We start from the raw sequence: 57671 nt of genomic DNA, 5'->3' as shown, positions 1-57671 counted from the left end.
GGGCTTATCCTGAAATTACACCGCCTATTCAAGACGTAAACAATGTTAAGGCGATTGGTTATCCAATTGATCCGAATGGAAACGTGCAGCTTCCATTAGTCGGTTCAGTACGTATTGCAGGCAAAACACTGGCTGAAACCAATCGTTTTTTACATAACCAATTTGCAAAATACTTAAAGCATCCTGATGTTGTAGTTCGTGTTCTGTCTTATGAAGGACGTCGTTACTTTGTGAACGGGCAGGTTATGCGTAGTGGACAATATACTTTAAATGACCAACCTATTAGTATTTATACAGCCCTAGGTCAAGCAGGTGGTATTGATACAAAAACAGGGGATACGACCAATATCCAACTGATTCGAGATGGCCAAACATTTAACTTGAATACTATTCAGTTGGAAAAACAAGGCTTATCTCTACATAACCTACTTATCCAACCGAATGACACGATTTATGTCAATACCAAACAAGATCAAAAACTTTATGTCATGGGTGAATCCAATAAAAGCCAAGCACTTGCACTACGTGATCAAGGCATGACCTTAAGTGATGTGCTGGGTGAAAGTGAAGGGATTAATCCATATTCAGCAAGTGCTGCTCGAATTTACGTAATGCGTACTGATTTAAATACTAAGCAATCAACTATTTATCATTTAAATTTAAGTAGTTTGGGTAACTTAGCACTGGCTAATCAGTTTGCAATGAAAAAGAATGACATTGTTTATATAGATTCGACTGGCTTAACTCGCTGGCAACGTATTATGAATCAGATTGTTCCATTCTCAAGCGCGCTTTATTCATTTGATCAGCTAGGTAAATAACATGCAGATCAAGAATATATTGATTGTTTGTGTAGGAAATATCTGCCGTAGCCCAATGGCGGAGTTTTTTCTTAAAGATCAGTTCCCTCATCTCAGTATTGAATCTGCTGGTCTTTCAGCGATGGTCGGGCATTCGGCGGATGATAAAGCCATTGCATGTATGGATAGCTTAAATATCGACATGCGTAGTCATATTGCACAACAGATCAATGCTGAGTTGATTAAAAAAGCCGATCTGATTTTAGTGATGAGTAAAAACCAATCACAACATATTGAACAAAAATGGCCTTTTGCTAAAGGTAAAGTGTTTATGTTAGGACATTGGCAAAACTTAAATGTCCCGGATCCTTATAAACATGATCAAGCTTTTTTTGATGAAACATGTAAAAATATCCAAACTTATGTTGCTGACTGGCAATCACATCTTTAAATTTTAATTAGTTGTTAACTTATGAACCAAAATTCAAAAACTAATGATGATACTATTGATCTAAAAGAGTTATTTTTCTCTTTAATTGCGCAATGGAAAGTGATTGCTCTTTGTGTCATTTTAAGTTTGATCTGTGCTTTATTGTATTTACGTATCACTTCTCCAGTATATTCAACTGATGCCATGGTGCAGGTTGAAGACGGAAAAAGTGCGGCTTCTGCGGCTTTAATGGGGGGGCTAAAAGATATTTCTGGCGGATTAGGGGCAAAATCTCCAGCAGATGCCGAAATTGAAATTTTAAATTCAAGACTCGTGCTTGGGGAAGTGATTAAGAATCTAAACTTAGATATTCAAATTCAAGATAATCAAGATAATTTGTTTCATCGCTTAATTTCGAAAGACAACACAAAACTTCAATACACTGACAATAGTGTGAGTTTCCAGAAAAAAAATGCTGAATTTTCGGTTAAAAAGCTTGAAATTCCAGCATATTACTATGACAAAAATTTAATCCTAAACTTTTTGGACAAGAATCAATTTAGTCTAAGCTATAAAGACCAAGTGGTTTTTAAAGGTCGCTTAAATCAGCTTAACCAAACTCAAGATAATAAAGGTCTTTGGTCTGTAAATATTGAAAGTCGAAGCTCATTTCAACAAGATTTTACCATTAGCAAACTATCACTTCCTTCTGCAATGAAAGCGCTTCAAACAACTTATGCCGTTGCTGAAAAAGGTAAAATGACGGGAGTGATTGGTTTAAATTATAGTGGTACTGATAAAGAACATATTACTCAGGTTCTTAATCATATTTTAGCTGTATATCATGCACAAAATATTGAACGCAAGACTTTAGAATCTAAACAAACATTAAGTTTCCTCGATCAACAATTGCCTGAATTGAAAAAACAATTGGAAGAATCTGAAATTAAGTTTAACAAATTCCGTGAACAGTACAACACGGTTGATGTGACTCAAGAATCTGAGCTCATGTTAAAACAAAATGTTGAATTGGAAAAAATGCGTATTGAGTTAAAGCAAAAACAAGCTGAATACTCTGCAAAATATACACCTGATCACCCATTAATGACTGAGATCAATGCACAGCTTGCTGCGATTGATAAAAAATCTACTGAGCTTAATCAAGCCATTAAACGTCTGCCTGAAACACAACGTTTGTATTTACAACTATATCGTGATGTAAAGGTCAATACTGAACTGTATACTTCGTTACTAAATAGTTATCAACAACTCAAAATTGTCAAAGCTGGTGAGATTGGTAATGTCCGTATTATTGATACTGCGGTAGAACCTGTAAAACCGATTAAACCGAAAAAACTGATTGTGTTAATTCTTTCAATCTTTGTCGGTGGCTTTATTGGTGTAATGATTGCATTACTTCGTAATATACTATCTTCAGGAATCAAAGATTCGAGCCGCATTGAAAATGAACTGGATCTACCTGTTTATGCAACAGTACCTCGTTCACCAATTCAGGAAAGCCGTGTTCAATTACTGAAAAAGAAAAAATCCATTCCTATTCTTGCTGTTAAGAATAGTGAAGATATTGCCATTGAAAGTTTACGTAGTATTCGTACCACTATTCACTTTGCCCTTGCAAATGCGAAAAATAATATTATTGCAGTTTCAGGCCCTGCACCTGAGATTGGTAAATCGTTTATTTCAACGAATCTTGCTGCAATTTTTGCGCAAAGCAATAAAAAAGTATTATTGATTGATGCTGACTTACGACGCGGTTATTTACATAAGTATTTTGATCGTGAAGCCTCGCCAGGTCTAACTGAATATTTAAGTAATCAAAACAGTTTAGAACAGTGTATTGTCAAATCAGATACTGTAGCCAATCTAGACTTCTTTGCACGTGGTAAAAACCAAGGTAATGCTTCTGAAATGTTAAGTTCACAACGTTTTAGCGAATTACTTGAACAACTTTCTCAACAATATGACCATATTATTATTGATACACCACCGATCTTGGCAGTGACAGATGGCATCATTATTTCTCAGTTTGTCGGTGTAAACCTCGTTGTTGCACGTTATGCGAAAACACAAATGAAAGAATTAGAGTTGACCGTCAGTCGTTTCGAACAAGCAGGCACGAAAGTCAGCGGTATTATCCTGAATGACATTCAAGCAACTGCTGGCGGTAATTACGGTTACAACTATGCTTATGCATATACTTCATCTAAAGATGATTAATTCATGAATTTGTAATAAAAAACCAGACTTCGATCTGGTTTTTTATGCTGATATATCTGTATATTTTTAGTTGTCAACATCAGATAACTATATCGTTTATGATGAAGACGTTATATGCTTGTTGCGTTTATGCTAATGATCAAATTAGCTTCTTAAAAGATTAAAATTTGGGAATTTTTATGAGTAAAGCCTTACCCATCGCAGTTGCTGTAATTTTAGGTGGTGCTGCGCTTGTACCTGTTTATTATGCATCTCAACATCCAGCTGATGCTAACACCAGTTCAATGTCAAAAGACGCAAAACCTGTAGAAAAAATCAGTTATGCACTCGGTTATGAAGTTGCGAGCCAAACCCCACCTGAAGTAGATGTAAATACATTCATCAAAGGTGTTCGTGATGGTCATGCTAAAAAAGAACGTGTTTATACTGAAGCCGAATTACAAGCTGCTTATGTTGAATTCCAAAAAGAAATGCAAACGAAGCATTTACAGCAAGCCAAAGACACTGCTTCTTCAAATGATTCATTCTTAGCTGAAAATGCGAAAAAATCAGGTGTTATAACAACTGCTTCTGGCCTTCAATATAAAATCACTAAAGAAGGTACAGGAAAACAACCGACAGCAGATTCACAGGTCACTGTACATTACAAAGGGCAATTACTCGATGGTAAAGTCTTCGATAGTTCTTATGATCGTGGTCAACCTGTCGAATTTCCTTTAAACCAAGTCATTCCAGGTTGGACTGAAGGTTTACAGCTGATCAAAGAAGGTGGCAAAGCAACCTTATATATTCCTGCAAAACTGGCATATGGTGAACAAGGTGTTCCTGGAACCATTCCGCCAAATAGCACACTCATTTTCGATGTTGAACTTCTTCAAGTGAAGTAATTGATTAAAAAGGAGAGCGTAGCTCTCCTTTTTTGGATATAAATTATGAAAAAAACACTCATTACCCTTTGCCTCAGTGTGGTCAGCACTGCTAGTTTCTCTGCGCCTATTAATAATAAAAGCTCACAGCAAGATCAACTGGGTTATAGCTATGGTTATGTTATGGGACGAACCAATGCTGAAACATTAAAAGACATCAATTTAAATGCTTTTATTCAAGGTATTAAAGAAGGTTTTTCTGGACAAAAAGCCACATTGACCGATGAAGAAATGGCGAAAGCTTTGGCACAATATAAACAGCAAAGTGAAGCCAAACAAATGCTAGAATTCAAAAAATCAGCCGATGAAAATGCACAAAAAGGCGAAGCTTTTCTTATTGAAAATGCAAAAAAATCGGGCGTAATCACTCGCCCTAGTGGTTTGCAATATACCATTCTTCAACAAGGGACAGGTAAATCACCCTCAGCTAAATCTAAAGTATCGGTGAATTACGAAGGACGTTTAATTGACGGTACAGTTTTTGACAGTTCTTTTGCACGAAATGAGGCTGTAGAATTTCAAGTGAGCCAAGTGATTCAGGGTTGGACTGAAGGTTTGCAGCTCATGAAAGAAGGCGCTAAATATCGCTTCTTTATTCCCGCAAAATTGGCTTATGGTGAAATTGGTGCAGGCGATGCCATTGCTCCTAACAGTACCTTAATTTTTGATGTTGAACTGTTAAAAGTGCTACCGTAACGCGAATACCTTGCAAATAAAAACATCGCCCAATGGCGATGTTTTTATTTACTTAAAAATAGAAATATCTTGATTTATTAATGCTTTAATTGTCTTGGTCTAAATCCAGCAGCAAATAAAGCAATTGCATAAGCAACAATACCAACAATGCACAATCCAATCACTTCAAGAATACGAATCCATTGTGAAAGTGCACCATCATACCAAGTCATGGCATACCAAAGTGCCGCAACCATCGCCAAATTCGCAATTGCGAATTGAATAAATAATTTCTTCCAATGTGCTCCAAACTTGAAAATATCACGCTTATGCAAATAGAAATAAAGCATCCCCGCATTGACCAATGCTGAACCTGATGATGCAATTGCCAAAGCCATGTGTTGAGCTTGCCAATCAATCAGTTTAAACAAACCAAGAAAAACTACGTTGAGAATGGCGTTAGCCGCAACAGCCATTAAACCCACACGTACAGGTGTTTTTGTATCTTGAATTGCATAAAACCCTGGTGCAAAAACTTTAATCAACATAAATGCAAGCACGCCACCACTCATACATTGCAATGCTAGTGCTGTCATTTCGGTATCACGGGTATCAAATGCACCATGCTGAAAAAGCGCTTCGATAATCGGCGTAGAAAGCATGAACAATGCAATACTTGCAGGAACGCCCACCAATACAATCACACGTGCAGCCCAATCTAGCATTTTTCTAAATTTGACTTGGTCTTGCTCAGCTTTACTCATCGATAATGACGGCAGAATCACCGTACCAATTGCAACACCGATCAAACCCAATGGTAGCTCAGTCATACGCTCTGCGCTGTATAACCATGACACAGAGCCATCTTGCATGAATGATGCCCAAATGGTATTCAACAATAAATTAATCTGAGTCACTGATACGCCAAATAACGCAGGTAGCATCAGTTTGAGAATACGATCAACGCCTTCATGCTTAAAATCCACTTTGGGTGGAATTAATAATTTTCTCTTCCACAGTTCAGGAATCTGAATCGCAAGTTGTAAAACCCCTGCCACAATAACTGCCCAACCTAACGCCATAATCGGTTGTGCAAGATGTGGAGAAAGCCACCATGCACCTGCAATCATAGCAATATTTAACAGAACCGGTGAAAAGGCAGGTGAAGCAAACGACCCATAACTGTTTAAAATACTGCTGGCAAATGCCGTTAACGACATAAACATCAGATAAGGGATCGTTAACCTAAACATATCTACTGCAAGATCAAACTTCGCTGGATCATTGTGAAACCCGGGTGCATACACATACAAAATCACAGGTGCAATGATCATGCTGACAAGTGTCAACAACGACATCACCATTAACAGACAACCAAAGACCCGACTAATTAAAATCTGTACTTCTGCATGTAACTTGGTGGTTTTATATTCTGTTAAAACTGGAATAAAGGCCTGAGAAAAAGCCCCTTCAGCAAATAAACGTCTAAAAAAGTTAGGAATACGAAATGCGACAACAAAGGTGTCGAAATCCTTACCTGCACCAAACACATTAAGCAAAACCATGTCTCGAACTAATCCTAAGACTCGTGATAGCATGGTCATTGCACTAACAATAAAGGTGGATCGCCACAGCGCCATCGTATTCACCTAGTTAAAATAAAGTCGCTATTGTAATTAAATATTCTTAAAATTGGGTTGTTAAATCATAAACAAATTTTTATTTTGCTTTGGATCTTTTCTGAGCAAGAGATTCTCTAAAATATTGCCATTGAAAATGTGGTCCTGGATCGGTTTTACGCCCCGGTGCAATATCAGAATGCCCTGCTAAATGCTGATCTGTTTTGGGATAAGCTTTTTGCAAACTTGCAACCACATCGACCAATGTTTGATATTGAATGTCTTCAAAATCAGTATCATCGCTGCCTTCCAGTTCTATACCTATTGAATAATCATTACATTCAACTTTACTTAAATAACTCGAACGCCCTGCATGCCAAGCACGATCTTTAAAATTGACAAATTGTAAGACTTCACCTGTTCTTAAAATCAATAAATGTGCAGAAACCTGCATCCCTTGAATGGTTTGAAAATAGGGATGTAGCGACCAATCCAATTGATTCTGAAAAAATTGTTCAATATAACCATCACCAAACTGCGAAGGAGGCAAACTAATGTTATGGATGACAATCAGTTGTATTTCAGTATGTTCAGGTCGTTGATTATAATTCGGAGATGGGACTTGTCTTGCGCCAATAAGTTGCCCATTTTCAACCTGAAATAGTGCTGCTGATTGCATGTGTTATTCCTAAAGAACCGTCCATTTTCAATGTGCTTATTCAATGTCAATCTGACTATTTCATTGAATAAAGCTTCTAATTTAGTTTACTCCGATCTGTATAAAATAAAAACTTCTTCAAACTTGCAATGACAATGCTAATATATCGCACAAATTTTAGGATAAACCGAAAGGGATTTTCCATGAGTATTTCAAAAGCATTGCTTGAACAATCGATTCAAATGAATATCCAACAAGCACTGCAAGAAGATATCGGTGAGGGAGATATTACCGCCCTACTGACACCTGAAGATGAGCAGGCTACGGCAACTATTATTACCCGTGAAGACATGATCCTCGCAGGTCAGCCATGGGTCAATGCACTGATCCAAGCTTATGATCCATCTGTACAAATTACATGGTTAAAAAATGATGGCGATTTAGTCAAAGCCAATGAAACCATTTATAAACTTGCTGGTTCTGCACGTAGTTTGCTTACAGTTGAACGACCTGCTTTGAATTTTGTACAAACTTTATCTGCTGTGGCAACTAAAACTGCTGAATACATAAAATATCTTGAAGGCACATCGACCAAACTACTCGATACGCGTAAAACTTTACCGGGTTTACGTATTGCTCAAAAGTATGCAGTTGCTGTCGGTGGTGGGCAAAACCATCGTTTAGGTCTATTTGATGCCTTTTTAATTAAAGAAAATCACATTATGGCGGCAGGTAGTATTGCGCAAGCGATTACCAAAGCACATCAAATTGCACCAGGTAAACCTGTTGAAGTTGAAGTCGAAACTTGGGATGAACTGAACCAAGCGATTGAAGCAAAAGCAGATATTGTGATGTTGGATAATTTTAGCCAACAACAAATGATTGATGCAGTTAAACATGTTGCAGGCCGTTGTAAACTTGAAGCTTCAGGTAATATTACGCTTGAGAATTTAACTGAAGTTGCACAAACAGGCGTAGATTACATCTCGATGGGTGTACTCACTAAAGACGTAAAAGCAATTGATCTATCAATGCGTTTTAATGCCTAATTCATAAAAGTGGTCGTAAAATTTCTAAGCAGTGAATCATCACTGCTTTTTTATTCATATTACAAAATATAACGATGAATAATTATACAATCCACTCATTTTGTTCAAGAATCTTTATACAATCATCAATATATTTTCAATAGATAAGAAGAGACACAGAATGACAAAACATCTTTTATATTCTTCACTACTGGGTCTACTCGTTCCAAGCATCAGCTATGCAGATAGCATCAATGTCCATGTTCTGAGTGCGACAATCAAAGACCAAAATATTGCCAATGCAGAAGTTATTCTGCAAAAAAACGGGGAACGCTCTGCATCGAATACCACCAATGCAAATGGTCGTACCACTGTTGATGGGAATAGTGCAGATGGTGCGGATAATTTATTAATTATCAAAAAATCAGGCTATTCCACCCTCGTTGCAAAATGCCCTTGTGATGGTATGACCTATGCACTAAGCCCTGTGCTTAAAGACTTAGACAGTATGCGTATCGTACTGAATTGGGGTAAAAACCCTTTAGATTTAGACTCACATCTAAGCTATAAAAATCAGCATATTTATTGGGACAATAAACAAGGGTTATCCGCCAATTTAGATGTCGATGATGTCGATTCCTATGGTCCTGAAACTGTGACCATTGATAAAAAACTGGATGGGCAATACTACGTCTACTCGGTGCATGATTATTCAAATCGTACGCAACCCAATACCCATAGCCTGTCGAATAGCCAAGCCAAGGTCATGGTTTACACGGGCGAATCACTTATTCGATCTTATTATGTACCAACAACCAAGACAGGAAATTTATGGACTGTATTTCGAATCAGTCCTGAGGGTGAAATCCAAGATATTAACCGTATCTCTGGAACAACGGTTGGTGCAAGTCAGATTGGTTCAAGTGTGTCCAACTATCAAAGTCAAAGTACACGGGTAAATATTGTTCCTGTTTCAGCCGATGCACAAAACCGTGCGAAATCATTGAATTTAAAAGCAGATAAAGCGTACAAAGCTAATTCATTTGAACAAGCAGCCATGCTTTATCAACAATCTATCGATTACAATCCAAATGTGGGACAAACCTACAGTAATCTTGCAGTTGCTTATCAGAAATTGAATCGTTCATCTGAAGCGCTTTGGGCGAACCAAAAAGCGATTGCCCTTGCAAGCAATAACAACACCAAGGCTTATTCTCATTATAATATTGGTAAAATTTATGAGAATAATCAAGACCATGCTCAAGCAAAACAGCATTATCAACTGGCGAATGAATACAAACCTAGCCCAACTTATGATGAAGCTATACAACGTGTAAGCCATTAAAAAAAGATCCCCCAAGGAATCAAGTCATCCTTTGGGGGATTTATTACTTTCTATTTTGAAATGATGTTTTCAACTTATAAAGTTTTACTCAAGTATGCTTACAAAATAAACAACCCACACATAGAAAAACCCAAATAATAAGCCTATAATTATCGTCCATTCCAAATCACCTCTGAAATTAAGCCGATGAAGACTTTGAAACAACAAGTTCTGTTTTTACTTGTCGCTTTTTTATCTGTATTTGCTTTTTTCTTATACCAAGAAGATATCACGCGTTTCTTTCAGTTACGTGACATCTATTTAAAACCGCGTTTATTTAAATATGGCTTTTCGATTCTGTTGAATTATGCCTTTATCAGCTTATTTTATTTAATTTTAAGAAAGACTTTTGCCACGATATTATTGAGTCAGTTCATTATTTTTTTACTGACCTTTATCAACATCAAAAAAGAACAATACCTTTCAGCAAGCCTTGTTCCTAGTGACTTCTTACTGTTTCAAGAAACCTTTGTTGCTTCACCCATTTTTCTAAAAATTGCAGTATTTGCCAGTATTGCTGTTTTTATTACCTTATTTATATTCATCTACAAAAAAGAAAAACTCGGCACAAAACCATTATGGTTAACCAATAGTCTTTTATCAGTCGCGATTCTTGGCTTTTTTGTGACTGCAAATTTTACAAATAATTTTAGTGAGTCCTGCGCTAACGCAAAAAAAGGTTCAATTTGCCAATATACACAATATTTACCCAATACCCGTGGTGATTGGATTGGTGATCATTTAACCATTAAATATTTGGGTTTTTCGACCTTTTTCTTTTCAAAATCTGTGGATAGTTTGAACAATAAGATTTTTCAAACTGAAGTGATTCCTGAACAAGAAGTCGCTACCTTTTATCAGCCAATAACAAATAATAATCCTGTTGTAGAGCAAACTACGATTGCGAGTAATGAAAAAGTTGAATCGCAACCGTTACCAAACATTATTTTTGTGATGAGTGAGTCACATTGGGATGCAACGCAACTTGACAAAAGCATTCCACGAAATATCACACCAACGATTAATAAAAATCAGGTATCTACATTGCTATCGCCAAGTTTTGGTGGTGGTACAGCCAATGTTGAATTTGAAGTTTTAACCAGTTTAAATACCTATTTAAATCATAATGAATTGGCTTATGTGTCTAAATTAAAACGCCCCACCTATTCATTGCCCATGTACTTAAACAGCTTAGGTTATGAAACCACAGCAATGCACAATAATGGGAAATATTTTTATAACCGTAGCGCTGTTTATCACAACTTAGGCTTTAATCGTTTTACCTCAATTGAAAATATGATCAACATGGCTGATCGTGCGAAATACATCAATGCAGCAGGTTGGGCTACAGATGATTTAATTTACAACAGCATTGAAAATCAGCTCAAAAATACCGATAAACCCCAGTTTATTTATGCGATTAGTGTTGAAAACCATCCGATGTACAGTGATGATCGTTTTGGTAAAGATCACTTTAAACTCAATAAAAAAGGGATCAGTGATAGCAGTAAACGTGCATTAAATACTTATTTAACAGGTATGCAACGTGCTGATGACAAGTTCAAGGCTTTGATTGAAAATGTAAAACAACTTGATCGCCCAACCATTGTGATTTTCTTTGGCGACCATTTACCAAACTTACAAAAAGTTTATGATGAATATGGTTTCTTTAAGTCTGAGCAAGAAAAAACAGAGAAAAAAGATGTGCGTTTCTTTGAAACACCTTTAGCTGTTTGGGCAAACTTCCCGATTGATAAAAAGCAATTTCAGGGACAATTTGTTGCGGCACATTTCCTCGCACCAAAAGTTTTAGAAGCAGCGCATATACCGCTTTCACCTTATTATAATTTTGTGAATAAAGTGAATTCTTGCTATAAAACTGTTCATCAAACAGGTACTCAACCACAAAAATCTTGTGATTTAAACTCGGCTGAAATTCTTCAACAATATAAAGACATGAATATGGATGTGTTGAATGGGAAAAATTTCACTTATGAGTTATTGCAAGCGAAAGCTGAAAGTTAACACAGTTCAAGCCGATTCTTCACGATCGGTTTTTTTTGAATCTTGTTGAAAATGTTCAGTCTTTTGTGAATTTTTTGCAGTTGTATCTTGTCTATCCAATCGGTCTAAGCGAGGGTCACTGGCCATTAACACAAAAGTAATCATAGCAAAAAGGAAAATCAGGATTTGCATATTTACACCGAGATTTATTTTGAAATTACAAATAGCTTAATCGATATCTTTTTAGATGATTTGAAGAAGTTGTATTAAAAGGAATACGGCTTCTGATGAGTTTTGTATCTCGTAGCCACATTACATGACTTGAAACTTAAATCAGTAACATCACGCAATTGGTGTTGTATTTATGATGCTGATTCTCCTGTATCGCTATGTACCTACGTAGCGTTAAACTAGAGAAAAATTCACATCAATATTCAATAGCATTTAATTCATTCTTCTATTTAGCTTGAGAAATAATTATTTTCCAAATAAAAAACGCACCATTAGGTACGTTTGATCACAACTTAAATTGGTTTTGTATTACCAACCAAGTGCTTCTTGTTGTTTCTTCACTAATTCTTGAATACCCTTTTCAGCTATTTCAAGCATTGCATTTGATTGCGCACGTGTAAATGGTTTTTCTTCAGCAGTCCCTTGAATTTCAATAAATTCACCTGCTTGCGTCATAACCACATTCATATCAGTTTGACAGTTAGAATCTTCTTCATAACAAAGATCAAGTAATACTTCATCTGCATAGATTCCCACTGAAATCGCAGCAACTAAACCTTTTAATGGATCATGTTTAATTTTCTTTTTCTCAAGCAATACATTCATCGCATCGATTAACGCAACCGCTGCGCCTGTAATCGCCGCTGTACGCGTACCACCATCTGCTTGAATCACATCACAGTCAATCGTAATGGTGTTTTCACCTAATTTTTTCAAATCCACCATCGCACGTAAGCTACGACCAATTAAACGTTGGATTTCTTGTGTACGACCAGATTGTTTACCACGTGCTGCTTCACGGTCACTACGGGTATGTGTAGAGCGTGGCAACATACCATATTCAGCCGTAACCCAACCTTGACCTTGACCTTTGAGGAAACGCGGTACTGAATTGTCAATACTTGCAGTACACAGCACTTTTGTATGACCAAATTCAACCAATACAGAACCTTCCGCATAACGTGTGTAGTTTCGGGTAATTTTAACATCACGTAATTGATCTAATGCACGTTGGTCGATACGCATGGTTTATCCTTATGGGATTTAAAAATATTGCGCATAAGTATAACAGATGCGAGAGAGATGGTTTTGTTACAAGAGCATGGTTTTTTAAATTGATAGTAGGGTTATGAACCTTCTAGTAGACTTCTTAAAAAATCCAAAAGACCCTTTGTTATTACCAGTTAATTGATTATGAAGAAAACTACTAGCACATTTTTATTAATCTTCTTAAGTATACAAACTCATGCTTCACCAGAGAAAGAACTATATGCAGTAATTAAAGGTCAGAGTATTTGTGTCTATACAAATGACATAAAAACAAAATCTTATAATAATCAAGTGTATCTATATCTTGGGGATATTGTATATGGGAAAAAATTTAAAAGTACCTATAGCCAAGTTTATAAGAATATAAAAATGCCGATTAGTAAGAATGAATGCATTTCTATAGATCAATCTTATTTTAAAAACGATGTTCCCTATGATATTGTTTTAGATATGGAAAAATCATATTCATTACGTATTTGTGTAAAAAAGGGATCAAAACAAACATTGTTGAAAGAGACTCTAGATGGATACACATGTCAAAACGAAAAAATTATAAAAAAAGAAAAAACTACTTCTGAAAAGCTTCTTAATTGGCTTAAAAGTTAAATGAACCGATATGAATCAAATGAAAAGAATATTTATATTACTTTTTTTATTCAATTTTTCTAAGTTATCATTTGCTACCTCTACCCCTTACAGAGGTGGAAAAGTCGCTATTGATATAAAAAATAATATGCCTTGTTTTTATATTAATGACACAGGAAAAAATGGAATATTTAACGTTGTAATCTTAGATCTGTCTGAGGGAAGTAAGAATTCATGGCACTATGAAAATTATTATGAAAAAAATTATCCAAAAAAAGATAATTGCATTGCTCTAAATGACAAAAACTTCAATAATTTTAATCAATTAATAAAAAATAGCCCCTATAGCGTAACCTTTGGAGATATTAAAACAGCATATAACACAGATTTCTGCATAGTAGAAAAAAATGGAAAATCTCAAATACAAGAATATGTTGGTTCTAAATGCATGGATATAGATAAAGAAATGAGTATTTGGGAAAAACTAAAAAATTGGTTTTTCGAATTATTTAAAAAATTAAATTAATTAATGTAGAAAGGTAATTGAAATCAGTAACTTGAAATAGAAAAACCCAATTTATGTAAATTGGGCTTTTCTTTTTTTATATTTCATAACTTTGCTTAAACAAATAAAACCATCAACTCAGCATTCTTTAAGCAAAAATCCCCTTCACCTTTTGCAAAGACTGCGTAATCGTCGACGTCCAGTTATTGGGTAAAGAACACTTCGCCAAACGTACCCATACACTCCAGAACTGTTGCAAGAAGTTTGCTTCATTGTAGTTGATACCATATTCTTCGCATAAAGCTTTGATTTTAGGTGCAACTTCAGAATAACGATTGGCAGGCATATCTGGGAATAAGTGATGTTCAATTTGATGACTTAAATTTCCACTCAAAATATGCAACCAGTCTGTGCCTGTGAAATTACTTGAACCTCGAATTTGACGTAAATACCACTCTGCACGTGTTTCATTTTCAGTATTATCCGCCTCAAAAGTTTCAGCATCCTCAGTAAAGTGACCATTAAAAATCACCGCAGATGACCACAAACTACGGATTACATTGGCAATCGCATTCCCAGCTAAAACAGGTAATGCATTCGGCCCCGCAATCACTGGGAAAAATACATAATCTTTTAAAATCTGACGGCGTGCTTTTTTACGAAACTTCGTTGCATCAGCCCAAACTTGTTTCCAAGTCTTGGTTTTATAAACCAAAGCATCTTCCAAATGTAAGTTTTGAACGCCAACATACCATTCAAAAAAAACCATTAACTGAATAGCTAAAGGAATATTCAAAAGAAAACGAGGCTCCCACTTTTGTGATTCACTCACTCGCAATAAACCATAACCGACATCATGGTCTTTGCCCACAATATTGGTATAGGTATGGTGTATATAATTATGAGTATATTTCCAATCATCACCTGTAGACATGGTATCCCAGTCATAGTTTGCACCGTTTAGACTTGGATCATTCAACCAGTCAAACTGCCCATGCATCACGTTATGACCCAATTCCATATTTTCAACAATTTTGGAAATGCCCAATAAACTTGTACCAAGCACCCAAACAGGTGGAATCCAACCACCGAACATTAACGCTCCACGTGAAACAATTTCACTATAACGTACAAAATTACGAATTTTATAGATGTACTTGGCATCTTGTTCACCCAAGCTATCCATGACTTCGCGGCGGATTTCATCGACACGGCGACCAAATTCAGCTGTTTGTTCTGGGCTTAAATGTTTTGACTTACTGTTTGGAAAACTCACCGACATATTCATTGCTTAACTCCTGCACAATTCATTTTTTCTGAACTGTGCCTTAAATTTTGGATATACGTTCCCCTGAGCTTTAAACTTAAAACTCTGAGTTTTTTAATTTTTAAATTTGACTGAAAATAAGGACTTGAAATTACAAGTTAATTGTCACAGGACTAATCGCTTGGCTAATACATAGCTTAATTTGAGTATTAGAAGCATGGTCAATTTCACCTGTCAGCATATTTTTGGTTGAGCCACTCACTTTAGTACAAGTACAGGTATTACAAATCCCCATACGACAACCATGTGTAGGCTTCAAACCTGCTTGTTCAGCACTTTCCAGAAGATTTGATTTCGCCTCAAACGCTTGTTGTGAACGTAAGAACACGACTGGTTGAGCCTCTAAGCTTTCATCGACTGCAATTTGGAAATACTCTTGTTTCAGTTGTTGCTCAATATTTAAATCTTGAAAAATCTGATTCAAGCTTTGCATCATTGCTGTCGCACCACATGCATAACTTTGATGCGTTTGAAAATCAGGAATCAATTCTTCTAACAATTCCACAGTCAAATGTTGTTTCTTCTGAGTAGTATCAATCGCATGATATTTAAACTGAGCATTTTGCTGATCAAGTTGCTCCAAATCTGCATGGAAAGCTTGATCACGACTAAAATAAATTAAATCAATAGAACGACTTGAATCTTTTAAAGCTTCAAGTAATAACGAATAAATTGCCGTAATCCCACTACCCGAAGCAATCAATAACATTGGTGTGACATCTTGGCTAAGGATAAAATCGCCTTGCGGTTGAGAAAGCTCAACGATATTGCCAAAAGCCAACTGGCTTAGTACGTTGGATACTTTACCTTGTTGTTTTACTGCAATAATAATGTCGCCATTGGCTAAAAATTTCACGACCGAATAACTACGTTGTTGGCGTACACCTGCAATTTCTACGGTGACAAGAATACTTTGCCCTGCTTTAAATTGTTGATGCTTAAAATTACGATTTGGACGTAATTGAATTTGATAAAAATCAGGACTTAAAGCACGTGTCTTAACAACTGTTGCTTTCACTTTTTTCCAAGCCCAAACAGGATTGATTTTTTCAGCGATAAAGTCGACAAAATCCTCTCGAATGATTTCTGGTCGATATTCATCTTGCTTATCCGTGGCTGTTTGATACTGCATATAGCTACTCATATTACGTTCCTCTTTGTGCTTGCTATTTATTGAGTGAACAAATGTTCTTTTAGTGAACATATGTACACTATAGCTGTTTTTTAAATTCAGTCAACACCTGTACACTGATATTCGTCGTTTAATTTGTTTATTTTTTTGATAAACTCGTCACAACAAAAATTTTTGGATACCAGAATGTCGATACGGGATGAACGTAAACAGCAAAGTCGCCAGGCTTTACTCGATGCTGCTTTAACTTTAAGCACATCAGGTCGTTCATTTTCGAGCATTAGTCTGCGTGAAGTGGCGCGAGAAGTTGGGCTTGTTCCGACTGCGTTTTATCGACATTTCCAAGACATGGATGAATTGGGTAAAGAACTGGTCGATCAAGTTGCTTTATATTTAAAAAATGTTTTGCATCAACTGGGTAAAGGTTTTGCCCATTTAGAAACAAAAACGAAAACCAGTATGCAACTGTTTTTTGAAGCAGTTGATAACAACCCGCAACAATGGATTTTTATGATCTCTGAACGTTGGGGCGGCTCAGAAGCTGTACGTAGAGCCATTGCACGTGAAATTGCGTTTTTAAATGATGATCTTGCTAGCGATTTAAAAAAATTTGAAATTGTGCAAAATTTTCATGATGAAAATAATCTAAAAGTGATTACCAATATATTGATTAATTTATCGTTTACTTGGGCAATGTCATGGATCAGTTTAGAACGACTTTATTCAGGTATTGAACTGGAACTACAAAAAATGGTTCTGCAAAAGCAAGCTGTCACTCAAATTCGCCTAATTTTTAAAGGAATTGAAAATTGGGATACTCAAAAAGATGAAGGCAAAATTGATAATAAATAACTGCGACTACATCAAAGATGTATGCAAGTTTCCTTAATCTAAAAATATCAATTCAATAAGCAATAAAAAACCCGCAATCGTTTGTGGAATGCCAGTCAGTTAAGAGTAATTTAGTAGTTACTCATCTAAGAATCTCCCCCTAACCCTGAGCCATTTATGGCGCAAGGAAAAAGAGGGATGAGCATGCTCCGCAAGGGGAGGATTTAAAAGACTTAACTGGCCAGCATTACAATCATTTGCGGGTTTTTTGCAACTGAAAGGCTTATTTGCCTTTACGTTCTTTATTGATCAGATAATCAACCACTTGTGTCACTTTACCATCTTCACCTTGTACAACATACTTACCATTTACAACCACGGCAGGCACGCCAGATAACTGATATTGCGCAGCCAATTGGTTCGATTCCGCTACTTTTGCAGTAATCGCAAATGAACTATACATGCTGTTAAATTTCGCTTCAGGTACGCCATAACGTGTATAGAATTTAGCAAAAGCATCTTTATCTAAGATTTGCTGACCATTTCCATTGGCATGGAATAATGGCAAATGCGTACGTTTACGAACGCCTAAAGCTTCCGATACATAATAAGCACGCGCACCCTGTTCCCAAAGTGGGTTCATTGCCGCAGGCGTACGAATAAAATTCACATCTTTTGGAATTTTTTTCAACCATGTTTGCATATGAGGTTCTAATTTAAAGCAGTGTGGGCATCCATACCAAAAGAATTCACGTACTTCAATTTTACCCGGAACAGTTACCTTTCCAGGGTTCTGTACAACGGTATAGTCTTTACCTGCAACGAAATCAGCAGCCATGGTATTTGCAGAAAGTGCCATAACCATTGCAGTCATGCCACCAAGAATAAATTTTTTCATTGACTTTATTGTCCTCGAAGTCGTTTTGTATAGCTTATGCACTAACTATAAAACAAATATGGGAAAATCGTTTTCCTTCTGTGAAGTTTTTTACACGATTCATCGCTTTTTTCAGAATTAACGTTACACTAGCATAGCTTGAATTAATTTTTGATTAAAACAATTTACTCAGAGGTGGCTATCATGTCGCAACTTAATGTTGATCCACAAGAAATTGCAAAATTTGAAGCACTCGCTGCTTTATGGTGGGATCAGCACTCTGAGTTCAGACCCTTACACCAAATTAACCCATTACGTTTAAACTGGATCGATGAGCATTCCGGTGGTTTAGCTGGTAAAAAAATTCTAGACGTAGGTTGTGGTGGTGGAATCTTATCAGAAAGCATGGCACGTCGTGGTGCAGATGTTTTGGGTATTGACATGGGGGCAGCGCCGCTTAATGTCGCTCGTTTACACGCAGAACAAGAAAATGTACACAATATCGAATATCGTCAAGTTCCTGTTGAGCAACTTGCAGAAGAACAAGCGGGACAATACGACATTGTGACCTGTATGGAAATGTTAGAACACGTTCCAGATCCAGCATCGATCATTCAAGCCTGTCAAAAATTGGTTAAACCAAATGGCCATGTGTTTTTTTCAACCATTAACCGTAATCCTAAATCCTATTTATTCGCCATCGTTGGTGCTGAATATGTATTACGCTTATTGAAAAAAGGTACACATGATTATCATAAATTCATCAAGCCATCTGAATTAGCACATGATATTCGTAATTCAGGTCTAAAACTTAAAGATATGACTGGTTTACATTACAATCCATTAACCAAACACTATTGGCTTGCTCCAAATGTAGATGTGAACTATATGGTCTATACCGTAAATGAAGGTGTGTAATGCAAGCTGTACTGTTTGATTTAGATGGAACGTTGATTGATACCGCAGCAGACTTTATTCGCATCATTCAAAACATGTGTCGTGAAGAAGGTCGTGCAGTGGTCGATGCCGATTTGATTCGTACACAAGTGTCAGAAGGCGCTCGTGCCATGGTAAAATTGGTTTATCCTGAATTGGCTGTGGATGATCCTATTTTCATCGCTCATCGTCAGCGTTTTTTAGATTTGTATGGTGAAGATATTGCTGTGGATACAGATCTATTTCAAGGCATGTATCCTTTAATAGAAAACTTAGAAAATAATAACATTCCTTGGGGAATCGTCACCAATAAACCTCGTGGGTTGAGTAAGTCTTTACTCGAAGCATTGAACTTAAACGAACGTTGTGCAGTGCTTGTTTGCCCTGAAGATGTTACACATACGAAACCAGACCCTGAACCAATGTATCTTGCAGCAAGTCACTTGCAGATTGATCCAAAACAGATTATTTATGTAGGTGATCACCCACGTGATATTGATGCAGGACGTAATGCCAGTATGTATACTATACTCGCAGCTTATGGTTATTTACCTTTAGAATACAAAGATAATCTCGATACATGGCAAGCTGACTGTATTGTAAATAACATCACTGAATTACATCAAGTCATCAATAAATTGGTGGATATCAAACGAATTACTGCTTAATTTATAAGCAATTTGTATAAATAACTAAATAACAATGATAGGAGGTCTCCCATGAAATATTCAGAATATCAACCTCGCCCAGACTTATTAAAAGGTAAGATTATCCTGATTACAGGTGCGGGAGACGGTATAGGACGTGCTGCTGCACTGAGCTATGCATTACATGGCGCAACTGTAGTTTTACATGGTCGCACCTTGAACAAACTTGAAGTCATTTATGATGAAATTGAAGGGCTTGGTGCGCCACAACCTGCGATTCTTCCACTGCAGCTTTCAACAGCATCGCCTCGTGATTATGAATTACTCTACGATACGCTAGAGCAGCAATTTGGGCGTTTGGATGGCATTTTGCATAATGCAGGTATTCTTGGCGAGCGAGTTGAATTGGCGCAATATCCTGAAGATGTTTGGGATGATGTCATGGCGGTCAATTTACGTGCACCTTTTGTACTGACTCAAGAACTGCTGCCTTTACTACAAAAATCTGAAAATGCATCTGTGGTATTTGCAAGTTCTGGCGTAGGGCGTGAAGCACGTGCAGAATGGGGTGCTTATTCTGTATCTAAAATTGCCATAGAAGCGGTCAGCCAAATCTTTGCCAAAGAAAAAACTTATCCCAATATTCGTTTTAACTGTATCAATCCAGGCGGTACACGTACTGCAATGCGTGCGAAAGCTTATCCTGATGAAGATCCAAAAACATTACCTACACCTGAAGCCATCATGCCTGCTTATCTTTACCTTATGGGTGATGACAGTCTTGCGATGAATGGCGAGAGTATTGACGCTCAGGACTAATTAACTTGCTTCAAATAAGCGCTCTTGTGTCAGATCAGACGTAAGAGCGTTTTTAGTAGTAACAGCAAAATGAAGCTGATCTTTCACCCAATCTGCCAATAATAAAATGGCTTCTCGAATATCTTCAGACAATTCATGTCCTGCATTCAAACGAATACAATTGTTATAGCGTTTATCCTCACCAAAAATTAAGCCGGGTACAATGTTAATACTGTGTTGTTGTGCATAATAATACATCGCCAAACTATCAATCTGCTGAGGCAACTGTAACCACAATGCATAACTGCCCTGTGGTTGATTCAATCGAATCTCTACCCCTTGAAAGCTTTGATAAATAAACTGACGGTATTGCTCCACTTGCGCCATCAACTGGGGGCGTAATTCAGTTAAATGTTGCCTATACGCTCGACTAAAAATCAAATCGGCTAGACCCAATTGTAAAGGTGTATTCACTGACACATTTTGTGTCATCAATTGAGCATGTAAGTGCTGTAGTCGTTGAGGAATACAAAACCACCCTACCCGATAAGATGTCGATAAAGATTTAGAAATAGAACCACAATAAATCACATAACCCGCTTGATCCCAGTATTTAATGGGTAAAGGACGTTTGGCATTAAAACTACATTCGGCATAGATATCATCTTCAATCACATAACACTGATATTTGGCTGCCAATTGTGCAATCTTTTCCTTATCCGCATTACTTAAACAAAAGCCCAAAGGATTCTGAAAATTTGCAGTCAGTAAACAAGCTTTTGCACCCGAATCCCGCATCACTTGTTCTAAACGGTCAATATCGAAACCTTCTGTATTGGCAGGAATTTCAATGATTTTCCGTTTGAGCAATGCCAAAAGTTGCAACTGACCGTTATAGTTTGGTGTCGGGATAATGATGCTATCGCCCACTTGGGTAAAACTTTGAATCACAACAGATAAAGCAGGCATACAACCATTACTGATGTAAATATCTTCTTTGGCAATATAAAAACCATCTTCGGCCCAATGCGCTGAAAGTGCTTCTCGTAATTGTGGATGACCTTGCCGATCACTATATAAAAAATCTTCAGGCTTACAATGTTTTAAAGCACGCTGTATCGAACGGCGCAAAGCTTCTACAGGAACTAAGTTGGGTGATAATTGAATAGAACCCAAATGAATCAATCGATTATTGATTGCGGCTTCATGTATTTGGATTTGTAACTCTAAATTGGATACTTCACGTGGTCTAGATTTAAAATCGGGGTGGTCAGGTACCGCGATTTGCTGAATTTTCTGTTGCGATTGCACAAAATAGCCTGATTTGTCTTTGACATAAATCAGCCCTTGCGCCTCAAGCAATTCATAACAACTTTTTGCAGTATTCAAACTAATCTTCTGCTGTTCTGCAAATTGGCGCAATGAACTTAAACGTTGTCCAACCACCAATTCACCACAATAAATCTTTTGCGCGATTTGCTGTGCAAGTGTTTGATATTGAAAAGCCATATCTGTATCCACTTTTTAATATTTGTTGTATCTGTATCCACAAACTTAACAGATTTATGCTTCTTTCACAGCCAGTTTTTTAAATATAGTTGATTTAAAAGGAGAAAATAAATGAGAACAATCATCTTGCTCAGCACAACTTTGGGTTTAAGTGCATGCCAGCCACAACAAATCAATCAAGCTGCGCAACAACAACACTTTATCTGCAAATCATTGATTGAAGGCTTCTTAAAAACCCAACGTTTAGGTGAATACCAGCTTGATCACTTACAACCCACTTTGCACCAAACCGCTTCAGTGAGAGCATATAATTATCGTGCAAGTCGTGACACAACCATGAAAGTGAACATCCCCACACAACAAAATTTACAATTTGAATGTCAGCAAAATTCAGCACAACACTATGAAATTAAATTGGTTAATCCACAACAGAATAGTAAACAAATCTTGCTGAGTTTAGACTTACCATCTCAAAAAACTATCGATACTTTGACAGCTTTTCAGCTAGAAACTCGATAAATAAACGGACACGTTTCGGCAAATGTTCTTGCTGATAATAGACCGCATGGATGCGCTGTTCATAAATTTCGATTTGCTCTTCAAACAATGCAACCAAACGTTTTTGTTTAATGTCTTGATGCACAAGGAATGCAGATAGGCAGGTTATACCTAACCCATCTAAAGCCATTTTACGTACAGTTTCACCATTCGATGCTTTTATTTTCGGTTTGACTGTCAGCTTTGTACCATTCACATACACGGGCCACGTATTTAAATGTGCCACCTTACTAAAACCAATTTGTGAATGATTGAGAATCTCTTGAGGTGTTGCTGGATAGCCATTTTTTTCTAAATACTCAGGACTTGCTACGATATATAAACGGCTTTTGCAGAGTAGTCGCGCATGCAAGCTTGAATCATTCAACTCCCCAAATCGAATCGCAACATCTGTTTTATGCTCTAATAAATCAATAATTTGATCATTACTATTTAGCTCAATTTCAATATTTGGATAGCGTTCAACAAACTCAAGCATCAATGGCGTAATCACATGCAAAACAAAAGGTGTGGCTGAATCGACCCGAATTAGACCTGATGTATCACTGTCCGATTTAAGCAAAGCATCTTCTGCTTCATTTAAATCATTGACAATTTTTCGGGCTTTTTCTAAAAATAATTGCCCTTCTTGCGTCAATTTTAACTTACGTGTAGTGCGTTCTAATAAAGTCACATTGAGTTTGGTTTCAAGGCGTTGCAAAGCACGACTCACTCCAGATGTGGTTTGTTCCAAATGCTCCGCAGCAGCAACAATCGATCCACTGTCTACGATACTAATAAATGCCTGTAATTCTTCTAATGTTGATTTCATTTGAATTAATCACTCTTGATTCTTGACCAATACGCAATAATATTTTGCATATTTCAATATTTTTAATCAACAGTAAACCCTGCAAAATACACCCGATCTTAAAAATGAAGTTAAACTCATGTCTAAAATCGTTCCTCAATTCGGTGTAGGTACATTCCGTTTAACAGGTCAGACAGTCATTGATTCTGTTAAAAATGCTTTAGAGGTTGGTTATCGTGCTGTGGACACTGCTCAAATTTATGGCAATGAGGCAGAAGTCGGTCAAGCAATTACACAAAGTCAGGTTGCTCGCCAAGACTTATTCATTACCACGAAAATTTGGACAGACCACTACAAAGTCGACTCATTGATTCCCAGTTTAAAAGACAGCTTACAAAAGCTAGGTACAGATGCTGTGAATCTAACTTTGATTCATTGGCCTGCGCCACAACTTGGAATTTCTGTTGCTGAAATGATGCACAACCTGCTTGAAGCAAAACAGCAAGGCTTAACTGAACATATTGGTATTTCTAATTTCAATATTGATTTAACCCAACAAGCCATTGCAGCGGTTGGCTTAGACAATATTGCAACCAATCAAATTGAATTAAGCCCTTATTTACAAAGCCCTAAGCTCGTCGACTTCTTACAGTCACAACAGATTGATATCACGTCATATATGACTTTGGCTTATGGCAAAGTGCTGCATGATCCTATTTTGTCTGAAATTTCCAAGCATCATCAGGTATCTACAGCACAAATTGCTTTGGCATGGGCATTGCAAAAAGGTTTCTCCGTGATTCCTTCTTCAACAAAGCGTGAAAATCTGATTGCTAATCTCAAAGCTCAGGAGATTCAACTGTCTACTGAAGAAATGCAGATGATTGCTCAACTCGATAGAAATGGACGTGAAGTTGATCCTGAAAACTTAGCACCCGTTTGGGATGAATCAAAATGAAAATTAACTTTCCTTTATTTGCTTTAGCCATCGGTGCATTTGCAATAGGAACCACAGAATTTTCACCGATGGGTTTCTTGCCACAAATCGCTGAAAACTTAAATATCTCGATTCCTACAGCAGGTATGCTCATCACAGCCTATGCTTTAGGTGTCATGATTGGTGCGCCAATCATGACTTTATGGTTTGGACATTTTCCACGACGTAAAGCACTGATTCTTGCCATGAGCATTTTTACGATAGGTAATCTCCTTGCAGCGATTGCACCCAATTACTGGGGCTTAATGGGCGCACGTATTATCACCAGTCTTAATCATGGCGTGTTCTTTGGGATTGGTTCAATTGTTGCAACCAGTGTTGTCGCTAAAGACAAACAAGCCAGTGCTGTAGCAATGATGTTTATGGGCTTAACCATTGCCAATATTGGCGGTGTACCTTTAGCCACTTGGGTTGGACAAAACATTGGATGGCGTATGTCTTTCGCTGCAATTGCGATATTGGGTGTGATTACTATGCTATTCCTATGGAAAGCACTCCCTGAGGGTGCTGTTGGACAACGTCCTAACGTAAAAGCAGAATTAAAAGTACTGACTCGCATGCCTGTAGTTTTAGCATTGCTCACTACGGTCATGAGCGCCGGTGCAATGTTTACGCTCTACACTTACATTGCCCCAAGTTTGCAAAACATTACCCATGCAAGCCCGACTTTTATCACGCTGATGTTGGTTTTGATTGGTGTTGGTTTCTCCATTGGTAACCATTTGGGTGGAAAATTTGCAGACTTATCCCTCACTAAAACACTCACAATGTTCTTAGTACTGTTAATGGTAATGATGCTGTTATTCCCAATTTTGGCAAAAACTCAAATCGGTGCAGCCGTGGCATTGGTGGTTTGGGGTGCAGCAGCCTTTGCCGTTGTTCCACCTCTTCAAATGCGCGTCATGTCAGTCGCGCATGAAGCTCCTGGACTGGCGTCTTCTGTCAATATTGGTGCATTTAACTTAGGTAATGCTGTAGGTGCAGCAGCTGGCGGGGCTGTGTTGAGTATGGGCATGAGCTACGCTGCTGTTTCAATCACAGGTGTGGTACTCACTGCTTTAGGTTTAGTTTTAGTGTTTATTCAAATGAAGATGACTAGAGCCTCTACGGCTTCAAACCCTACAATTAAGCCTGTAGAAATGACACATTAACAGCAATATAAAATACCTCTCCTCTCTAACCCATCTTGTTTACCAAGATGGGTTTTTTAAATTTTATTTTAAAATATCTGGTAAAACAGGTGTTTTCGTCTTTTTTGCCAATTCTACTTTCATTCGCTGCAACATTTGATAGGGTTGTTGTTCAACCAAAAGATTGGTGACACTGGCAGGAATAGAACCTTCTGGATTGGCATGCCCAGTCGTAGACACTTTCACTTGATTCGCACCTAACTTTTGAAATGTCCAATCGCCAAAATAATCTTTTAAACGAATATAATTTGGATTGAGTGGTTTGCCCTGCTGAATTGCCGTATTTTTAATGCTAATGATGCCATTCGCATCTTTAGACATTTTCCCTTTCACCACCATATCTCGGTCTTTTAAAGGGAATGGAAAATCTAAAACCATATAAATCGTGAATTCCCCTTTTTTATCATCACGAGATAAGATTTCAGCCTTAGCAACATTAGGTACCCATTTTGGCGTGTTATTCACATCCAAAATTAAAGTCACAGCTTTCTCAATAGGAACATCAAATACCGTTTCAGCTTTATACGATAAAACTGGGTTATTGATGTCCTTATATGTCCAAACCTTAATATTGTTCTTATTAAGACTTAATTTAGCATTGTTTGGCAAAGCTGCTTGTGCAGTTAGGCTAAAAGCACTAACCGCACAAGTGAGTAACATCATTATTTTTTTCATTTTTTAATTTTCAAAAATTGAGTCATTGTTCTGATTTTATAGAAATACGCTTTACACTTAAATGTCATTTAAGCCTAAAACATCTTTCATATCGTACTTTTTGGCATCTTTGCCCACAACCCAAGCTGCTGCACGAACTGCACCCGAAGCAAAATTCATACGACTGGTGGCCTTATGAGTGACTTCAACACGCTCACCTTCACCAATAAACATCACGGTGTGTTCACCGACGATATCACCACCACGAATCGTTTCAAAACCAATGGTTTCACGTTCACGTGGGCCTGTATGACCTTCACGACCATAAACCGCAACTTTCTTTAAATCACGACCCAAAGTATCCGCAATTGCCTCACCCATCATTAGTGCTGTGCCTGACGGCGCATCTACTTTATGACGATGATGTGCTTCGATAATCTCAATATCAACCGTGTCGGCAAATACTTTTGCAGCCAGTTCTAAAAGTTTAATCGATACATTTACACCTACCGAGTAGTTTGCAGCATAAACTACAGGTGTTTGGGTCGCAGATTGATTCAATAAATCTTTTTGCTCATCTGAAAAACCTGTTGTACCAATCACCATTGCCACGCCAGCAGCACTACATAATTTTAGATTGTTCTCAGTCGCTACAGGCGCAGTAAAATCAATCACTACATCAACATCTTTTAATACGTCTTCTAAATGCCCAACAACTTTCACACCAACAGCACCAATACCTGCAAGCTCACCCGCGTCAGCACCAACTAATGAGCTTTCTGGACGTTCAACAGCTGCAGCAAGCTGATAACCTGCTTGTTGTACCGCTTGGATCAATGTACGACCCATACGACCACCTGCGCCTACAATACCAATACGTGGAGCGACTGACATAAGATTTTCCTAAAACTAAATTTGAGAATTGCCACTACTATAACAAAACTCAGTTTTAAGACTAGGTTTCATCTTTAAAAATCGCATGAACTTTTTTTATTTCAATAAAAACCATAGCTTATGATTTAGCCATTTCGAGCTGAATGGTGAAATAGATTAATTTGTTGAAATACATCGGTAAAAATTTGAAATAATGATCATCATCTTTTCACTTTTTCATCAAAGTGCAAAAAACACACAGCAGACTACTGCCACGAATGAAAATAACAGTGATTATAAGGAGATCAATATGCATTCGAATAAAATGGCTTTCGCATGGGTAATCGTTATGGGACTAGGAATGACGATGACTCATGTTTGGGCCGCTGACTCAGTACCTGTAACCACACCAACGACAACTGAAGAAAAAACAACAGTCCAAACAGATTCAAATGCTGCAACTGAACCTCAAGTTGAGGTGAAAATTGAAGATATTGATGCGCCTATTTTGGAATAATGAGGCATAATTTATAAGCAATCTACACATTAAAGAGATATTTCAGCTATCTCTTTAATTTTTTTTATAAATTTAAAATCAAAATGAATCCTAGATATTAAAACCTTATACTTATTCAAAAAATAATATCAAATAAGAAACTACACCAATTTTTGAAATTAACTGAATATAATGAAATTGCTTTCTACTTTTTTATTAAGCAAATATAATTCAATGTTGCTATCGCGTTAGGCGACACGGATGTCGCCGTTGGGCGGAGGTACAGGACGTACCTCTCGCCCAACAAAGGATTTTTGTAACTTTTGATCCATCAAAAGTTAAACATTGCCTACACAAATTCATCTAAGCTTTTCAATGTAATATGGGGCAATACATACTTTTATCATTACATTCTTTCTTTAATTTTTGTAGGTTGATATTAAATGCGTCTGATTAAAATTGTTTTGGGTTTTATTCTAGCAATTCACTTCACTCATTCATGGGCTGAAGATACGGAAGTAAAATCATCAACAGATACAAAAGCGACCATACAACAACCCACACCACAAGATGATGATGAAATTGATGCTGCTCCTGATAATAATGAACTCAGTGAACCTGATACTGTTGAAAGCAAATAGTCTAACAACCCAATAAAAAAGGGAGATATGGTTTTCATATCTCCCTTTGGTTTATACAATCAATTACTTAGTCAAATAAACGATCAAAGAATGATTTTTTCTTAGGCGATGACTTACTGTCTTCTCCATCCATCGTCACTTGAAGTTCTTTCAATAATTCACGCTGACGCGCAGTCAAATGTACTGGGGTTTCAACCACAATACGACAAAGCAAGTCACCCTGCATACTGCTACGCACAGGTTTCACACCTTTACCACGTAGGCGGAACATTTTGCCTGTTTGCGTACCTTCAGGCACTTTCAAGCTCACACGACCATCTAAAGTCGGAATCTCAAGTTCTTTACCCAAAGCAGCATCTGCGATACTTACAGGGACGTCCATATACAAATCAGCGCCATCGCGTTGGAAAATTTCGTGTTCACGAACAACCACTTCTACGTATAAGTCACCAGATTGACCATCACGAATCGCTTCACCTTTACCCGTTAAACGAACGCGATCCCCATTGTCCACACCAGCAGGAATGGTCACTTCAAGGGTTTGTTGACGATCTGTTACACCTGAACCATGGCACTTAGTACATGGATTTTTAATAATTTTGCCTTGTCCACGACAGGTACTACATGTTTGCTGAACAGAGAAGAAACCTTGTTGCATACGCACTTGACCTGCGCCATGACAAGTCTTACATGTTTCTACATCATTTGGATTTTTAGACCCTTTACCATCACACACATCACATGGTGCAGGTGCAGTAAATGTAATGGTCTTTTTCACGCCTTTGACCGCTTCTTCAAGACTCAATTCCATCACATAGCGAAGGTCTGAACCACGACGTGCACGCTGTTGGCCACGACCACCACCGCCAAAAGCACCACCGAAAATATCACCAAACTGACTAAAAATATCTTCAGCGCTGAATCCGCCACCGAAGCCACCGCCACCCATACCACCTTCAAAGGCATTATGCCCCATACGATCGTACATGCTGCGCTTTTCACCATCAGATAGGATTTCATAAGCTTCAGCAGCTTCTTTAAATTTTTCTTCAGCTTCTGGATTGTCAGGGTTACGATCTGGATGATATTTCATCGCCAACTTACGGTAGGCTTTTTTAATTTCATCATCACTAGCGGTCTTAGCAACACCTAAAACCTCATAATAATCACGTTTAGCCATGTTTGGCGATGCTCCACAAAAATTTGATAATATTTCTATGCAAACTAAATTGGGGGCATTAATTGTTTTTACAAGTTTGAATTGTAGATTTTTTTAAAATACTGCTTTTTTCTGTAAATATTTAGTAAAACCTTTAAGCCATGCATTTAATAAAAAGAGCCATGCAATTGCGCTGAATACCACACCTGCAACGGTACAAGCTTTCACCCAAATAAAACTGTCCCAATAAAAAAAGACCAGTGGGATAAACCAAAGCGCTGCAAAAATTGCAAGAATGAGGAAAATCACAGCATTACGCATTACCCATAACGCTTGTGCATGCATCCATACTTCTACATCACCAGCCATTGTCACTTTTCGGGCTAACCAATAAGCAAATATAGCCGTAATCACCGTAAATAATGCAAGAAACATGAATATATAAGAACTCGTTATATAACGACGCTGCTTTTCTGAATTGTCTTGCCCCATGGGTGCTTCTAACCTCAAATCCATTGCACATTCCTTTACTTCTAATGCAATGGAATTTCCTGTGTTATTTTCTATAAAGATTAAGTGCTACTATATTAAAGTTTTCAATATTTCGCACCTAATATTCACAAAATTTTATGGATTATGCACGCTTTTTTTCACCTTAAACCATGTTGCATACAGTGCTGGTAAGAAAAATAAGGTTAAAAGTGTCGCAATAATTAATCCCCCCATAATCGCCACTGCCATCGGGCCGAAGAAAATACTTCGTGACAAAGGAATCATGGCTAGTACTGCGGCCAATGCGGTTAGAATAATTGGACGTGCTCTACGTACAGTTGCATCCAAAATTGCATCCCATTGATTATGTCCCGCTTTAATATCCTGTTCGATCTGATCGATCAGGATTAACGAGTTACGCATAATCATTCCAGACAAAGCAATCGTTCCTAGCATTGCCACGAAGCCAAAAGGCTTATTGAATAATAATAGGAATAAAACCACCCCGATTAGACCCAATGGCGCTGTTAAAAATACAATAAATGAACGTGAAATACTTTTCAGCTGAATCATCAGTAAAGTAAATACAACGGCTAGGAATAACGGCATACCCGCATTAACTGAAGTCTGACCTTTTGCAGACTCTTCAACTGTTCCCCCAGCTTCGACCAAATAACCACTCGGTAACGTTTCACGAAGTTGACCTATCTTTTCAGCCATTTCATTGACCACCGTTGCAGGTTGCAACTTAGTTCGAATATCCGCACGTACCGTAATCGTTGGCAAACGGTTACGATGCCAAATCAAACCATCTTCAAATTTATAATCAATTTGAGCAATTTGAGCCAAAGGTACAGTACTTCCTTGACTGGTTGGCACGGCCAAACTGGATAAAGAAGCCACATCAACACGTTCAGCTTGATCGCCACGAATACGAATATCAATCAACTCACGCTTTTCACGGTATTGGTTAATGATTACCCCTGTCAAAGAGCTATTTAAGAAGTTTGCCAAATCTTCAGAATTGACACCCATTTGACGTGCACGATCTTGATCAATATTTAGTGAAATAATTTTACTTTGCTCACCCCAATCCAAATGCACATTGGTGGTATTTGGGTTTTCACTCAGTAATTTTGCAACGTGCTGTGCCTGTTGGCGCACAATGCTCACATCTTCCCCAGATACGCGATACTGCAATGGATAACCTACAGGTGGGCCATTTTCTAACAATGACACGCGTGTACGGACTTGCGGCAATAATTGGCGAATTTGTGTATCTAAAGATTTACGAATTTGATCACGATCATCCAATGACGAAGCCAAAACCACAAATTGTGCAAAACTGGCTTGAGGCATTTGCTGATCTAAAGGTAAATAGAAACGTGGCGAACCTGTGCCCACATAAGCCACATAATTATCAATCCCTTTTTGTTGAGATAAAAATTTCTCAACTTTTTTAACCGCATTCTCTGTCGCTGTTAAAGAAGCACCTTCTTCTAATTTTAAATCAACCAAAATTTCAGCACGATTTGACGCGGGGAAAAACTGTTGTGGTACAAATTTAAACATCGCCACAGACAATACAAAAATGCCCACTGTTATTGCGATGACCGTTTTACGATAAGTCACACACCAATTCACCATTTTTCTAAAGCTTTGGTACATCTTACTTTGGTATGGATCGAAGTGCTCACCCGCATGATGTATAACAGCTTGTGGTTCAGGTTGTTTACGTAATCTTGCCCATAAACGGACATACCACGGTGCTTTGTGTGCAGTCTTGGTAAAATCTGGAAGTAATTTGTCTCCCAAATAAGGGACAAAAACAACTGCTGCAATCCACGACACAACTAAAGCAAGTGTAACAACTTGGAAAATTGAACGCGTGTATTCCCCTGTACTCGATGCTGCCGTCGCAATAGGTAAAAAGCCTGCTGCTGTAATGAGCGTCCCTGTCAGCATTGGGAATGCCGTGGTTTTCCATGCAAAGCCTGCCGCTTTCATTCGGCTATAGCCTTGTTCCATTTTTATCGCCATCATTTCGACGGCGATAATGGCATCATCCACCAATAAACCTAAAGCTAGAATCAAAGCACCTAATGAAATTTTATGTAAGCCCACATCAAACAAGTTCATTCCCGCAAAGGTCATGGCCAAAACCAGTGGAATAGAGAAAGCAACCACTAAACCTGTACGGAAACCTAAAGAGAAAAAGCTCACAAGCAGTACAATAATCACCGCTTCAGCAAGAACTTTTACAAACTCATGAATACTGCGTTGAACTGCAACAGGTTGATCTGAAACCTTTTTCAGTTCCATACCCAAAGGCAAGGTTTTTTGTAGTTTTTGGAATTCAGTTTCTAAGTTTTTCCCAAGCGCAATGATGTCACCACCTTTACGCATCGATACAGCAAGCCCAATCCCGTTTTCACCCATAAAACGCATACGTGGCTGAGCAGGATCACTAAAACCGCGATAAACCTCTGCGACATCACCCAATTGAATGGTTTTATCACCAACCAATAGTGGCATTTTTTTCAAATCATCTACATTTTGTAGCGCACCACTCACTCGAACTTGTATGCGATCTGTACCTGTTTCAAAGAAACCTGCACTGGTAATACTGTTCTGTTTGGCTAATGCTTCTTGAATTGCAGTAACAGGGACACCCATTTGTACGGCTTTGGTATTGGAAAGTTCAATCCAGATTTTTTGATCTTGTAAGCCGACTAAATTAACTTTACTGACATCTTTGACGCGTTGTAGCTGTAACTGTAAACGGTCTGCATATTCTTTGAGTGTGGCATAATCAAAATCATTGCCTGTTAATACATAAATATTACCGAAGGTATCGCCAAACTCATCGTTAAAAAAAGGACCTTGTACACCTGAAGGAAACTGTTGTTTGATATCTCCAACTTTCTTACGCACCTGATACCAGACATCAGGAAGTTGGCTGGATTTTAATGAGTCCTTTGCCATGAACATGACCATCGACTCACCTGGACGAGAGTAAGCCATGATCTTTTCATATTGGCCTGTACTCATCAGCTCTTTTTCAATCTTGTCAGTCACTTGTAGTGAAACTTCTTGTGCCGTAGCGCCCGGCCAATAGGTCTGTACCACCATCACTTTAAAGGTAAACGGCGGGTCTTCACTTTGTGACAATTTTGAATAGGAATAAGCCCCCACAATTCCCATTAAAATCATAAAATAAAGCACCAAGCCTTTATTTTTCAATGCCCATTCTGAAAGGTTAAAGTTCATGCTCAACCTCCTGCTTTAACAGGCGTAGCAGAAACTTTCACAGCACGATTTTCATGATCAATTGGGTTAATTTTTTGCTTTTCACGAAGTAGATGTACGCCACCAACAACGACCCACTGTCCTGCTTGTAAACCACTTAAAATAGGCACACTGTCACGACCATATGCACCCAAAGTTACAGCAACTTTATGGATACTTTGATCTGCTTTGACAACCCAAACATAGGCTTGTTTCTCTGTAGATGAAACGCTAGATAAAGGTACACTCAATACATTTTGAATATTTTGATTAAAGAAAACCCGTGCGCTTTGCCCTAACTGAATCGCAGACTGACCTTCTTTTAAAGCCACTTTGACACTAAAAGTACGTGACTGATCTGCTGCAGGTGAAATCTCTCTGACATAAGCTGCAAATTTATCTTGTGGTTTTGACCACAAGGTAATCCATGCACTTTGCCCTACTTTAATGTCTGAAATCGCCTGTTCAGGTACGCCAATGACCACTTCCCGATCACCATCAATTGCAAGTTGATACGCTGCCTGCCCTGCTGAAATGACTTGCCCAACTTCAATATTACGCTGGGTAATCACACCGTTCTTATTGGCAACCAACTGGTTATAACCTGTTTGGTTTGAAGATACATCGTAGTTAGACTGCGCTTGTTTTAATGCTGCATTTGCCGAATCGTATTGATTTTTAACTGCATCATATTGCGAACGACTGACTGCATTGATGGGTAGTAATTGCTGAAAACGTTTGAATTCATCTGCTGCAACTTTGGCAGCAGATTGAGCACTTTCGAGTTGAGCTCTAGCAGAGTTCAACTGTAATTGTGCATCTTTAACATCAAGTTTTGCTAAAACTTGCCCCACTTTGACCCGATCGCCGACATCGACGTAACGTTCAGTAATTTGCCCGCCAACACGGAATGCAAGTGCAGTTTGCTGTCGAGCTTGTACATCTCCTGCATAACTTTTTTGATCTTCAAGTGAAGTCGTCGGTTGAGTCACCATAACAAAAGGGATTTGTTCAGTTTCAGGTGTTGGTTTACTACACCCCCAAAGTGTCACACTAGATACAATAAGCAAGCTGATCACAGCTGATTTCAAAATACTCATACGCAAAGCTCTTATTCAAATGCATTTTTTCAGGCAAAATAGCGTTGGGATATTAATTTGGCTAATTTTTAATTAATATACTGCATGGTACACTAATTGGAAACAATCTATTGTGTAAATGACTTATTTTTCTTTTTTTGGAAATAATCGTGCAAACAACTGTTGGACGTCCAAAGGACTTAGAAAAACGTAAACATATTTTAGAAGCAGCTAAAAAGTTGTTTCTTAAACTTGGCTATCATGGCTCAAGTATGAACCAAATTGCCAAAGAAGCAGGTGTAACCAAACTCACGGTGTATAACCATTTTCAAGACAAAGAGACTTTATTTTGTTGTGCGATCGAAGCAACTTGTGAGAAAACGATCAATGCTAGCCTCATTAAGCTGAATGCAAATAGCGATTTTCAGACACATTTTTATCAAGTTTGTGAATTGGCGTTGCATATCATTAATTTGCCTGAAGCGATTAAGCTTGAACATTTATTGCTGGAATTGGCTGCTGAACAAAATCCATTGGCCATGCAGTTTTATAATGTTTCACACCAACGTATGTGTAATGTTTGGCAAGACTTTTTTGAACAGGCCACACAGCTTAGATTTATTCAAGCCAATGATATTGAAAAACAAATCAATCTAATTTTATCTTTATTACTGGGTATTCGACACCACGAAGTTCTATTGGGTATACAGCAACCACCGACCTCAGAAGAGAAACACCAAATTATTTTAGAAAGCATTGAATTATTTATGATGAAGTATAAAGCTCAGCCCTAGTATTAAAAAACTAAATAATATCGCTTTTTAGTTTCAGGCATACTCGATATATCTCGATCAAAATCAAGTAATGCAGACTTCTTGCACAGTCATTTACATACTTTTGTAGGAAGCCTCTTGGATTGTGAAGGAATCACGTTATATTCGAAATAACAAGAATTGGAGAGTGGCAAAATGATTCAACAAATTGATGCTCCGTTGCGCGAAGACGTACGCTTACTCGGAAATCTTTTGGGTGAAACCTTAAAAGAACATGCGGGACAAGATTTGTTTAATCAAATTGAACAGATTCGTGCCTTAGGAAAAGGCGCACGAGATGGTCAAGTTGAAGCAGAAAAACAACTCGAACAACTGTTTTTAAATTTAAAAGATGATGAAATTTTGCCGCTGACTCGTGCATTTTCACATTTCTTAAACTTCGCCAATATTGCTGAGCAATATCATGTGGTGCGCAGTCGCCGCCAAAGTGAATGTGATGAAAATGCACCTTCTCCAAATGTACTCGATCATTTATTTTCAAAATTTAAAGATCAACAGATTTCAGCAGAAACCTTATATAAGCAAATTTGTGAGCTCAAAATTGAGTTGGTTCTTACGGCGCATCCGACTGAGGTCAGTCGTCGTACCTTGATCCAAAAATATGATGGCATCAATAATTGTCTTTCAACTTTTGATCAGCAAAAACTCACGCCGAAACGGCGTGCCGAAGTACTGACAGATTTAAAACAATTGATCAGTTCTGCATGGCAAACCGATGAAATTCGCCAACATCGCCCAACCCCAATCGATGAAGCAAAATGGGGTTTCACCACCATTGAGCAAACCTTATGGAATGCTGTACCCAAATTCATTCGTGAATTGGATGATTTAGTACAAGACAATTGCGATAAAACCTTGCCTTTAGATATCTCGCCGATCCGCTTTGCCTCTTGGATGGGCGGTGACCGTGATGGCAATCCAAACGTAACACATAACATTACCCAAGAAGTGCTGTGGTTATCGCGTTGGAAAGCAACAGATTTATATGTTCGTGATATTGAAGATCTGCGCTGGGAACTGTCTATCGAAGCCTGTTCTAATGAGTTGGTACAAGCTTTGGGCTACCAACATCCAGAACCTTATCGTGAGTACTTGCGTGCAACACGTGAACGCTTAAAAGCCACTCGTCAATGGTTGGCAGATAAATTACGCGGTTTGCATTCTGACGTTGATCGTAGTTTGATTATTCGCCATAAAGATGAATTATTACAACCGCTGCTACTTTGCTATCGCTCATTGATGGCATGCAATCTGCCTGAAATCGCTAACGGAAAATTACTCGACTTTATTTATCGTGTGAATTGTTTTGGCATTGAATTACTGAAACTGGATATCCGTCAAGAATCTGGTCGTCATCGTCAAGCCATTTCAGCAATTACTGAATATTTAGGACTGGGTAATTTTGAAACTTGGACAGAACAAGCGCGCCAAAACTTCTTATTACAAGAGTTACAAAGCAAACGTCCATTATTGCCAAAACATTTAAACGAGCCTGTAGGCAGCTTGATTGAGCATCCTGATGTTCAAGAAGTTTTTGCAACGATGCGAACTTTGGCAGAACAGCCAAAAGAAAGCTTAGGCGCTTATATTATTTCTATGGCGGAATATCCTAGTGACGTGCTAGCTGTATTATTATTACAAAAAGAAGCGGGTATTGAACATCCGCTACGTGTTGTACCATTATTTGAGACCTTGAAAGACTTGGATGGTGCTGCAAGTACCATGACCACTTTGTTTAATATGCATTGGTATAAACAGCATATCCAAGCTAAACATGAAGTCATGATTGGTTATTCAGACTCTGCAAAAGATGCAGGATTCATGTCTGCCAATTGGGCACAATACCGTGCGCAGGAAGAATTGACTGCGATAGCCAAACAACACGGCGTGCAATTGACCTTATTCCACGGTCGTGGTGGTTCTATCAGTCGTGGTGGTGCGCCAACCCAACAAGCTTTATTTTCTCAACCGCCAGGTTCTATTTCTGGTGCAATTCGCGTAACTGAACAAGGCGAAATGATCCGCTTTAAATTCGGTTTGGAAGAAATCGCTTTACAAAACTTGGAAATTTACGCTGCTGCGACACTCGAAGCAACTTTATTGCCACCACCGACACCAAAACAGGAATGGCGTGATTTGATGCATACTATGACTGATTTATCCGTCAAAGTGTATCGTCAGACTGTACGTGAAAACCCACATTTTGTTAAATATCTACGTACCGTAACCCCTGAGCTTGAATTACAAATGTTGCCATTGGGTTCACGCCCTGCAAAACGTAAAGTCAGCGGAGGGATTGAATCTCTACGTGCGATTCCATGGGTTTTTGCATGGACTCAAATTCGTTTAATGCTTCCAGCATGGTTAGGCACTGGTGCAGCGATTAACCAAGTGATTGATCAAGGTCAGAAAGCACTTTTAGATGAAATGTTAACGGAATGGCCGTACTTCCAAACATTAATTGATATGTTAGAAATGGTCTTGTCTAAAGCGGATTCTAATATTGCACTTTACTATGAATCACATTTAACCAATGATGAAGATCTAAAAGTACTCGGTGCTGAATTACGCCAACGTCTACATGATGCGGTACAAACTTTATTGGCAATGAAAGGTGAATCCAAACTTTTAAGTTCAAATGACGTCCTTGACCAAGCCATGAAAGTGCGTAAACCGTATTTATTACCACTACACTTATTACAAGCTGAATTGATGAAGCGTCGTCGTGCCTATCTTGCAGAACGCCAAGCTGAGCATACGCCTGTTGATCATGCATTGATGGTGAGTATTGCAGGCATTGCCGCAGGTTTGCGTAATACAGGCTAAGTCGTTCATTTTAAATTTTTAAATGACGGAGGAATACAACAGTATTTCCTCCATCATTAAAAAATGTCGACCCTATCAATAATTTTATTTTTCTCATTAATAATGAATAAAAAAAATGAATCAATTGCAAAATATTTAATTATGAACAATTCTGCGTTTTACATTTTTTAATACTTTGATTTTACAAACTTACACATCCCATTTATTTGACCAAACGGTATAAAACAATCGTTATTCCTAATAAATGCAAACCTTTAGTTTTACCAAAGTGTTTAAAACTTAAAACAATAAAGAGTATCATGTGCGCAATTTGTTTTTAAGTGCTTAATTTATGTCCAACTGGTTTCCTAAATGGCGTCCATATACAGGTAGCATCGATGCACGACCTGTCGGAACTAATGAATATTTACCGCCTGCACAGAGCGTAGTTCTTGGCATTCAGCATGCTTTTGCCATGTTTGGTGCAACCGTTTTAGCACCATTTTTGATGGGCTTTGATCCAAACCTTGCCATTTTAATGTCAGGGATTTGTACCATCTTGTTCTTTATCGTCACAGGTGGTCGTGTTCCTAGTTACTTAGGTTCAAGCTTTGCATTCATTGGTGTTGTGATTGCTGCAACGGGTTATGCTGCATCAGGCACAGGTGCGCCAAATATTAACATTGCTCATGCTGCTGGCGGCATCATGGCATGTGGTGTGCTATATACAATTTTTGGTTTGATTGTGATGGCAACGGGGACCAAATGGATTGAAAAACTCATGCCACCTGTGGTTACAGGTGCTGTGGTCATGATCATTGGTCTAAACCTCGCTCCAGTGACCATCAAAGGTGTTGCAGGCAATAACTTTAATATGTGGATGGCTTTAGTCACTGTACTCTGCATGGGCATCATCGCTGTCTACACAAAAGGCCTATTACAACGCTTACTTTTATTGGTTGGCTTGTTATTGGCTTATCTCATCTACTTTGTTGTTGCAAATGTGATGGGAAATGGTACACCAATTAATTTTGCACCTATTCAAGAAGCCGCTTGGTTCGGTCTTCCAACCTTCCACTCTCCTGTTTTTGATATCAATGCAATGTTAATTATTGCACCCATTGCTTTAATCTTAGTTGCGGAAAACTTAGGTCATATCAAAGCGGTAAGTGCGATGACAGGTGAAAACCTAGATCCACAGATCGGGAAAGCTTTTGTTGCAGATGGTATTGCAACGACGCTTTCAGGCGGTGTCGGCGCTCCGGGGATGACCACTTATGGCGAAAACATTGGAGTAATGGCGGTCACCCGTGTTTACTCTACTATTGTTTTCGTGATCGCAGGTGTTTTTGCAATCTTCTTAGGTTTTTCACCGAAGTTCGGTGCAATCATTCATACCATTCCAACTGCAATTTTAACGGGTGCATCTATTGTTGTATTCGGTTTGATTACCATTGCAGGCGCGAAAATTTGGATTGAAAATAAAGTCGATTTTTCTAAAAATAAAAACCTGATGGTTGCAGCAGTAACAATTATTTTAGGAACTGGTGATTTTGCCTTGCAATTTGGCGATTTCAACTTAGGCGGTATTGGTACCGCAACATTTGCAGCATTGATTCTCAATTGGTTCTTTAGCTTAAAAGATCCATCAGAATAAAAACAAAGATACTTAAGAGCAGCCGAAAGGCTGCTTTTTTATAAGCATTTTTATATGAATACCAATGTTTTCAAAATGAGATAAGCATCCAATAAAAAAAGCCCGACATCCTGTCGAGCTTTTTCGTATTTGTACCTGTGGTATAACTCCTGTCGTACCTTCACTCCATTGTTGTCTTTTCTTATTTTTATCTGGAACATCCTGTTCTCTATGGTTCTATAATAGAAAAATCAAAGCACCTGTACTAGCCGTAAAACACCTAAATTGATGTACGCTACAGCGTACAGATAGAGATAAAAACTCAAAATAGAATCAATATCCTTATAGCTCCTTCATGGATTATGATTCCGCTCTGATCTTTCTTTAACTTTATTGTTCACGTTCTAATAAAACCTTTAAACAAGGAGAAAAGAACAAATGACCTTGATACATCCCTTTTAAAGTTTTAGCCATCACCATCATCCAAAGTAACATCAGAATCGTAGCGAAAGCTAAACCAATATCTACAATAAAATTGACATGAATTTGATGACCTAAATTCAGTATTGCCAAAGTAAATACACCTAATGGAAAAGTCAGTCCCCACCAACCTAAATTAAATGGTAGATCTGTTGCTGCATGCTTAAGTGTCGTAAGCACAGCTATTGCGAACCACCAAACACCGAAACCAAGCAGAATAAAGCTTGCCAAAATACCTGCATTTTGAAAAAACAGACCTAAACTTTCTAATTGAATGACTGCCAAAACCTGTGGTGCTTGAATACCTAATACCAAAAGTGCTAAAGCCCCTGTACCAATCGGCCCTAAAGCTAGCCAACCTGTAATGGCTAATTCTTTACTTGGCAATTGATGTAGTGCCAAACGCAACATCAGAATCGTTAAAACAGCAAATGCAGGTAAAACAGACATCCCCCACAACATATAACTTGTAAACAAAATCCCAACAGCATGTTGGCCTACATCCAAATGTGCCAGTAATAAACCGCCTGAAGCTGCTGCAACTTCGCATGCGACAATAGGTAATAACCACATCGCAGTCATGCTCTGTAATTGATGATCTTGTTTACTGAACATGCAAAATGGAACAAGGATTCCAATGCCTACAGCCAGAATAACATCGACATACCACAGTACTTGTGCAATCTGGACTGCTGTATCTCCATAAATCACAACACCAAATTTTAAAAAGCCATTCAATACAGTCGCCAAGCCCATCGGAATTGCACCTAAAAACAATGCCATACTTGGATGTGAAAAGATCTGCTTTGCTTCTTGAGGGTAAATTAGCCAACGTAAGATATAGAGGGTTGTAAATGTCACAAATAATAAGCTATTGAATTGCCAAAGCAGGGTTGCCACTTGCCATAACAATGCCTGTGCAAATGGAAATTCAGGTAAAATCAAGGCGACAACACCTGTTCCCATAGTCACAGTAAACCAATTTGGCGTGAACTGTCGGATCACTTCTTTAGGTTTTTCAAGTTGGTAAAATGGCTTTTTCATCGCTTTCCCCTCAATTCAGCAGATAAATTGATTATAAGAGCGCCCATTAATAAATAAAATTGATTTATGATTATAAAATGAATCACCAAAACTGATATAAAGATTATTCTTTATAAAATTTTCTGGATAAAAACACAACAACAAAGACGAAACTGTGAGAATATGGCAATATATATCCTTTCAAATTTTAAGCTTATTTTGAAATCATGCAGCTGTTACGTCTAAATGCTTTAGCACCGAATTTTCAATTGCCCAAAACCGCTGTGACGATTGGCAATTTTGATGGTGTCCATTTGGGACATCAAGCGATGGTTTCACAACTCAAACAAATTGCCCAAGTACAAAACTTAAAAACCTTGGTGATGATTTTTGAGCCGCAACCTTTAGAGTTTTTTAAAGGTTACGAAGCACCCCCACGTATTAGTTCACTCAGAGAAAAAGTAGAATATTTAACTGAGCTGGGTGTGGATTATATTGCGATTGCCAAATTCGATAATCAATTCCGTAGTTTAAGCGCAGAAAATTTTGCTGACATTCTCAAAAATAAACTCAATGCACAAAATTTAGTGCTTGGTGATGACTTCCATTTTGGTAAAGATCGTCAAGGCAATAGTGAATTTCTAAAACAATACGGCTTTCACGTCACCAATCTCAACACCATCGAATTTGATGGTGAACGTGTCAGTTCAACTCGAATTCGTCAAGTCCTCCAAGCAGGTGATTTAGCACTTGCGGCAAAACTGCTCGGTCGTCCCTATAGCATGATTGGTCGTGTGCAATATGGTGACCAGATTGGTCGTACTTTGAACTTCCCAACCATCAATGTTCGTGTCGGGCGACATAGACCTTGTTTAAGTGGAATTTATGGTGTCGAAGTTATTTGTGAAACGACTTCTTTGACTGAGAAGGTCAAAGCTGAAAATCCAAGTAAAACAGGTGTTCTTGGCTACCAAGACCATGCTTTATATGGCGCAGGGCATGTTGGAACACGACCTGCGATTCAACAGGAACATCCAGAGTGGCGATTAGAAGTACATTTCCCCAATGTTTCTGCTAATCTGTATGGTCTGTTAATGCGGGTGACTTTCCTCGACTATTTACACGGCGAATTAAATTACCCATCACTTGAAGCACTTCAAGCAGGAATTGATGATGATGTTGAGCGATTACTTGAATTTCGCAAAAACACCCCCAAGTTTCCTTTTTAATCAAATTTTTTATTGTAAAACGTGTCAGCAATCGAGCTGATAATATTGGATGACAACTTGCATGAGCGATAAGCAAACTCCTGAAAATGCTGTGGATTACAAAGCCACACTAAACCTCCCAGGTACTGAATTTGCAATGAAAGCAAATCTTGCAGTACGTGAAGCGAAATGGTTAGAAGAGTGGTATGCCGACAATATTTATCAGCAGATTCGTACATCGCGTATTGGCAAGAAAAAATATGTACTTCATGACGGCCCTCCATATGCCAATGGTCAAATCCACTTAGGTCACGCTGTGAATAAAGTCCTTAAAGACATTATTATCAAAAGCCGTGTGATGGATGGTTTTGACGCGCCTTATGTTCCGGGTTGGGACTGCCACGGCTTACCAATCGAACTTAAAGTTGAAGAAAAGGTCGGTAAAGTTGGCGTTAAAGTAGATGCATCGACATTCCGTAAAGCTTGTCGTGAATATGCCAATACACAAATCGAATTACAGAAAAAAGATTTTGTACGTATGGGCGTGTTTGGGGATTGGGATAATCCTTACTTAACCATGAACTTCAAACAAGAAGCTGATATCGTCCGTGCATTGGGTGAAATTGCCAAAGCAGGACATATCGAACCTGGTCTTAAACCCGTTAACTGGTGTTTAGATTGTGGTTCTGCACTTGCAGAAGCTGAAGTTGATTACCAAGATAAAAAATCTGATGCGATCGATGTTGGTTTTGGTGTGGTCGATCTTGCTGATTTATCTACAAAAGTCGGTGTCGTTGTTCACAATCCTACCGATATCGTCATTTGGACAACAACGCCTTGGACGCTTCCTGCCAACCAAGCCGTTGCCCTTCATGCTGACATTGAATATCAATTGGTTGAAATCCAATCTGATCGTGGTACACATAACTTAATCTTAGCCAAAGATTTAGTTGCCTCTGCGTGTGAGCGTTATAAACTTGAAAATCCAAAAGTTTTGGCTGATTTTGTCGGTGCTAAACTTGAACATTTACAATTACAGCATCCACTCATTACAGATCGCCAAGTACCTGTAATTTTAGGTGAACATGTTATTGCAACCAGTGGTACAGGTGCGGTACATACTGCGCCAGGTCATGGTGTGGACGATTATAAAGTCGGTTTGCAATACAATTTAATCGTTGATAATCCAGTCGGCGGTAATGGTGTGTATTTGCCAACTGCTCCGATTTTTGCAGGCGAACACATTTACAAAGCCAATCCGCAAATCATTGAAGCTTTATGCACAGCTGGAAAGCTTTGGGCGCATGTTGCAATTACACATAGCTATCCGCATTGCTGGCGTCATAAAACACCGATTATTTTCCGTGCGACACCACAATGGTTTATCAGCATGGATGCTCAAGGCTTACGTCAAGATGCTTTAAATGCCATTGAAAATGATATCGATTTTGTTCCAGATTGGGGTAAAAATCGTATTCAATCGATGATTGATGGTCGCCCAGACTGGTGTATTTCACGTCAACGTACTTGGGGTGTTCCAATCCCGTTCTTTGTACATAAAGATACGCATGAGTTGCACCCTCGCACACCTGAACTCATCGAAGAAGTTGCTAAACTGATCGAACAAGAAGGTATCGACGGTTGGTACAATCGTGACGCGAGCGAATTCATCGGTGCAGATGCTGAACAGTACAACGCAGTTCGCGATACTTTAGATGTGTGGTTTGACTCAGGTACAACACACTATGCTGTATTGCGTGAACGTGAAGATTTGACTGATCCAGCTGATTTGTATTTAGAAGGTTCAGACCAACATCGTGGTTGGTTCCAATCTTCATTATTAACATCGATTGCCATCAATAAACGTGCGCCTTACAAAGGCTTGCTTACTCACGGTTTCGTGGTAGATGAGAAAGGCCGTAAGATGTCAAAATCGATTGGTAATATCATCACACCTCAAGACATCATTAAAGATATGGGTGCAGATGGTCTACGTTTCTGGATCGCTTCGGCTGACTACCGTTATGAAATGACGGCAGGTAAAGAAATCTTTAGCCGTGCATCTGATGGTTATCGTCGTATCCGTAATACTTTGCGTTTCTTATTGGCCAACTTAAATGGTTTCAAGCCATCAACAGATGCATTGCCTGTAGATCAATTGATCGCGATTGATCAATATATTTTACAACGTGCTGCCGATGTGCAAAAAACCATTCAACAAGCTTATGAAGATATGAATTTCCATATCGTGACCAATGCTTTGACTAATTTCTGTATCAATGACTTGGGTGGTTTCTATTTAGACATCATTAAAGATCGTCAATACACAACTAAAGCAGATTCTAAAGCACGTCATTCGGCACAAACTGCGCTGTATCATTTAGTGCAAGCCTTTGTTCGTTGGATGTCTCCAATCTTGAGCTTTACTGCGCAAGAAGCTTGGCCACTGATTCCTGAGCAGTCAGAGAAATATGTATTTACTGCGGAGTGGTATGACATTCCTGTTGCATCTACGGCGAACTTAATTTCTGAAGCAGATTGGCAAACGCTGATCGCTGTTAAATCTGCTGTGAATAAGCAGATTGAAGCAGCTCGTAATGCGAAACTAATCGGTTCAAACCTCTCTGCAAAAGTGGAACTTTGGGCAGATGCTGAACTTAAAGCAGTATTAGACCAGTTAGAGGATGAACTTCGCTTTGTGTTAATCACCTCTCAAGTGATTGTAAATGCATTGGATGAAACTCAAGGTGAAACAACTGATCTTGCTGGACTACGAGTCAAAGTGTCTGCTGCGGATGGAGAAAAATGTGCACGTTGCTGGCATGTTCTACCTGATGTAAATACACATCATGCACATCCAGGTCTTTGTTCTCGTTGTATTATCAACCTTCCTACAGGTCAAGGCGAAGAGAGAAAATATGCCTAATCCGCAAAATAAAAAGGGCTTATTCCAATTTTATCCTCATAATTTAATGTGGCTTGGACTTTCCGTCCTTGCCATCATTATTGACCAGTGGACTAAGAATATTGCAAGTACACATCTGACTTATGCAGAGCCTGTACCTGTACTGCCCTTTTTAAATTGGACTTTGTTGCATAATTACGGCGCAGCTTTTAGCTTTTTGTCTGATGCAGGCGGTTGGCAACATTATTTGTTTACTGGGTTGGCTGGGATTGTATCCATTATCTTTATTTTTTGGCTATTGCGTATGCCAAAAAGTACGGTGATTTTGCCGATGGCCATTGCATTGATCTTAGGTGGAGCAATTGGTAATTTAATCGATCGTGTTAGTTTAGGCTACGTTGTTGATTTTATTCATGTGTTCTACCAAAATCACCACTTTCCAGCATTCAACATTGCCGATAGTGCCATCACTCTCGGTACGATTTTATTGTTAATCGATACTTTCTTTTTAGAGAAACATCGTATTCAACGTGCGGAAGCGCAAAATGACTGAACAAATTATTAATCCGAATGACGAAACTCGTATTGCGGATGGATCAAAAGTGGACCTGCACTTTTCTGTTGCCATTGAAAATGGTGTAGAAATTGATAACACACGTAGCCGTGAAGAACCTGTGAGCTTAGTCATGGGTGATGGTAGTTTGTTACCAGGTTTTGAGAAGGCTTTATTTGGTCTTCGTGCAGGCGATCGTCGTACGGTGAGTTTACCTCCTGAAGATGCTTTTGGTCCTTGGAATCCTGAAAATATTCAGAAATTTGATACTGTGAAGTTTGAACAACGTCCTGTTGAAGGTCACATGATCGAGTTTGAAGACAAAGCAAAGCAAAGCCTATTTGGTGTGGTTAAAACGGTTGGCGATGACATCACCGAAGTCGATTTTAACCATCCTTTAGCAGGTAAAAATATTACCTTTGAAGTTGAAATTTTTAAAGTAACACCTGCTGGTCAGCAAGGTGTGAAATTGATGTAATTTCATCAATTTAAAAAGCTCCTGAGGGAGCTTTTTTGTTGGAAAATTTTTATCACATTGTTTTTAAAATAATTCACTATGTGTACCAGCACGAACAAAAACAATCATATCGAATTTAGATAAAGCTTCAATACGATAAATAAGCAGAAAGTCTCCACCTACATGCAACTCACGATAATTGATCCAATTACCTGTCAGAGCATGATCTTTCCATTCAACTCCTAAAGGCTCATCATTTGCAATCAGCAGCATCATCACTGTCTTGAGTTTTTTCATATCATAACGACCATTACGAGAAAGCCGTTGCCAATCTGCTAAAAACTCTTTTGTATAATCCGATGATCGAGCCAAAACAGCACGTTTATCTTGAGCTGTTTTTTTCGAGGTCATTAAACAAGCCTTCTACTGTCTCAAAACGTGCTTTTTTCTTCTGAATAAGATCATCTGCTTCATTCATTGCTGAAACAGTCTCAGCATTAGGTACTCGCACATCAAACGGAATTGCTTGTTCTGCAACAACACGTGTCAAAAAAATGCGTACAGCATCGGAAACAGACAAACCCATCGCTTTTAACGCTTGTTGTGCTTGCAACTTGGTTTCATCATCAATTCGTACATGCAACATTGAAGTTTGCGAAGACACACTACACTCCTTTTTGTATCTCAATTGAGATTAAATATAACATAAATTTAAATTAAGCGCATTTTTTATACAAACCTTGATAAATTAAGAGCATTCATTCTTTAATTTGAAAATCAACAAATTCCAAATCAGTTAAATAAAGTAAGGAAGATAATTGATGGCTGAAAAGAAACTTGCTCGATGCCACTGTGGAACAGTTAAATTTACCGTTGAACTCACAGACGGTTTCAATACAATCAGAAGATGTAATTGTTCTTTTTGTCGCATGCGTGGTGCAGTCGCAGTCTCTGCACCATTGTCAGGAATAGACATTTATGAAGGCAAAGATAAACTAACCGAATACCGTTTTAATACAGGGCAAGCAGTACATTATTTTTGTTCAGTTTGTGGCATTTATACTTTTCATCAGAGACGTTCTAATCCTGAACAATTCGGAGTCAATGTTGCATGTATTGCAGACCTATCGCCTTTCGATTTCACCAAAATTCCTATCATGAATGGTATCAATCACCCCAAAGATGGAGGTGGTGGTGTTATAGGTTATTTAAATTATGAAACTGTTCAAAATGAACAATAGCCAGCAAAAATACTGATACTCTCAGTTATAATCAAACAAAACCAACTTATCTCATCACTATGCGTCTAGATTTCTTTGATCTACAACTTTTCCTCAATATTGTGGACACAGGAAGCCTCACCAAAGGTGCTGAACGTTCATCCATCTCATTACAAGCAGCCAGTGAACGTATCAAAAAACTCGAACAACACTATGCAACCACTCTTTTTATCCGTCATGCTTCTGGGGTTAAACTGACCATTGCAGGACAAACCTTTGCAGAACAAGCTTTGTTATTAGTTCAACAAAGAAAACAACTCGAACAGGCAATGTCGCCCTATGCTGAAGGTCTAACAGCACAAATGAGCTTATGGTGTAATTCATCTGCTCAAAGTGAATATTTACCTGCACTATTACCCCAATATTTGGTGGAAAATCCGCATGTACAAATCGATTTACAAGAAGCTGAAAGCAACGATATTATTCAAGCGATTGAAAAAGGTTCTGCAAAATTGGGATTAATTTCCAGTTTCTTTAACTCACAACAACTTCAAACTTTGGACTTTTTTGACGATCCATTGGTTTTGATTTGCCCCACTGATCATCCATTAAAAATACATACTGAATTAAAACTCATCGACAGTTTGAATTATCCTTTTGTAGGGCTCATGCAATATCATTCTTTACAACAGTCTATAGAAACTCAGGCAAAGTTACTCAATTGTGCAATTCAATACCGTTTAAGACTTCCTAATTTTAGCGCTATTGCTCAAGTGGTTGCCAACGGCGTAGGGATCGCAATTATGCCTAAACGAGCAGCACAGCGGTTAAAACCACAATATGCATTTCATCAAATTGAGTTAACAGGTGAATGGGCAAAGCGCCAACTACTTTTGGCTGCACAAAATTTTGATGAACTTCCAACAGCTTACCAACACTTTGCCCAGTTTTTACTTTCACAAAAATCTAAATTGATTTTGGATGAGGACTTAAAATCTTAAACTTAAATCACTCTAAGCTGATGCAAAACAGCATACATTCCAAAAATCACCAATCCACAGAAAAACACTTTGCGAAATTTTTGCTCTGGAATACGGTAACGAATCTTTGTACCCATCCACATACCGATGAGTGCAGGAATTAAAGCAATCAATGATAATTTATAATCGATTGGCGTATTTTCAACAGGATTTAAATATAGAAATACAGCTAAACAAATCGTAGAAACAGTAAAAGCCAAACCGAGTGATTGCACCAAATCATCTCTTTTCAGATGTAAAGATTGCAAATACGGCACCACTGGAATGACCACAACCCCAGTAGCAACAGTCAAAGCCCCTCCCAAATAACCTATGATCGGAGATAACCATTTTTCATGTGTTGCAAGATTGGGCATATTTTTTGAAAAGAGGCCGTATAAACCATACAAAGCCAGCATTGCCCCCAATAAAGCTTCACTTTGGAAATGTCCACTTGCATGCCCCAATGTTGGAAAAATACTCCAAATTGAACCAACAACAATACCGATCAATAATAAGTAAAAACGGCACACCAAACGCCAAACATATCCTTCGGCAAAAAGTTGCCAAATATTGGTCACCATTGAAGGAATAATCAATAATGTTGCTGCTTGAAAAGGACTAATCACCAAGCTCAATAAGCCCATAGAAACAGCTGGCAGTCCTAGTCCAATTGTTCCTTTAATCATTCCCGCAATAGCAAATACGCCAACAACAAAACCGATCATTTCGCATTACCTCATTTTTCATAAGCAATGCTAAAACATCAATAACGGCGGTAAAATCATTCATTTTGGAATACAGCCTCAATTAAAAATTGAGGCTCGTTTGATGTGGTTGTGATCACGATTTTTACCCATCATCACAAGTGTGAAATTACTGTTTTAAGGTCTAATTTCTTTTAATTCTCGTTGAATAAAATGCTGAATCATTTCTCTATAAATGCTTTCAATCAAGTCAGGATCTGTACCGACTTCAAAGGCTTTTTGACGTACTTTATTAATCACCTGCTGCACACGCTCAGGAGATTGAGCATCTTCTGTAGTTCGCTTAAACCGCACGGCTTGATCGACATAAAATTGGCGAGTTGCAATTAAATCAATCAATTGCTGATCGAGTTGATCAATATTTTCACGGACTTGTTCTAACGATTCACACTTCTCTTTTTTCATCATTTGATTCTTCTATGTCCTGTTCTTCTGCGTCTTGTTGAGCACGTTCTAGCGCATTCTCTGCCTTATACTTCTGTTCTAACACATTACTAAAAATACTTTCAATCATCCAAACACGATATAGACTGTTAAATACGTAACGCTTTCCTTCTATTCTTAATTCTAAAACAGGAAAATCAGGCTGATGCTTTTCAGCACATTGTCGATCATTGTTTTCTAATAGTGCTTCAACATCAATATCAATCACTTTTTCAATATTTAAATCACGCTGTAATTTTTGAAAATGTGATTGGAACGATAAATCCTGACCACGTGTCCAAACTGCTTGTAAAATTTCATACATCGCATCTACACGTTGTTCTTCTGGCACACTGTAATAAAGCTGCGCCATATTCAGAATACTTTCCTTTGTTGGCCTACAAAATGGAGTAAATTTGACTTCAGTACGTTTTGATAAGCGAGTCGCTAAGCTCCAATCAAAAAAGTCACGCCCGTGATAACTTAAAGGGAATAAATTCAATTGGATATTATAATAATTTGCCAGTTCCTCTTTAATATATGCCAGCAATAACCAACTAATCGGATCTTCTAAAGCAATGTATAAATCCAACTCGGGATGCATCGCTTGAATTTCAGTGAGTTCCTCTGCATCGCTCATCAAATGTTCACGCCATTCGATGTGATTAATTAAAAAAATTGGATTATCGATCAATAATTTCTGCTGTTTTAAACGACGTGTTAAGCGTAATAAATCATCTACAGCATGATATTTACGCCCACCAAATTCAAAATAACTTTCTAAAACAGGTGTATTGTTAAAAATGCGCTCTGGAAAATTTTGTGGTTTTTGATGTTTACTCGCCATAACGAATAAAGTACGTAATTTTCCATATTGTTGTTGCCATAACATATGGAACACATCTTCAAGTAAATAGAGAAAATTTTGACCTGTTAATGGTGTATTTCTTAGAATAATTTCCGCTTGTTGTAATGCTTCTTGGGTGGGTTGTTCAGGTTTTTCATTGTCATAGCTAAAACGATGTTGAGTTGCAAGAATTTTGGCATCATTTAGAGTATATGCTCGCCATTCTTCTACAGTCATCGCATTGGGGGGTTCTGCGGAAGTATTTGAAATGATGACTTTTAATGGTTTAAGATCATCTCGGAGTATCTCTTCAAGTTGTGGCAACTGTTGTACGGCAAGATAGCTATACACATCATCTAAACGCAAATAAACACTCAGCCCATGCTCCGTGGATAACACCTCTTGACGGGTTGGTTTTTGATAAAACCAACTCGATCGGATTGGATCAAACCAACGGCGTAGCAATGACATGTTTGGGGCCTCGAAATAAGCACTTAAAAATAAATAGAATTTGATTGAAACTCGTCCAAGCATAGCATCCATTCTGCTCAGATGCTGAAAAAAATCAATACGAATGAATGACTCAAAAATTTATAACAATTCAGCTCAAAATGATCAATGTCCAAAATCCCAAGTGAATTAAAACATTTAGGTCAATTACAATAGAAAAGCACTCAATCTGTGAGTGCTTTTTCTATTTTTTAAAGTCGTAGCTATTCGTATTTAGAGCTCTCGAACAGCACCTTTTGAAGCACTTGTCGTATGCATTGCATAAGCTTTCAAGGCTTTAGAGACTTTACGTGGGCGCTCTTCCGCAGGTTTCCAACCTTTTGCTTCTTGTTTTGTATGACGGTGCGCCATTGTCGCATCATCAACTGCCAAGTGAATGGTACGGTTTGGAATATCAATTTCGATACGGTCACCATCTTCAACCAATGCTATCGCACCGCCTTCAGCTGCTTCAGGAGAAACGTGACCAATTGAAAGACCTGAAGAACCACCAGAGAAACGGCCATCTGTTAAGAGTGCACAATCTTTGCCTAAGCCTTTAGATTTTAAATAACTGGTTGGGTAAAGCATTTCTTGCATACCTGGACCACCACGTGGGCCTTCGTAACGAATCACCACCACATCACCAGCAACAATTTTGCCTGCTAGAATAGATTCCACAGCTGCATCTTGGCTTTCAAATACACGTGCTGTGCCGTTGAATTTCAAGATTGAATCATCAACGCCTGCCGTTTTAACAATACAGCCTTCAAGTGCGATGTTGCCATAAAGGACAGCCAAACCACCATCTTTAGAGAATGCATGTTCTGCATTACGAATCACACCATTTTCACGGTCGCCATCTAAACGCGAGTAGTAACGATCTTGAGAAAATGCAGTTTGCGTTGGTACACCACCCGGTGCAGATTTAAAGAAGTTATATACGTCTTCGTCTTCAGTACGGATAATATCCCACTTATCTAAAGCATCTTTTAAGGTTTTTTCATGTACGGTCGGTACAGACGTATCTAATAAACCTGCACGGTCTAATTCACCAAGAATTGACATGATACCGCCAGCACGATGCACATCTTCCATATGAACGTCTTGCTTCGCAGGTGCAACTTTACACAGTACTGGTACTTTACGCGATAAACGATCAATATCATCCATGGTGAAATCAACTTCTGCTTCGTGCGCAGCCGCCAATAAGTGCAGTACCGTATTGGTCGAACCACCCATTGCGATATCTAAAGTCATGGCATTTTCATACGATGCTTTCGTCGCAATGTTACGTGGCAACAAACTGTAATCATTTTGTTCGTAGTGACGTTTGGTAATTTCAACAATCAACTGACCTGCACGCTCAAACAACTTTTTACGGTTGGCATGCGTTGCAAGCGTAGAGCCATTACCCGGTAAAGATAAACCTAATGCTTCAGTTAAGCAGTTCATCGAGTTTGCAGTAAACATACCTGAACATGAGCCACATGTTGGACATGCTGAACGCTCATATTCTGCGACTTCTTCATCGGTAAAGCTGTCATCTGCTGCGACAATCATGGCATCGACAAGATCAATCGCATGCTCATTTCCACGGATTTTCACTTTGCCCGCTTCCATTGGCCCACCAGACACAAAAACCACTGGAATGTTTAGACGCATAGATGCCATCAACATTCCCGGAGTGATTTTGTCACAGTTGGAAATACATACCATTGCATCGGCACAGTGCGCATTGACCATGTATTCAACCGAATCTGCAATCAAATCACGAGAAGGTAGTGAATAGAGCATGCCATCATGCCCCATAGCGATACCATCATCGACGGCAATGGTATTAAATTCTTTTGCTACACCGCCTGACGCTTCAATTTGACGTGCCACGAGTTGACCTAAGTCTTTCAGATGAACATGACCAGGTACAAATTGCGTGAATGAGTTGACCACCGCAATAATGGGTTTACCAAAATCTTCATCTTTCATTCCTGTCGCACGCCATAAGCCACGTGCGCCAGCCATATTTCTTCCATGTGTCGATGTTTTTGAGCGATAGTCAGGCATTTTTACTTCCAACATTATTTGAGCTGAAATGAATTCAATGATTCATTTTGGCAGAATAAAACTGATAATCAGTCGAAATATATCTACATCATACTATAAGATGTTGTGTAACAGATGATCAAACATAGGATCATTTTTATAGCATCGTGATTTGTGATGATTTCAACGATTATTTGTCAATCGAGTATTCTAAGAACTAATATAAACTGATATTTGAGAATACAATACAAAACTTATATGAATAATTTTTCAAAAAAACATAAATTAAAGTAATAAATATAACTGAATTATACAAAATCCATCGATGAAAAAGGCTTCCGAAGAAGCCTAATTATTCCAAACGTAATTACTTTTGTTTAATTAAATATAGACCTGTACATTGTTTGCCTTCACGATCTGTACAAAGCTCAGCAGTTTTTGCAGACATCCAACGCAGGCTCAATCGAATATCAGCATTGGTATAATCTACTGGTTGTCCACCACAGCCTGCTTTTTTATTATCTGTCTTCACTTTCATCGCCAGAATGTCTAAAGTTTTAGCGTCATTACTTCTGAGTACAGCAAACTCACCCGTCATTTTTTTCTGTTTGGTGGTATAGGTAAATTGTTGCGGCTTGGTGAATTGATAAGTTTCAGTACATTGCGTCTTAGCATTGTAAATCGACCACATTCCCCAAAAATCATTGGCTAAATTGACTTGTGATTTATCAAAAGCTTGCGCTTGCATAGCCAAACCTAAACCAAGTGCTGCGAATACTATTTTCTTCATTTGGTATTTCTCAAAGTATTTAAATTAATGTTCTGGACGCAGATAAACTGGACAGTTCTTTCCAAAAGAATCGATACAAAAATAGATTTTCTGATCCGATTCTTTCTTTAAAAAGTTCGTGGTCGACACCCCAACCTGATTCTCACGGCTTCCTGTACAATCAGGTTTTTGATTGTCTGTTTGGAAACCAATCACAACAGCCGGTAATTCAAAGCTATTTTCTTTGGTAATAAAACTATAGCTTCCCGAAACTCTCTCTTGATTGCTTTCAATCAAAACTTCACCTGATGGTAAAAAGCGATATTTTTCAATACATGCCGTTCCAGTTTGTACCAAACCCCATTGTGGTGTTTTTTGTAAAACCTGCATTACAGATGGTGTTTCTGCTTTGCTCACACCAGCTAAACTCATCAATAAGCTGAATACAACGAGTCTTTTTTTCATGCTGTTATCCAATTCCCTGTTTAACTCTATCACTTTTACCATGAAATATTAACGCGGCGATTCGGTGCTAGGCATTCTATTAATTGAATTTTTCTATTTACCCCAGAACATTGTTGATAAGCATCTGTTTTGTTTTTTGCTTCAAATTGAATTTGCTCAACATTGACACCTTGCTGAACTAAAAGCTGTGTAACAGTGCTAGTTCTTGCTTCAGATAAATTTTGATTATACTTAAATGATCCTAAACGATCTGTATAACCAGAAACCTGTACAGTTTTACCATTGGATTGTTTAATTTCATCAACAATTTTTCCAATCACATCTGGATTTTTAATACCCTTTTTATCTGAACGATCAAAATAGAATAAAACCGTTGCTGCTTGCTCCGTAGGAGAGATCGTACTTTGTTCTACATCAGATTGATTATTGATTCCCCATGCCATTAAACCTTGGCAAGCTTCACCTTTCCAATACAAGTTTTTAGATAAATAGCCTTTGTCAAAATCAATGCGCAATTGGCAACGTTTATACTGCGTTGAATCAGGTTCTCTAATATCAAGCACGTAATTCCAAGTTTTAACCGCAAATAAGCCTTCAGAAAATTGTGGATTTCCTAAAATATGGCGGATTTGATCTTTACTCAGACCTGTATCTAATCGTGCAACATTGTCATATTCATAGCGCGGTACTTGTTTTAAATAACTGTCTTTCAATTCAGGAAAATGTATTTCCTGACTGTTTTGCGTTTCAATTTCAGCAGCATGACTTAAAGACATCACTAGACCACTGATTACACTTAACAGAATTTTTTTGTTGAATGCTTTCATTCTTTATCTCTCTAAAATTAGGGAAGAAAAAGGAAGGTTCGCAAACCTTCCTTGTCTAGTGAATTAGTCAATTACACCACTGATACCGATACGTACGCTTGGATCACCTTCAGATGCTGCTGCAACACCACCAGTGATAGACCAACGACCATTATCTGCAGTTTTACGTAATGTCACACCTACCGCGTTTTCACCACCATGGTATGCCGCTCCTGCCGCATAAGTATATTTACCAGGAACATAAGGTGCTGATTCCATCGCTAATGCAGCTGCAATACCTGCATTGGCTTTTTTCTCAACATCGTCAATACGGTTGTTGGTGACACGGAATGCGTTATCAAGCTTATTGTTCACATTATCAATTTTATTGTTTAATGTTTGATCCGCTTGATTCAATGCATCAATTGCACCACCTACATTGTTATAACTACTACTGCCAACATTATAGGTCGGAGCTGTCGTAAAGCTACCTGTGATATTGTCATAACCAGCTCCACCACCCAGATAGTCAACAACTGTCTGATTGGTCTTATTCAACTGGCTACCATTGACCGCATCTTTTGACGTTGCATTCACTGCACCATCTTTAACGCCAGTAACCACACGATTACCGTCCGTACCTGCCACGCTTACTGAAGTACCACCAGTGTCTTTACCGACAGTAATTGGCGCAGATTTATCAGCTTGTTGAACAAGACCAGAAGTACCATTATTGATATTGGTAATCTGTTGTTGAACATTCCACAATTGACCGCCATTCACCGCATCTTTGGAACCTTGTGTAACAGTACCATCTGCAACATTATTCAGTTTTGTTCCGTTACCATTGTTATTCGATAACGTTACTGAATCTTTATTTGCATTGTCATATTGAACAGCGTTGTTCGCAACTTGATCAACTTTATTTTGAACATTAGTAATCGCTGTATCTAACTGTCCTTTATTCACTGCATCTGTTGCATTAACACCATTCGATACATTGGTAATGGCTTTATTACCTGCACTAATACCTGCTGTCGTTACACTTGGACCATTGGTAATAATCAATCCAGTATTACCTAGAGTGACATTTGAGCCAACAGTTACGCCACCATTCTTAATAACTGTATCACCTGTAGTAAGCGAGTTAACATTCAAGTTATCGGCAAGTTTAACGGCAACCTTACCATTCTTCACTTCAGTTGAAATGTTCTTATCGTCACCAACAACTTCAACAGACTCACCCAGTTTTTTCTGTACAGTTTGTCCATCTTGCGCAGTTAACGCAAAGCCTTTATTGACAATGCTTCCTGTAGCATCCACAACAGCATTATTCAAGTCACCCGCATTTACCGCCTTAGATGCATTTGCAACATTGGTGTAATCACCCGCACTCGCTACATTGTTCAAGCTTGTACCACCTGTTGTGGTGATCTTGCCTGTTGTCGCATCTTTGGTGCTGCTTGATGTTGTTCCTGCAAAAGTTACGCTGTCTTTATTTGGCGTACCTGACTTATCATCATACTTCACTGCGTAGTTGTCTAATGTACTTTGTGCTGTATTTAAGGTGTTGATTGCTTTGTTAATGCTGGTTTCAGCATTACCACTGCTATCTTTCACAGTCAGAGCAGTGTTATCGACGCCTGCAACGGTCTTACCTGCATTGTCTTTAACCGAAATGCCGTCTTTGCCAATAACTGTCGAGCCAGTTGTCCCATCTGTACCATTGTTAACTGTAATACCTGTCAAGTTGTTCAAGTTCTTGTTCAACTCAATCGCAACTTTACCACCAGTCACTTTGGTGGTGATGTTACTATCTGCACCAATGACTTCTACAGCTTCACCTAGGTTTTTCTGTACTTTACTGCCATCTGCTGCTTGTAATGCAAAGCCTTTGGTAGTGGCTGCATTGGTTGCATCTGAAACCGCATTGTTCAAGTCACCCGCATTCACCGCTTTAGAGGCATTTGCAACATTGGTGTAATCACCCGCACTTGCAACATTGCTCAAGCTCGTACCACCTGTTGTAGTGATCTTGCCTGTCGTTGCATCTTTGGTGCTATTCGCTGTTGTGCCTTTGCCATTACCTGCTGTGATGCTGTTGTAGTTGGTACTACCATCAACATTCTTATCGTATTGAACGCCATTGTTAGATACAGACTGGATCGCATCATGGATGTTATCTTTGCCTGTTCCACCAATATTGGTCATTGTTATATTGCGTGCTGTTGGGTCACTTGAGTTGTTTGTTGCATTACCACCAAGAATATCTTTAACAGCATCTAGTCCTTTATGTAACTGCCCTCCATTGATTGCATCGGTTGAACCTGCTGCCAATGAACCTGCTGTCAATCCACTGATCTTGTTGGTGCTGCTATCAATAACAACAGTACCCACATTCACTTTATCTGTGGTAATACCATCTTTAGTGATCACAGTTTGGTCACCCACTGTGCCTACTGTTAAACCAGTCGTATCAAGTTTACTATTGCCCGCGGTAATGCTGTCAAAGGTCG

At 38.4% G+C, this 57671-nt stretch carries 54 protein-coding genes (1 of these 54 running past the window's edge); 28 read left to right on the top strand and 26 right to left on the bottom strand.

Features of this window, described 5'->3' with window-relative positions:
• The 5 genes from CDA10_RS04115 to CDA10_RS04095 form a co-directional block, all read left to right on the top strand.
• A protein-coding gene (locus tag CDA10_RS04115) for a polysaccharide biosynthesis/export family protein (RefSeq protein ID WP_089604226.1) crosses the window boundary here: on the top strand, positions 1–821 show its 3' portion. It extends 280 nt beyond the left edge of the window; 821 of the gene's 1101 nt are visible here — the last part of the coding sequence; its start codon lies off the left edge, out of view; it ends in the stop codon at positions 819–821.
• A 1-nt stretch (position 822) separates the two neighbouring features.
• Positions 823–1251: a low molecular weight protein-tyrosine-phosphatase gene (locus CDA10_RS04110; protein ID WP_089604225.1), complete on the top strand. Its 429-nt coding sequence runs from the start codon at positions 823–825 to the stop codon at positions 1249–1251.
• 21 nt (positions 1252–1272) lie between these two features.
• Positions 1273–3468: a polysaccharide biosynthesis tyrosine autokinase gene (locus CDA10_RS04105; RefSeq protein ID WP_089604224.1), complete on the top strand. Its 2196-nt coding sequence runs from the start codon at positions 1273–1275 to the stop codon at positions 3466–3468.
• A 179-nt stretch (positions 3469–3647) separates the two neighbouring features.
• Positions 3648–4355, top strand: coding sequence for a BamJ family beta-barrel-assembly machinery protein (locus CDA10_RS04100; RefSeq protein ID WP_089604223.1), 708 nt, complete (start codon positions 3648–3650; stop codon positions 4353–4355).
• A gap of 45 nt (positions 4356–4400) precedes the next feature.
• On the top strand, positions 4401–5090 hold the full coding sequence (locus CDA10_RS04095; RefSeq protein ID WP_089604222.1) for a BamJ family beta-barrel-assembly machinery protein: 690 nt from the start codon (positions 4401–4403) through the stop codon (positions 5088–5090).
• Between the two features lie 77 nt (positions 5091–5167).
• Here the strand turns inward: CDA10_RS04095 and murJ are convergent, their stop codons facing one another.
• Both murJ and ampD read right to left on the bottom strand, forming a co-directional pair.
• Complete coding sequence (gene murJ / locus CDA10_RS04090) at positions 5168–6718, bottom strand: murein biosynthesis integral membrane protein MurJ (protein WP_171333943.1); 1551 nt, start codon at positions 6716–6718, stop codon at positions 5168–5170.
• Positions 6719–6788: 70 nt separating this feature from the next.
• Entirely contained in the window at positions 6789–7367 is a 579-nt protein-coding gene (gene ampD, locus CDA10_RS04085) for a 1,6-anhydro-N-acetylmuramyl-L-alanine amidase AmpD (RefSeq protein ID WP_089604220.1), read from the bottom strand.
• A gap of 182 nt (positions 7368–7549) precedes the next feature.
• On the opposite strand from ampD, the gene nadC reads away from it, so the two are divergent.
• The 3 genes from nadC to CDA10_RS04070 all read left to right on the top strand — a co-directional run bounded on the left by nadC (position 7550) and on the right by CDA10_RS04070 (position 11783).
• On the top strand, positions 7550–8395 hold the full coding sequence (gene nadC, locus CDA10_RS04080; RefSeq protein ID WP_089604219.1) for a carboxylating nicotinate-nucleotide diphosphorylase: 846 nt from the start codon (positions 7550–7552) through the stop codon (positions 8393–8395).
• Between the two features lie 160 nt (positions 8396–8555).
• Positions 8556–9719: a tetratricopeptide repeat protein gene (locus tag CDA10_RS04075; protein ID WP_089604218.1), complete on the top strand. Its 1164-nt coding sequence runs from the start codon at positions 8556–8558 to the stop codon at positions 9717–9719.
• A gap of 186 nt (positions 9720–9905) precedes the next feature.
• The gene (locus CDA10_RS04070; RefSeq protein ID WP_089604217.1) at positions 9906–11783 is read left to right on the top strand and encodes an LTA synthase family protein; all 1878 of its coding nucleotides are present in this window, start codon (positions 9906–9908) and stop codon (positions 11781–11783) included.
• 6 nt (positions 11784–11789) lie between these two features.
• Here CDA10_RS04070 and CDA10_RS16870 read toward each other — a convergent pair whose 3' ends face one another.
• On the bottom strand, positions 11790–11954 hold the full coding sequence (locus CDA10_RS16870; RefSeq protein ID WP_167374944.1) for an ABZJ_00068 family colistin stress protein: 165 nt from the start codon (positions 11952–11954) through the stop codon (positions 11790–11792).
• 348 nt (positions 11955–12302) lie between these two features.
• Positions 12303–13019 carry a ribonuclease PH gene (gene rph, locus CDA10_RS04065; RefSeq protein WP_089604216.1) on the bottom strand — a complete coding sequence of 239 codons (717 nt, stop codon included), beginning with the start codon at positions 13017–13019 and terminating at the stop codon, positions 12303–12305.
• A 168-nt stretch (positions 13020–13187) separates the two neighbouring features.
• On the opposite strand from rph, the gene CDA10_RS04060 reads away from it, so the two are divergent.
• The gene (locus CDA10_RS04060; protein ID WP_089604215.1) at positions 13188–13649 is read left to right on the top strand and encodes an NF045616 family extracytoplasmic (lipo)protein; all 462 of its coding nucleotides are present in this window, start codon (positions 13188–13190) and stop codon (positions 13647–13649) included.
• A gap of 10 nt (positions 13650–13659) precedes the next feature.
• Positions 13660–14154, top strand: a complete 495-nt coding sequence (locus tag CDA10_RS04055) for an NF045616 family extracytoplasmic (lipo)protein (protein ID WP_228704592.1) — start codon at positions 13660–13662, stop codon at positions 14152–14154.
• Between the two features lie 127 nt (positions 14155–14281).
• On the opposite strand, the gene CDA10_RS04050 is transcribed toward CDA10_RS04055, so the two are convergent.
• Together CDA10_RS04050 and CDA10_RS04045 are read right to left on the bottom strand one after the other, a co-directional pair.
• Positions 14282–15421 (bottom strand): fatty acid desaturase family protein, encoded by a 1140-nt coding sequence (locus tag CDA10_RS04050; RefSeq protein ID WP_089604214.1) that lies wholly within the window; start codon positions 15419–15421, stop codon positions 14282–14284.
• Positions 15422–15551: 130 nt separating this feature from the next.
• A complete protein-coding gene (locus CDA10_RS04045) occupies positions 15552–16604 on the bottom strand; it encodes a flavin reductase family protein (RefSeq protein WP_089604213.1) in 1053 nt (350 codons plus the stop codon).
• A gap of 174 nt (positions 16605–16778) precedes the next feature.
• On the opposite strand from CDA10_RS04045, the gene CDA10_RS04040 reads away from it, so the two are divergent.
• Positions 16779–17444, top strand: a complete 666-nt coding sequence (locus CDA10_RS04040) for a TetR family transcriptional regulator (RefSeq protein WP_089604212.1) — start codon at positions 16779–16781, stop codon at positions 17442–17444.
• A gap of 262 nt (positions 17445–17706) precedes the next feature.
• Here CDA10_RS04040 and CDA10_RS04035 read toward each other — a convergent pair whose 3' ends face one another.
• A complete protein-coding gene (locus CDA10_RS04035) occupies positions 17707–18321 on the bottom strand; it encodes a thiol:disulfide interchange protein DsbA/DsbL (protein ID WP_089604211.1) in 615 nt (204 codons plus the stop codon).
• A 183-nt stretch (positions 18322–18504) separates the two neighbouring features.
• Between CDA10_RS04035 and ubiG the strand changes: the two genes are divergently transcribed.
• Genes ubiG through CDA10_RS04020 form a run of 3 tightly spaced genes read left to right on the top strand, consistent with a single transcriptional unit; the run spans position 18505 to position 20702 of the window.
• Positions 18505–19218: a bifunctional 2-polyprenyl-6-hydroxyphenol methylase/3-demethylubiquinol 3-O-methyltransferase UbiG gene (gene ubiG, locus CDA10_RS04030; RefSeq protein WP_010113523.1), complete on the top strand. Its 714-nt coding sequence runs from the start codon at positions 18505–18507 to the stop codon at positions 19216–19218.
• A complete protein-coding gene (locus CDA10_RS04025; protein ID WP_089604210.1) occupies positions 19218–19904 on the top strand; it encodes an HAD family hydrolase in 687 nt (228 codons plus the stop codon). The genes ubiG and CDA10_RS04025 overlap by 1 nt, the downstream gene beginning before the upstream one ends.
• Before the next feature lie 51 nt (positions 19905–19955).
• Positions 19956–20702, top strand: coding sequence for a YciK family oxidoreductase (locus CDA10_RS04020; RefSeq protein ID WP_089604209.1), 747 nt, complete (start codon positions 19956–19958; stop codon positions 20700–20702).
• Here CDA10_RS04020 and CDA10_RS04015 read toward each other — a convergent pair whose 3' ends face one another.
• Positions 20703–22190: an aminotransferase-like domain-containing protein gene (locus CDA10_RS04015; protein ID WP_089604208.1), complete on the bottom strand. Its 1488-nt coding sequence runs from the start codon at positions 22188–22190 to the stop codon at positions 20703–20705.
• 111 nt (positions 22191–22301) lie between these two features.
• Here CDA10_RS04015 and CDA10_RS04010 point away from each other — a divergent pair, with 111 nt between their 5' ends.
• Complete coding sequence (locus CDA10_RS04010; RefSeq protein WP_089604207.1) at positions 22302–22709, top strand: hypothetical protein; 408 nt, start codon at positions 22302–22304, stop codon at positions 22707–22709.
• Here the strand turns inward: CDA10_RS04010 and CDA10_RS04005 are convergent.
• Positions 22669–23559, bottom strand: coding sequence for a LysR family transcriptional regulator (locus CDA10_RS04005; protein ID WP_089604206.1), 891 nt, complete (start codon positions 23557–23559; stop codon positions 22669–22671). The genes CDA10_RS04010 and CDA10_RS04005 overlap by 41 nt on opposite strands.
• Positions 23560–23677: 118 nt before the next feature.
• Here CDA10_RS04005 and dkgB point away from each other — a divergent pair, with 118 nt between their 5' ends.
• Together dkgB and CDA10_RS03995 are read left to right on the top strand one after the other, a co-directional pair.
• A complete protein-coding gene (gene dkgB, locus CDA10_RS04000; protein ID WP_089604205.1) occupies positions 23678–24496 on the top strand; it encodes a 2,5-didehydrogluconate reductase DkgB in 819 nt (272 codons plus the stop codon).
• On the top strand, positions 24493–25686 hold the full coding sequence (locus tag CDA10_RS03995; RefSeq protein WP_089604204.1) for an MFS transporter: 1194 nt from the start codon (positions 24493–24495) through the stop codon (positions 25684–25686). Before dkgB ends, CDA10_RS03995 begins: the two co-directional genes overlap by 4 nt.
• Before the next feature lie 63 nt (positions 25687–25749).
• Here CDA10_RS03995 and CDA10_RS03990 read toward each other — a convergent pair whose 3' ends face one another.
• Both CDA10_RS03990 and dapB read right to left on the bottom strand, forming a co-directional pair.
• Complete coding sequence (locus CDA10_RS03990; protein ID WP_089604203.1) at positions 25750–26400, bottom strand: START domain-containing protein; 651 nt, start codon at positions 26398–26400, stop codon at positions 25750–25752.
• Between the two features lie 57 nt (positions 26401–26457).
• On the bottom strand, positions 26458–27273 hold the full coding sequence (dapB, locus tag CDA10_RS03985; protein ID WP_089604202.1) for a 4-hydroxy-tetrahydrodipicolinate reductase: 816 nt from the start codon (positions 27271–27273) through the stop codon (positions 26458–26460).
• Between the two features lie 289 nt (positions 27274–27562).
• Between dapB and CDA10_RS03980 the strand changes: the two genes are divergently transcribed.
• Complete coding sequence (locus CDA10_RS03980) at positions 27563–27769, top strand: hypothetical protein (protein ID WP_089604253.1); 207 nt, start codon at positions 27563–27565, stop codon at positions 27767–27769.
• A gap of 422 nt (positions 27770–28191) precedes the next feature.
• Positions 28192–28389 (top strand): hypothetical protein, encoded by a 198-nt coding sequence (locus CDA10_RS03975; RefSeq protein ID WP_089604201.1) that lies wholly within the window; start codon positions 28192–28194, stop codon positions 28387–28389.
• A 67-nt stretch (positions 28390–28456) separates the two neighbouring features.
• Here the strand turns inward: CDA10_RS03975 and dnaJ are convergent, their stop codons facing one another.
• The 4 genes from dnaJ to CDA10_RS03955 form a co-directional block, all read right to left on the bottom strand.
• Positions 28457–29569, bottom strand: a complete 1113-nt coding sequence (gene dnaJ, locus CDA10_RS03970; RefSeq protein WP_089604200.1) for a molecular chaperone DnaJ — start codon at positions 29567–29569, stop codon at positions 28457–28459.
• Positions 29570–29662: 93 nt separating this feature from the next.
• Complete coding sequence (locus tag CDA10_RS03965; RefSeq protein ID WP_089604252.1) at positions 29663–30040, bottom strand: hypothetical protein; 378 nt, start codon at positions 30038–30040, stop codon at positions 29663–29665.
• 135 nt (positions 30041–30175) lie between these two features.
• Complete coding sequence (locus CDA10_RS03960; protein ID WP_089604199.1) at positions 30176–33310, bottom strand: efflux RND transporter permease subunit; 3135 nt, start codon at positions 33308–33310, stop codon at positions 30176–30178.
• Between the two features lie 2 nt (positions 33311–33312).
• Positions 33313–34428 carry an efflux RND transporter periplasmic adaptor subunit gene (locus tag CDA10_RS03955; protein ID WP_089604198.1) on the bottom strand — a complete coding sequence of 372 codons (1116 nt, stop codon included), beginning with the start codon at positions 34426–34428 and terminating at the stop codon, positions 33313–33315.
• A 149-nt stretch (positions 34429–34577) separates the two neighbouring features.
• On the opposite strand from CDA10_RS03955, the gene CDA10_RS03950 reads away from it, so the two are divergent.
• The 3 genes from CDA10_RS03950 to CDA10_RS03940 all read left to right on the top strand — a co-directional run bounded on the left by CDA10_RS03950 (position 34578) and on the right by CDA10_RS03940 (position 39702).
• Positions 34578–35201 (top strand): TetR/AcrR family transcriptional regulator, encoded by a 624-nt coding sequence (locus CDA10_RS03950; RefSeq protein ID WP_089604197.1) that lies wholly within the window; start codon positions 34578–34580, stop codon positions 35199–35201.
• Positions 35202–35375: 174 nt separating this feature from the next.
• Complete coding sequence (ppc, locus tag CDA10_RS03945) at positions 35376–38066, top strand: phosphoenolpyruvate carboxylase (RefSeq protein ID WP_089604196.1); 2691 nt, start codon at positions 35376–35378, stop codon at positions 38064–38066.
• A 331-nt stretch (positions 38067–38397) separates the two neighbouring features.
• Positions 38398–39702 (top strand): solute carrier family 23 protein, encoded by a 1305-nt coding sequence (locus CDA10_RS03940; protein ID WP_089604195.1) that lies wholly within the window; start codon positions 38398–38400, stop codon positions 39700–39702.
• 369 nt (positions 39703–40071) lie between these two features.
• Here the strand turns inward: CDA10_RS03940 and CDA10_RS03935 are convergent, their stop codons facing one another.
• Positions 40072–41205 carry a TDT family transporter gene (locus tag CDA10_RS03935; protein ID WP_089604194.1) on the bottom strand — a complete coding sequence of 378 codons (1134 nt, stop codon included), beginning with the start codon at positions 41203–41205 and terminating at the stop codon, positions 40072–40074.
• A gap of 206 nt (positions 41206–41411) precedes the next feature.
• Here CDA10_RS03935 and ribF point away from each other — a divergent pair, with 206 nt between their 5' ends.
• The 4 genes from ribF to CDA10_RS03915 all read left to right on the top strand — a co-directional run bounded on the left by ribF (position 41412) and on the right by CDA10_RS03915 (position 46328).
• On the top strand, positions 41412–42413 hold the full coding sequence (gene ribF, locus CDA10_RS03930) for a riboflavin biosynthesis protein RibF (protein WP_089604193.1): 1002 nt from the start codon (positions 41412–41414) through the stop codon (positions 42411–42413).
• A gap of 61 nt (positions 42414–42474) precedes the next feature.
• Positions 42475–45318 (top strand): isoleucine--tRNA ligase, encoded by a 2844-nt coding sequence (gene ileS, locus CDA10_RS03925; protein WP_089604192.1) that lies wholly within the window; start codon positions 42475–42477, stop codon positions 45316–45318.
• Entirely contained in the window at positions 45311–45850 is a 540-nt protein-coding gene (gene lspA, locus CDA10_RS03920; protein WP_089604191.1) for a signal peptidase II, read from the top strand. The genes ileS and lspA overlap by 8 nt, the downstream gene beginning before the upstream one ends.
• A complete protein-coding gene (locus CDA10_RS03915; protein ID WP_089604190.1) occupies positions 45843–46328 on the top strand; it encodes an FKBP-type peptidyl-prolyl cis-trans isomerase in 486 nt (161 codons plus the stop codon). Before lspA ends, CDA10_RS03915 begins: the two co-directional genes overlap by 8 nt.
• Before the next feature lie 63 nt (positions 46329–46391).
• On the opposite strand, the gene CDA10_RS03910 is transcribed toward CDA10_RS03915, so the two are convergent.
• Complete coding sequence (locus CDA10_RS03910; protein WP_089604189.1) at positions 46392–46718, bottom strand: type II toxin-antitoxin system YafQ family toxin; 327 nt, start codon at positions 46716–46718, stop codon at positions 46392–46394.
• A complete protein-coding gene (locus CDA10_RS03905; protein WP_089604188.1) occupies positions 46690–46971 on the bottom strand; it encodes a type II toxin-antitoxin system RelB/DinJ family antitoxin in 282 nt (93 codons plus the stop codon). The genes CDA10_RS03910 and CDA10_RS03905 overlap by 29 nt, the downstream gene beginning before the upstream one ends.
• A 157-nt stretch (positions 46972–47128) precedes the next feature.
• Here CDA10_RS03905 and CDA10_RS03900 point away from each other — a divergent pair, with 157 nt between their 5' ends.
• Complete coding sequence (locus tag CDA10_RS03900) at positions 47129–47548, top strand: GFA family protein (RefSeq protein ID WP_089604187.1); 420 nt, start codon at positions 47129–47131, stop codon at positions 47546–47548.
• Between the two features lie 59 nt (positions 47549–47607).
• A complete protein-coding gene (locus CDA10_RS03895) occupies positions 47608–48528 on the top strand; it encodes a LysR family transcriptional regulator (RefSeq protein WP_089604186.1) in 921 nt (306 codons plus the stop codon).
• Between the two features lie 2 nt (positions 48529–48530).
• Here CDA10_RS03895 and CDA10_RS03890 read toward each other — a convergent pair whose 3' ends face one another.
• The 8 genes from CDA10_RS03890 to CDA10_RS03855 all read right to left on the bottom strand — a co-directional run.
• On the bottom strand, positions 48531–49274 hold the full coding sequence (locus CDA10_RS03890) for a sulfite exporter TauE/SafE family protein (RefSeq protein WP_089604185.1): 744 nt from the start codon (positions 49272–49274) through the stop codon (positions 48531–48533).
• Positions 49275–49430: 156 nt separating this feature from the next.
• Complete coding sequence (locus CDA10_RS03885) at positions 49431–49721, bottom strand: chorismate mutase (protein WP_089604184.1); 291 nt, start codon at positions 49719–49721, stop codon at positions 49431–49433.
• The gene (locus CDA10_RS03880; RefSeq protein WP_089604251.1) at positions 49699–51054 is read right to left on the bottom strand and encodes a hypothetical protein; all 1356 of its coding nucleotides are present in this window, start codon (positions 51052–51054) and stop codon (positions 49699–49701) included. Before CDA10_RS03880 ends, CDA10_RS03885 begins: the two co-directional genes overlap by 23 nt.
• A gap of 252 nt (positions 51055–51306) precedes the next feature.
• Complete coding sequence (gene ilvD, locus CDA10_RS03875) at positions 51307–53136, bottom strand: dihydroxy-acid dehydratase (protein WP_089604183.1); 1830 nt, start codon at positions 53134–53136, stop codon at positions 51307–51309.
• A gap of 346 nt (positions 53137–53482) precedes the next feature.
• Positions 53483–53905: a hypothetical protein gene (locus tag CDA10_RS03870; protein ID WP_089604182.1), complete on the bottom strand. Its 423-nt coding sequence runs from the start codon at positions 53903–53905 to the stop codon at positions 53483–53485.
• A 24-nt stretch (positions 53906–53929) separates the two neighbouring features.
• The gene (locus tag CDA10_RS03865; protein ID WP_089604181.1) at positions 53930–54349 is read right to left on the bottom strand and encodes a hypothetical protein; all 420 of its coding nucleotides are present in this window, start codon (positions 54347–54349) and stop codon (positions 53930–53932) included.
• Positions 54350–54384: 35 nt separating this feature from the next.
• Positions 54385–55176, bottom strand: coding sequence for a trimeric autotransporter adhesin/peptidogylcan-associated protein TpgA (gene tpgA / locus CDA10_RS03860; protein WP_089604180.1), 792 nt, complete (start codon positions 55174–55176; stop codon positions 54385–54387).
• Positions 55177–55239: 63 nt separating this feature from the next.
• Positions 55240–57671, bottom strand: a 2432-nt coding sequence (locus CDA10_RS03855; protein WP_228704591.1) for a YadA-like family protein, incomplete at its 5' end; no start/stop codon positions are given.

The sequence above is a fragment of the Acinetobacter piscicola genome, from assembly GCF_002233755.1.
GTDB lineage: Bacteria > Pseudomonadota > Gammaproteobacteria > Pseudomonadales > Moraxellaceae > Acinetobacter > Acinetobacter piscicola.
The sequence above is the reverse complement of the archived record's forward strand: the minus strand, read 5'-3'. Positions and strand labels throughout refer to the sequence as shown.

What these genes read in the sequence shown, in the direction of transcription:
- CDA10_RS04110 (WP_089604225.1), top strand. Translation starts at nt 823, where the DNA reads ATGCAGATCAAGAATATATTGATTGTTTGTGTAGGAAATATCTGCCGT.
- CDA10_RS04105 (WP_089604224.1), top strand. Translation starts at nt 1,273, where the DNA reads ATGAACCAAAATTCAAAAACTAATGATGATACTATTGATCTAAAAGAG.
- CDA10_RS04100 (WP_089604223.1), top strand. Translation starts at nt 3,648, where the DNA reads ATGAGTAAAGCCTTACCCATCGCAGTTGCTGTAATTTTAGGTGGTGCT.
- CDA10_RS04095 (WP_089604222.1), top strand. Translation starts at nt 4,401, where the DNA reads ATGAAAAAAACACTCATTACCCTTTGCCTCAGTGTGGTCAGCACTGCT.
- ampD (WP_089604220.1), bottom strand. Translation starts at nt 7,367, where the DNA reads ATGCAATCAGCAGCACTATTTCAGGTTGAAAATGGGCAACTTATTGGC.
- nadC (WP_089604219.1), top strand. Translation starts at nt 7,550, where the DNA reads ATGAGTATTTCAAAAGCATTGCTTGAACAATCGATTCAAATGAATATC.
- CDA10_RS04075 (WP_089604218.1), top strand. Translation starts at nt 8,556, where the DNA reads ATGACAAAACATCTTTTATATTCTTCACTACTGGGTCTACTCGTTCCA.
- CDA10_RS04070 (WP_089604217.1), top strand. Translation starts at nt 9,906, where the DNA reads ATGAAGACTTTGAAACAACAAGTTCTGTTTTTACTTGTCGCTTTTTTA.
- CDA10_RS16870 (WP_167374944.1), bottom strand. Translation starts at nt 11,954, where the DNA reads ATGCAAATCCTGATTTTCCTTTTTGCTATGATTACTTTTGTGTTAATG.
- rph (WP_089604216.1), bottom strand. Translation starts at nt 13,019, where the DNA reads ATGCGTATCGACCAACGTGCATTAGATCAATTACGTGATGTTAAAATT.
- CDA10_RS04060 (WP_089604215.1), top strand. Translation starts at nt 13,188, where the DNA reads ATGAAGAAAACTACTAGCACATTTTTATTAATCTTCTTAAGTATACAA.
- CDA10_RS04055 (WP_228704592.1), top strand. Translation starts at nt 13,660, where the DNA reads ATGAATCAAATGAAAAGAATATTTATATTACTTTTTTTATTCAATTTT.
- CDA10_RS04050 (WP_089604214.1), bottom strand. Translation starts at nt 15,421, where the DNA reads ATGAATATGTCGGTGAGTTTTCCAAACAGTAAGTCAAAACATTTAAGC.
- CDA10_RS04045 (WP_089604213.1), bottom strand. Translation starts at nt 16,604, where the DNA reads ATGAGTAGCTATATGCAGTATCAAACAGCCACGGATAAGCAAGATGAA.
- CDA10_RS04040 (WP_089604212.1), top strand. Translation starts at nt 16,779, where the DNA reads ATGTCGATACGGGATGAACGTAAACAGCAAAGTCGCCAGGCTTTACTC.
- CDA10_RS04035 (WP_089604211.1), bottom strand. Translation starts at nt 18,321, where the DNA reads ATGAAAAAATTTATTCTTGGTGGCATGACTGCAATGGTTATGGCACTT.
- ubiG (WP_010113523.1), top strand. Translation starts at nt 18,505, where the DNA reads ATGTCGCAACTTAATGTTGATCCACAAGAAATTGCAAAATTTGAAGCA.
- CDA10_RS04025 (WP_089604210.1), top strand. Translation starts at nt 19,218, where the DNA reads ATGCAAGCTGTACTGTTTGATTTAGATGGAACGTTGATTGATACCGCA.
- CDA10_RS04020 (WP_089604209.1), top strand. Translation starts at nt 19,956, where the DNA reads ATGAAATATTCAGAATATCAACCTCGCCCAGACTTATTAAAAGGTAAG.
- CDA10_RS04015 (WP_089604208.1), bottom strand. Translation starts at nt 22,190, where the DNA reads ATGGCTTTTCAATATCAAACACTTGCACAGCAAATCGCGCAAAAGATT.
- CDA10_RS04010 (WP_089604207.1), top strand. Translation starts at nt 22,302, where the DNA reads ATGAGAACAATCATCTTGCTCAGCACAACTTTGGGTTTAAGTGCATGC.
- CDA10_RS04005 (WP_089604206.1), bottom strand. Translation starts at nt 23,559, where the DNA reads ATGAAATCAACATTAGAAGAATTACAGGCATTTATTAGTATCGTAGAC.
- dkgB (WP_089604205.1), top strand. Translation starts at nt 23,678, where the DNA reads ATGTCTAAAATCGTTCCTCAATTCGGTGTAGGTACATTCCGTTTAACA.
- CDA10_RS03995 (WP_089604204.1), top strand. Translation starts at nt 24,493, where the DNA reads ATGAAAATTAACTTTCCTTTATTTGCTTTAGCCATCGGTGCATTTGCA.
- CDA10_RS03990 (WP_089604203.1), bottom strand. Translation starts at nt 26,400, where the DNA reads ATGAAAAAAATAATGATGTTACTCACTTGTGCGGTTAGTGCTTTTAGC.
- dapB (WP_089604202.1), bottom strand. Translation starts at nt 27,273, where the DNA reads ATGTCAGTCGCTCCACGTATTGGTATTGTAGGCGCAGGTGGTCGTATG.
- CDA10_RS03980 (WP_089604253.1), top strand. Translation starts at nt 27,563, where the DNA reads ATGCATTCGAATAAAATGGCTTTCGCATGGGTAATCGTTATGGGACTA.
- CDA10_RS03975 (WP_089604201.1), top strand. Translation starts at nt 28,192, where the DNA reads ATGCGTCTGATTAAAATTGTTTTGGGTTTTATTCTAGCAATTCACTTC.
- dnaJ (WP_089604200.1), bottom strand. Translation starts at nt 29,569, where the DNA reads ATGGCTAAACGTGATTATTATGAGGTTTTAGGTGTTGCTAAGACCGCT.
- CDA10_RS03965 (WP_089604252.1), bottom strand. Translation starts at nt 30,040, where the DNA reads ATGGGGCAAGACAATTCAGAAAAGCAGCGTCGTTATATAACGAGTTCT.
- CDA10_RS03960 (WP_089604199.1), bottom strand. Translation starts at nt 33,310, where the DNA reads ATGAACTTTAACCTTTCAGAATGGGCATTGAAAAATAAAGGCTTGGTG.
- CDA10_RS03955 (WP_089604198.1), bottom strand. Translation starts at nt 34,428, where the DNA reads ATGAGTATTTTGAAATCAGCTGTGATCAGCTTGCTTATTGTATCTAGT.
- ppc (WP_089604196.1), top strand. Translation starts at nt 35,376, where the DNA reads ATGATTCAACAAATTGATGCTCCGTTGCGCGAAGACGTACGCTTACTC.
- CDA10_RS03940 (WP_089604195.1), top strand. Translation starts at nt 38,398, where the DNA reads ATGTCCAACTGGTTTCCTAAATGGCGTCCATATACAGGTAGCATCGAT.
- CDA10_RS03935 (WP_089604194.1), bottom strand. Translation starts at nt 41,205, where the DNA reads ATGAAAAAGCCATTTTACCAACTTGAAAAACCTAAAGAAGTGATCCGA.
- ribF (WP_089604193.1), top strand. Translation starts at nt 41,412, where the DNA reads ATGCAGCTGTTACGTCTAAATGCTTTAGCACCGAATTTTCAATTGCCC.
- ileS (WP_089604192.1), top strand. Translation starts at nt 42,475, where the DNA reads ATGAGCGATAAGCAAACTCCTGAAAATGCTGTGGATTACAAAGCCACA.
- lspA (WP_089604191.1), top strand. Translation starts at nt 45,311, where the DNA reads ATGCCTAATCCGCAAAATAAAAAGGGCTTATTCCAATTTTATCCTCAT.
- CDA10_RS03915 (WP_089604190.1), top strand. Translation starts at nt 45,843, where the DNA reads ATGACTGAACAAATTATTAATCCGAATGACGAAACTCGTATTGCGGAT.
- CDA10_RS03910 (WP_089604189.1), bottom strand. Translation starts at nt 46,718, where the DNA reads ATGACCTCGAAAAAAACAGCTCAAGATAAACGTGCTGTTTTGGCTCGA.
- CDA10_RS03900 (WP_089604187.1), top strand. Translation starts at nt 47,129, where the DNA reads ATGGCTGAAAAGAAACTTGCTCGATGCCACTGTGGAACAGTTAAATTT.
- CDA10_RS03895 (WP_089604186.1), top strand. Translation starts at nt 47,608, where the DNA reads ATGCGTCTAGATTTCTTTGATCTACAACTTTTCCTCAATATTGTGGAC.
- CDA10_RS03890 (WP_089604185.1), bottom strand. Translation starts at nt 49,274, where the DNA reads ATGATCGGTTTTGTTGTTGGCGTATTTGCTATTGCGGGAATGATTAAA.
- CDA10_RS03885 (WP_089604184.1), bottom strand. Translation starts at nt 49,721, where the DNA reads ATGATGAAAAAAGAGAAGTGTGAATCGTTAGAACAAGTCCGTGAAAAT.
- CDA10_RS03880 (WP_089604251.1), bottom strand. Translation starts at nt 51,054, where the DNA reads ATGTCATTGCTACGCCGTTGGTTTGATCCAATCCGATCGAGTTGGTTT.
- ilvD (WP_089604183.1), bottom strand. Translation starts at nt 53,136, where the DNA reads ATGCCTGACTATCGCTCAAAAACATCGACACATGGAAGAAATATGGCT.
- CDA10_RS03870 (WP_089604182.1), bottom strand. Translation starts at nt 53,905, where the DNA reads ATGAAGAAAATAGTATTCGCAGCACTTGGTTTAGGTTTGGCTATGCAA.
- CDA10_RS03865 (WP_089604181.1), bottom strand. Translation starts at nt 54,349, where the DNA reads ATGAAAAAAAGACTCGTTGTATTCAGCTTATTGATGAGTTTAGCTGGT.
- tpgA (WP_089604180.1), bottom strand. Translation starts at nt 55,176, where the DNA reads ATGAAAGCATTCAACAAAAAAATTCTGTTAAGTGTAATCAGTGGTCTA.